Source organism: Pseudoalteromonas arctica (assembly GCF_012927645.1).
GTDB lineage: Bacteria > Pseudomonadota > Gammaproteobacteria > Enterobacterales > Alteromonadaceae > Pseudoalteromonas > Pseudoalteromonas arctica_A.
The window spans coordinates 57,672-98,810 of the sequence record NZ_JABBMT010000013.1 but is presented as its reverse complement, the minus strand read 5'-3'; the positions used below and the strand labels follow the sequence as shown (position 1 = coordinate 98,810).

The window sequence follows — 41,139 nt, the reverse complement described above, 5'->3', positions numbered from 1 at the left end:
TCCTCCCTACTCACCCGAGCTGAACCCCATTGAGCAAGTGTGGGCATGGATGAGAAATAGAGAGTTATCTAATCGTACATTTGCAAGTTATGACGATATTGTGGAGCAAGTAAGTAGGGCGTGGAATACATTTCGCTCAGACATTGATAACGTTAAGCGTATCTGTTCGAGAAAATGGATAAATTTGATCACTTAATAAAAAGCATTGGTATTAAAGTGAAAAAGTAGGAACTTAAAAGCTCTTACTTTGGTTTACTTATGCTGTAATAGTTTCGAAGTTTGTAGTGAAATATTTTTATTGATATCAGCTAATCCCCTATTTGCTCAACATTACCATGCGGTTATGGATCTGACGTGTTAAAATTTGATTTTAGATTTCGTATTATTGAGGTGTCGATTGCCAACGAGTGATTACCAACGAGTGTTAAATGAGATAACTCAAGAGGTTAAGCCTTTACTAACGCAGGGTAAAGTTGCCGATTATATACCGGCATTGGCAGAGGTTTCTCCTGAGCAGTTCTCTATTGCTATTTATACTACGGAAGGAGAAATTTTTTGCGCCGGTGATTGTGAACAACGTTTCACAATTCAATCTGTGTCCAAGGTTATGACTCTGACATTAGCGTTACAACGCTATGGCGATGAATTATGGAATAGAGTTGGCAAAGAGCCTTCTGGTACGGCGTTTAACTCTCTGACACAGCTTGAGTTTGAAAAAGGGATTCCACGTAACCCATTTATTAATGCGGGAGCGATTGTTACCTGTGATGCTTTGTATAGTCGTTTATCAGCTCCAATGCACTCTATGCTTGAAACATTTCGCGATTTGTCAGGCAATCGCAGTATTGTAATTGACAAGCAAGTGGCTAACTCAGAATATGAGTTTAGGCATAGAAATGCGGCAATGGCACATTTAATGAAATCATTCGGTAACTTTGAGAATGAAGTAGATGATGTGCTTTGGTCGTATTTTAATTTTTGTGCCATAGAACTTAATTGTATTGAACTTGCCAAGGCGTACAATTTTTTAGCCAATAAAGGGATAGATTACAGCTCGAATAAACGAGTACTTTCTAGTCGTCAAAACAAGCAACTAAATTCGTTGTTGTTTACCAGTGGGTTATATGACGCAGCAGGTGACTTTGGTTATCGTGTTGGCATGCCAGGTAAATCCGGTGTTTCTGGAACAATATTAGCGGTGTTACCGAATAGATTTACAGTGGCAGTCTATTCACCGGGATTAAACTCTTTTGGTAACTCAGTGGCGGGAATAGCAGCATTAGAGCTGCTATCTAAAAAGCTTGATATATCGATATTTTAGCTTTGTTTAGCGTAACGGGATCTTATTGATCCCAATACACTTGTTCTAAACAATCTTCGCGCTCAGGTAAACCGCGTGACAAGCGTGGTGAATGCTGTACTAACACTTCAAAACTGGCGCGATTAGCATACTTACTAATTTGTGCTAATGATGAGTAGGTCATTGCTGGTTGCTGGTGTTTAGCTGAATTGCCAACATTGAGTTTATGGTACTCATTTGCTGATAAGTCATGTAGTAGCGCTGCTAATGCACAATCCCCTGCACCATTGGTGTTCTTTATTGAGTCTGGTCCACCCATAAATGGTGCTGTATGGCTGTATGCACGAATTGGCTGCTGACAGTCAACTTTTCGCATGGCGCGCGAGAACTCATAACGATTGAAATCTGGTATTGCGCCAGGAAGCAGCGGGTATTCTGTTTCTCGCTTAAATTGCTCATCAACGTGGCCTGCCATAAAAAGGCCTTTCTCTCCTGCTGTACAGATCACTAAATCTACCCAATCTAGTGCTTTATCAGCAGCGAGTAGAGGATCTTCAAAGCCAGTGATTGCCAGCCCTTCTTCCTCATTCATTGCTAAAATATCAACATGTTTTTCGACAAAACTAGCCCACCAGGTAGGGTCTTGCTCGATTAAAAACTTAGTGCCAAGAGTGAGTACAACAGGAACGCCTGCATGATTGGCATATTTGACAGCTTGCATTGTTGCTTCTGTCATCGTTTCAGAACTTTGCGTACGCATTAAGTAAGCACTGATCACTAATGCCGATGAGTTCTCTATTAATTTCTGATCGATTGATTCAGGTCGTAGGTGGTTCATCAGCCCTGCGCTGATGGCAAAAGTACGTTCACCCGAATCGTCAATGAGTGTAAAGCAGCGGCCGATCGGACCATCTACTGGTTGTAAATAGTCGAGATCAACACGGCTTGAGGTGTTACATAAAAAGCGATAAGCGTAGCTACCAATTTTAATGTTTTCACTCATTACACCTAGTAATACAGAGCGGTCATCCGCTAATACTGAATAGTTGTGCATAGTGTTGCCAATAGTGCCTCCTGCAAACTCATAATCGATCATATTGTTGAGTTTTAAGCGGTCATATAATGCATTGGTTATATCACTATCAATAACTTGCGACATACCTCGACGCAGTTTAAATTCATCAAGGAAAGCTTGATCGACTTTAGCCTCTATATCAACTACGATTTGATCTATTCCGGTGATATAGCTGCGCTGCAACTTATCACTGGCGTTGAGTTGATTAGTAAGTGGATCTTTGGCTTCCACTGGAAAATAATGTTTATGCCTGCGGCGTCCAGGAAATTTCATTTGCTACCCATGTGTTGTGAGCTAAATAAAAAAAGCGAGGGATTATATCGTAAATCGCACGAAGTGAGCCATGTTAAAGCCATTTTAATTTGTTTTATTTTTATCACTAATCAGTATTTTTAGCATTTTAATAGCCTAAGTGAGTATAATTAAACAATAATTAGTTAAAGATTAAGTCAATGAGTGAACAATTGAACGATCAATATTGGATGGCGCAAGCTCTAGAGTATGCAAAACAAGCAGAGCGGTTGAATGAAATTCCAGTCGGTGCTGTACTGATCAAAGATAATCAGTTGATTGCAGCTGGCTACAATCGTTCGATTACAGATAACGATCCTTCTGCTCATGCAGAGATGATTGCGATACGCGAAGGTGGCAGGGTTGTTAATAATTACCGCTTGATTGATTGTACTTTATACGTCACGTTGGAGCCATGCTCTATGTGCGCGGGGTTACTAGTACACAGCCGTATCAAACGTTTGGTGTTTGGGGCTGCGGATGAAAAAACAGGATCAGCAGGCTCTATTATGAATCTATTACAAGATCCTAGGTTAAATCATCAGGTTGAAGTTGAGGCTGGGATACTAGGTGAGTTATGTGGGCAAACTATTTCTGATTTTTTTAAACGCCGCCGTCAAGAAATAAAAGCTGCAAAGAAAGCTTTGCGTGACCTGCAGGCTTAGCCTGCAGGTGCTGCAATGCTTAACTCTGCCATTTGTTGCATTGCAAACATTCTGCGACGCCAAATTACTTTTCTATGTAAATTACGCAGCATTATTCTACGACGGGTAGATGATGAATAAATAACATTTCGTTTGAACGAATGTGTACGCCGACGTTTCAGCATGGTTTCTCCTGAAAATGTGAGAGTGAGAAAAGATATAAGTTAATTATATACTGGATACTACACAGTAGTGATCATTTGATGACAAGTAAATAGATATTTTAGTTTGCGTGTACCTATCGCATTTTAAGTTATTTTTATTGTTCGCCGCTATCTTTTTTTTGCGGTGATTGCTCATCTATACTGTCATCCTTTGTTGGGGAGACCGTGGTTTGTATTGTGACAGGCTTTGGATTTTTAATCTTAGTAGCTTGGGTAGCAGCTTGCTCTATTTGTTCAGCCTCATTGGGTTCAGTGGTCGGTGGGCTGATCGCGTCATTTTCATCTAACCAAACTAGTGCATCGTAGTATCGACGAATATTATCTACATACTTGACTGCGACATCACCGCGCGAATAGCCATATTTGGTTTTACGGTAGTAACGTTTTTTGATTAATAGTGGTAAACGTTTTTTTACATCAGCCCATTTATCAGGGCTGGCGCCTTGCTGCTCAGTAATAATACGTGCATCGTTCACATGACCCCAACCAATATTATAGGATGCTAAAGCCAGCCAAGTACGATCTGGCTGAGGAACACGGTCGGGAATTCGTTTTTCTAGCTTCGTCAAATATTCTGCGCCGCCTTTGATATTTTGCTCTGGCGCTAAGCGATTTGTGACACCTACTTGCTTGGCCGTATCGCGTGTGAGCATCATAATACCACGTACTCCCGTGGGCGATTTTGCCCGAGGGTTCCACATTGATTCTTGATAGCTTACCGCTGCGAGTAGCCGCCAATCTAATGTGCCCGCATATTGTTTAAACCAAGGTTGGTATTTTGGTAGGGTGTCTTTAATTGCTTCAATATAGGCAAGGGTATTAACGTAGTTAAATTGGCGGACATGGCCAAAATATTTCTCTTCAAGTACATAAAGCTGATTACTTTGTTTTACTTCACCAAAAAACGGCACCATTAACGCATAGAGGGAATCGTCGCCGTCTTTGCGCAGCAGCCAAGCAATGGGGTCATTGCGTGTGACTGAAAAGCCGATGCTTAAATTGGGATGATAACGACGAAATAGTGATAGCGTGTGTGAGTCAGCTAATGTGTAATCAATTTCACCGTCGATCACAGCTTGTAGTAGCTCTTCTTCATCGAGATCTTCTGTTTCGTGCCAGGTTAAATCAGGATGAGTTTGTTTTAACTGTTGCAGCGCCAATGAATGGCTACTTTTGGCAAGTACAGTGAGGTTTTCGGTTAGATCATCAAAATCACGAGGTCTTACTCTACCTTGTTTATAAACCAGTTTTTGGCTAATTGTGCGATAAGTAGGGCCGAAACGGTAATCTTGTGCGCGTACTTTATTGTACGTTAAACCAGAGGCTATTAAGTCTAAATCACCACTATCTAAGCGTGAAAACATGTCGGATAAGTTAAAAAACGGCACCATTTCAAGTTTAACGCCTAAGTGTTCAGCAAACTCTTGCGCTAACTCATATTCAAATCCTTGCTCACCTTGCACTGCTTGATAATAATTACTTGCTCCAGCTAACGTACCCACTCTGATTTTGTTTTGAGTTTTTATTTGGTTAAGTTGAGATTGCTGCTGTTGCATATCGCAGGCACACAAAAGCATTACTAAAGTAATGATTGTTATTAGCTTTTGTTTAAACATACTGTGCCCCTTGAATGCTATTACACTTTTATATCAAAACTTTGCGATGACGTCACTTGGCGATTTGTTATAGACGACTTTACTGTGTTTTATATTTCCTCTGCCACTGGGTATGATTAGTAATAAACGATGCTAACTTATAGCGCTCTTGCCGCAATTTTAATTCCCTGCTTAACCTGTATTTCCGAGTTACTTGAGTATATAATACCCGCCTAAAATATCGTTCAATCCCTAACCCCGGATGAAAATACCTATGTTGATCCTTCGTGGTGCACCAGCACTTTCCGATTTTAGAGTTCAGAAAATTTTAGCCCGTTGCCAACAGGCGCAACTTCCAGTCACTAATGTATACGCTGAGTATGCACACTTTGCAGATCTAACCGCACAGCTGTCAAGTGATGAGCAAATTAAGCTTGAGAAGTTACTTACCTATGGTCCAACGATTGCCGAACATACACCTGCAGGCACTTTGGTGTTAGTCACGCCTCGTCCTGGCACCATCTCGCCATGGGCTTCAAAAGCGACGGATATTGCACATAATTGTAGCTTAACTCAAGTACACCGTGTTGAGCGCGGCATCGCTTATTATGTTGAAGGTGACTTGAATGCTGAGCAATTAAATCAAGTTGCAGCCTTATTACATGACCGCATGACCGAAGCAACGCACAGCGCAATGGACGACGCTGCGACGTTATTCCGTAATGATACACCGAATCAAATGTCGTCAGTTGACATTTTAGACGGCGGACGTGAAGCGTTAGCTACTGCAAACGTTGAGCAAGGCTTTGCTCTAGCGGATGACGAAATTGATTACTTGGTTGAAAACTTCCAAAAGTTAGGGCGTAACCCGAACGACATCGAATTATTTATGTTTGCACAAGCAAACTCAGAGCATTGTCGTCATAAAATATTTAATGCTGATTGGACAATTGACGGAATTGAGCAGCCGAAGTCGCTGTTTAAAATGATTAAAAATACCTACGAGCTAAACCCTGAAAATGTATTATCTGCTTATAAAGATAACGCCGCAGTAATGAAAGGCTCGAAAGCAGGTCGTTTCTTCCCAAATGCTGAAGGTGAATATACATATCATCAAGAGAATATTGAAATCTTGATGAAAGTTGAAACGCATAATCACCCAACTGCGATTGCACCATTTTCTGGTGCTGCCACCGGTTCAGGTGGTGAAATTCGTGATGAAGGAGCAACAGGCCGTGGCTCTAAGCCAAAGGCTGGTTTAGTTGGCTTTACTGTATCAAACTTACGTATTCCTGGTTACGAGCAACCGTGGGAAACTGATTTTGGTAAGCCTGAGCGTATCGTTACAGCATTAGATATTATGACAGAGGGGCCATTAGGCGGCGCTGCGTTTAATAATGAATTTGGTCGTCCAAACTTAGTTGGTTACTTCCGTACCTATGAAGAAGAAGTGACAAGTCATAATGGTCTAGAGGTACGTGGTTACCACAAGCCTATTATGCTGGCTGGTGGTTTAGGTAATATTCGTACTGATCATGTGCAAAAAGGTGAAATACCTGTCGGCGCTAAGCTGATTGCGTTAGGTGGCCCAGCAATGAACATCGGTTTAGGTGGCGGCGCGGCTTCATCAATGGCGTCAGGCCAATCGAATGAAGATTTAGACTTTGCATCAGTACAACGTGAAAACCCAGAAATGGAACGCCGTTGTCAAGAAGTCATCGATAAATGCTGGCAGTTAGGTGATGATAACCCAATCGCGTTTATCCATGATGTGGGCGCCGGTGGTTTATCAAATGCTTTCCCTGAGCTTGTTAATGACGGCGGTCGTGGTGGCAAATTTCAACTGCGTGATATTCCTAATGATGAGCCGGGCATGGCACCGCATGAGATCTGGTGTAATGAGTCTCAAGAGCGTTATGTGCTTGCTGTAGCAGTTGAAGACTTTGACCGTTTTGAAGCTATTTGTAAGCGTGAACGTGCGCAATATGCGGTAATTGGTGAGGCGACTGAAGAGCGTCACTTAACGGTTGCTGATAACCATTTTGATAATAACCCCGTTGATTTACCGCTAGATGTATTATTAGGTAAAGCACCGAAAATGCACCGTGAAGCGCAATCTAAACAAGTTGTTGGTAAAGCGCTGGATACTGCAAGTATTGACGTAAGTGAAGCGGCAACACGTTTATTGCGTTTACCTACGATTGCTGAAAAAACGTTCTTGATCACCATTGGTGACCGCTCAGTAACGGGGCTAGTTGCTCGTGACCAAATGGTTGGCCCTTGGCAGGTGCCAGTTGCTAACTGTGCCGTAACTGCAGCAACGTATGACACTTACCATGGTGAAGCAATGTCTCTTGGTGAGCGTACACCAGCGGCATTACTTAACTACGGTGCATCAGCACGTTTAGCGGTGGCTGAGTCATTAACTAATATTGCATGTGCTAATATCGGTAGCCTTGAAAACATTAAGCTTTCTGCAAACTGGATGGCTGCAGCAGGTCACCCAGGTGAAGATGCGGGTTTATATGAAGCAGTAAAAGCGGTGGGCGAAGAACTTTGTCCTGCGCTTGGCTTAACTATTCCAGTGGGTAAAGACTCTATGTCGATGAAAACCCAATGGGATGAAAGTGGTGAGCAAAAATCAGTAACCGCACCATTATCATTGATTATCACTGCATTTGGCCGTGTTGATGATGTGCGTAAAACGGTTACTCCGCAACTACGTACAGATAAAGGCGAAACGTCACTTATCTTAGTTGACTTAGGCGCGGGTAAAAATCGCATGGGCGCATCAAGCTTTGCGCAAGTTTATAAGCAATTGGGTGATGTAACCCCTGATGTTGATAGCCCTGAGTTATTAAAAGGCTTCTACAATGCAATGCAAGCGCTAGTCGCTGATAGCAAGCTACTTGCTTATCATGACCGTTCAGACGGTGGTTTATTTACCACAGTGGCTGAAATGGCATTTGCGGGTCACACCGGCGTTACTGTAAACCTTGACGCTTTAACAGGCTCAGATATCGAAGCGCTTTACAACGAAGAGCTTGGTGCTGTTATTCAAGTAGCTAATAGTGATTTAGCTGCTGTGAATGCGGTATTTGCAGAGCATGGTATTACTGCAATCAGCCACGAAATTGGCACCCTAAACAACGATGATACCGTGGTATTTAACCGTGCGGGCAATGCTGTATTAAGTCATACGCGTACAGAATTACGTACTATTTGGGCAGAAACCACCTACCAAATGCAAGCACGCCGTGATAACCCTGATTGCGCTAAGCAAGAATTTGATGCCAAATTTGACGCAACAGATCCGGGCCTTAACGTTAAACTTAACTTTGACTTAAACGAAGATGTTGCAGCACCCTATATTGCCACAGGCGCTAAGCCTAAAATGGCCATTTTGCGCGAGCAAGGTGTTAACTCGCATTTAGAGATGGCAGCAGCGTTTAACCGTGCTGGTTTTGCAGCCGTTGATGTACACATGAGCGACATTCTTGAAGGGCGTTTAAGCCTTGAAGAGTTTAAAGGTTTAGTGGCATGTGGTGGTTTCTCTTACGGTGATGTACTCGGCGCTGGTGAAGGTTGGGCTAAATCAATCTTGTTTAATGATATGGCACGCGATCAGTTCCAAAGCTTCTTTGAGCGTCAAGACTCATTTAGCTTAGGTGTATGTAATGGTTGTCAAATGTTATCAACATTAAAAGAGTTGATCCCTGGTACTGAGCATTGGCCACGTTTTGTAACTAATAAATCAGAGCGTTTTGAAGCACGTTTTAGCTTAGTCGAAGTGCAAGAGAATCCGTCTGTATTCTTTAACGGTATGGCTGGCTCTCGTATGCCAATCGCTGTTTCACACGGTGAAGGTCATGCTGAATTTGCAAACGATGCAGCTGTTAAAGCGGCGCTTGAGTCTGGTACAGTGGCTGTGAAGTTTGTTGATAACCACGGTAAGCCAACAACGCAATACCCTAATAACCCAAATGGCTCGCCAGAAGGTATTACAGGTATTACATCAGCGGATGGTCGTGCTACTGTAATGATGCCACACCCTGAGCGTGTTTTCCGCGCGGTTGCTAACTCTTGGCACCCAGATGAGTGGATCGAGGATAGCCCATGGATGCGTATGTTCCGCAATGCACGTAAAAATGTAGGTTAAATTATATTTATACACACTAGATTCATTATCTAGTACTAGAATAAAAGGCTGCACTGTGCAGCCTTTTTTGTTTATGCTGGTCAAAGGTCAAAGGTCAAAGGTCAAAGGTCAAAGGTCAAAGGTCAAAGGTCAAAGGTCAAAGGTCAAAGGTCAAAGGTCAAAGGTCAAAGGTCATATTTTAAGGATAATATGTTTAAGCGTGTAGGTTGGGGGTTATTAATTCTCGTGCTAAGTGTGCTTTCACTTGGCTATATTTTTCGCATGCCGATCACCTTGCATTTTGTTGCTCCTTCACTGCATCAAGCTGGAGTTGAACTGCATTGCTTGGATTGGTCGTTAACAACCAATATGGATCTCCATGTACAGCGAGCATGTATTGGCTATCAAGGGCAGTTGCTTGAATTAGCTGATATTACGGCTAATACTCAAAACATCACGATTAACCGTGCAAATTTAATACTGGTAACCCCCGATTCTTCGACTGAGCCGAGTGTGGCTAAAAAGCTTGCTTTGGCGTTACCGCAAAGTCGTCCGTTGTTACATATAAAACGTTTAGTGATCACTCAGTCTCAATTAAAAAAGCCACTTATTATCAGCATAAATGAGCCTGAGTTAAATGAGTTTGTTGTTACTGGTGATGTAAAAGCTGAGGTTGACGTTAAAAACACTAAATTGGCAGGAAATATTGAGCTTGATGATCGACTACTTTCTACAGTTAAGGCCGCGACTGTAAACTCGATTGCAGGACTTAATTTAACGAGTCAACATAGTTTCGCTTTTGATGGTATTGCACTAGATATAGACACTCAGCTAAGTACTGATTTCACTTACGCCATTAATACCTGCTCGATGACAATTAAAAGTAGTGGCAAAGTCAGTAGTCACTATAACTTAAATTCAAAAACATTAACCCTAGATGCTCAGCAATTAGCAACAACACTCAATGGTAAAAATGAGTGTTTACAAAGTTTGAGTGGTGTTATCGATGATGATGCGCAGCAGCAATTTGTTACTCGGCAAATACCGTTAAATTGGCGATTAGTTTTACCTAATAAGATCATTGTGCAAGACACTCAATTGACATTAGATCAGCTAACATTGCAGGCGGGATCACAACTGCTAATGAATGTTAAACAGTTAGCGGTTGATATAAAGAATCCTTTAGAAACCCTATTGGCACAATTCGCGTTGTCTTTTTCGAGTGATGATATTGCATTATTAGCTATAGCCGCGAGTGTTGTTAGCAGTGATATTGATGGTAACTATCAGTTAAAAGTGGCTACGCTGCCTGATTTTATCGATGTTGATGCGCAGCATATTAGTGCACAAGGGCATTTTTCAATAAATAGCATATTGGCTGCACAGCCTACTCTCGAATTGTCAGCACAATTAGCGCTGGGGCAATTAAAAGTGAATGATATTGGCATTGATAATTATCAAGCAACTTTTAAGGCAAGGCTACAAAGTAATCAATATTTAACCGCTAGCTTATCGAGCCAGATTGATACTGTTAATATGGGGAGTATTAAACTGTCTCAGTTGACGAATCAGCTAACTGCTGCAGGAAGTTTGTCAGCAGGGGAATTGTTTTTTGATTTAACCAGTGAAACAAAGTTAGCCAGACTACAAACGGAAGAATTACGACTTAACGATATTCGTATAAGCTCAACAGGTTTACAAAGTCGTGCCTTGCAAGCATCTCATCATATACATGCAGAAGGGATAGAGCTTGTGGCAACGCATAATATAACAAGCACAACTCATCCATTTGAGGTGATAATTTCAGAGCAGTTAGTTACTAAGCTTAATCCACTGCTTCATCAATTTGTGCCACTTGCAACTTTAACAGATGGTAAAGTCAGTGGCCGTATTGCAGGTGATATTAATCTGCAACAAGCCGATCTCTCTTTACAGGTAGTCGGTGTAAGTGGTTTATACACAGATTACCTTGCTAAGCATTTTAATACTCAATTTACAGGTCGTTATGATTCAGGGCAGCTTAATGTTGTGCCTTCTACATTTGAGCTAAATGAATTGCGAGCTGGTGCTGTGGTGAAGCAGTTAACAGGATTTTGGCAAGTACGGGCAAATGAACTTGCTGTTACGGAGCTTACAGGGAAAGTTATGGGAGGGCATTTTTTGCTGGATAAATATCGTCTTACAGAAGAGCCGCAACAAGCATTAGTTACATTTGACAATATAGATGCTAGCAAGGTCATTACCCTTGATGCTAAATCGGGTATTAGCTTAACAGGAAATGTAGCTGGACACTTGCCTGTTTATTTCACAAAAGCGGGTATTGAGGTTAAAGGTGGGCAGCTTGTTAATCAAGGTGCTGCTAAATTACTTATCACCGATAATGCAGCTTTTAATTCGGTAAAAGCGCAACAACAAGAGTTAGGCCCTATACTTGGCTTGCTTGAAAATTTAGATATTCAGAGTATTAAAAGTAGTGTTAACTTAAAACCTGACGGTTGGATGACCTTAGGCGTTAATTTACAAGGGTATAACCAACAGCAAGCACAGCAAGTTAACTTTAACTATAATCATGAAGAAAACGTGTTTACACTATTACGCGCACTACGATTAAGTGATGAAATTACGCAAAAAGTTGAACAAGAGTATTCAACAAAAGGAAGTAATAATGACTAAATGGTTAGTAATATTAACCGCATTGGGGTTACTCAGTGCATGTACGCATCGTGTTGAGGTGGCCGCCAAGGAGCCTATAACAATTAACTTAAATGTGAAAGTTGATCATGAAATTCGCGTGAAAGTTGATAGAGAACTCGACAGTTTATTTAGTGATGACAGCGAATTATTCTAAGGAGCAAGTATGAACATGGTAAAAAATAAAAAACTAAACATTGTCACTTTATTGAGTGCTGTGTGTTTGTCGTTTTCGGCTTGGGCCATTTCGTTAGATGATGCAAAGGATCAGGGGCTAGTAGGTGAAGATAGCTTTGGTTATTTAGGCCTTGTGGTGCAAAATGCAGAGGCAAAAGCGGTTGTCGATGAAATTAATGCTAAACGTAAAGCACAATATTTAAAGCTCGCTAAAAAGAACAACTTGTCGCTTGCTCAAGTAGAAGCGCTAGCAGCAGCCAAAACGATTGAAAAAACCCAATCTGGTCACTTTGTTGAAGTGAACGGTGAATGGGTTAAAAAGTAACATTCCTTTTGCTAAAAGCTGAGTGATTAAGCGCTCGGCTTTTTACATCCAGCAAGTAACTGTTGCCAAAAGTCGATGCCTTTGCGGCGTGCTAGATTTATGTTGTGATCTGGAATTGATTCAGGTTCGTTATAATCATCAAGTGCAGCACTCATGCTAGCCTCACGAATTAAATGTAAGGTAGGAAAAGGTGCGCGGTTAGTGTAGTTAGCAGCGTCGCTGTCATCGCTATCGGCAAACACATAGTCAGGGTGAAAGTTGGCTATTTGGTATTTTCCTTCAAAGCCTTGGGCAACTAATAGCGCATTGGCTAAATCAACTAAATCTAAAAATCCCTCAAAGTCAGTAAAGCCTTGTTCAAACATCAATAATGTAGTCTCTCGAGTCGGTTGTTGATCAAGTTCAATACATTGTTCGATCATCTCCATCACAGCATCATCAATGCTAGTAGCTTGGCTGGTTTGATAATGAATGCAATTATTTTCAACTTCTTTACGGGCAAAGGGGCAAAAGTTATATTTAACAATGACATTAGCTACCCATAAGCGGGTTTGTTGTTCTGGTAAGGTTGGTTTTGTTTGTTTAGTCATTGTGTGGCTCTAAAGATTTGTTAATAATGGCGATTGTTTTAGCGATGGCACCTTGGTTATTAGCAACACAGTGTGCTGCTTGCAGGCCTAACTGCTGACAAAGTGCTGGTTGTTGATGAAGTTCGTATAGTTGCTCCGCTAACATCTTTGTATCGCTTACTTGTATACACCCACCTGATGCAATCAGTTCAGGGTAAACATGGTTGAAGTTATAGGTATGCGGGCCTGTTAAAACACCGACAGAAAATGCCGCTGACTCGAGAGGGTTATGCCCGCCACGTGCAATTAAACTGCCGCCAATATAACTGATGTTGGCCATACCATATAAACATTGCAATTCACCTAAAGTATCAGCAAGGAGTACTTGTTCGCTTTGATAGTTATTTTTACTGCGGCGGCTAAAACTCAATGGTGAGCCTTCAAGTAATGTTGCGACCTTATCAAATTGTTCAGGGTGGCGCGGCGCAATAACGAGCAGTGCATCTGGAATCTTTTTTAACAACTGCTGATGAGCAGCTAATACCAGCTCATGCTCACTAGGGTGCGTGGAACCAGCAACCCAGATAAAACGCTGATTATTGTATTGGCTTTTTAGGGTATCGACTTTATCTAACTGCTCACTAGTTGGCTTTATATCAAATTTAATCGACCCCGTAATGTGCACTCTTTGCTCATTAAGGCCAAGTTCAATAAAGCGTTTAGCGTCTGCATGATTATGACTAGCTAAAGCGGTAATTGATTGCATTATAACCTTAGTTAATGGCGCAACTTTTTGATAACCCTGTTGTGATTTTGCTGAAAGCCGCGCATTGAGTACCAGTACCGGAATATTCTGTTGTTTACACTGCGCCATAAGGTTAGGCCAAAGTTCGGTTTCTAAAATACACATTAGCGTGGGTTTAACACGTTTTAAAAAACGTGCTGTAGCGCAAGGGTAATCAATAGGTAAATAGGCGCACTGTACCGAGTCTTTAAAATTATTATGTATTTGTTCGCGGCCTGTCGGGGTGTTACAGGTTATCATAAATGAATAGCTAGGCTGTTGTAGCTCTTTGAGTAAAGGCGTTGCAGCAAGTACTTCACCCACTGAAGCGCAGTGGAACACTATGAGATCATCTTTTAATTCGGTACTTTCTTGTGAGGTATTTTTTACTGTAGTGAAGCCAAATCGTTCAGCAAAGTGGGCGCGATAAGCTGCGTTCTTTTTACCTCTAAGTATATATAAATAAAAGGTTATGAGAGGACTAAGCAAATAAAGAATCAGTGAATAAAAAAAGCGTGCCATTTTCCAGCCTCGAATTATAAACACTAATGATAACGCGGATACTCTTTAAGCAAAATGCGAAATTGTTAAAAATCGTTAGAACAGAGAGTTTTGGGTGTTTAGTTGCCGCTAATTTGGTAATATTTAACTACCTTTATGAAAAATACAGTCGTTATGAAATTCAAATTGATAAAAGGCGTGGTATTAACCAGTTTTATGAGTTGCGCATTGCCTTCACTTGCAACACCAACTGCTTACTTACCAATAGGCATGGATGCACAGCTTGATCATCAGCTCGATACGTTATTTGCCTTGACGTCAGGCACACCGATGACAAAGCCTTATCGCTTAAAGGAAGTTGCAGCGGCGCTTACTAAATTGCAAAACTCACAACCAAGTTTAGTCGCGGCAATACGTGCTAAAATTAAGCCTTATCAAGGCAGCGATGACATTACTCGAGTGGGTGTTAAGTTGCGTGCGGATGGCGACAATGCAACCAAACTTGCCAATCAACGTGGTGTGAGCTCTGATGAATGGGGCCAAGTCTTCTTTGAAGGTATTTGGCGCCCTAATGACTATACCTTGATGCAAGTAGGTGTTGATTATCGCGCTAAGCAAAATAAATTCGTTAATTATAATAGTTTTGTTAGTTTTGCGGGCAATGATTTACAGCTGAATATCGGCTATAAAGAACACTGGTTTTCACCATTTAAACAATCAGCGCAGATTATTTCGACTAATGCGCGTACCTCACCATCGATTTCATTAGGGATGGTGGCACCAGCCCATAATTGGTGGAACTTTGATTTTGAGCTTTATTATTCTGAACTTGAGCATGTTGAAAAAGGCATATTATATCAAAATGAATTACATGATGGCACACCTCGCTTAGCCGGCACACATATTAGTTTAGAGCCTGTAGAGGGGTGGAAAATCGGCATTAATCGTATGATGCAATTTGGTGGCGGACCACGCGATGTTGGCTTTAGCGATGTAGTTAAAGCATTCTTTGACCCAGCAGGTAATGATAATGCTGGCATGGTTGAAGGTGGCAGAGATAATGAATTAGGTGATCAGTATGTCACGATCACCAGTAGTATTAATTTTGATTGGGGGATGCCCACCGAGTTTTATTTTGAATACGGTGGCGAAGATACTAAAAACCACAAAAATTATCAGTTTGGTAACACGGTTGCAAATGTTGGCTTATTCTTACCGCAATTAACAAAAGAATTGTCGTTAAGGTATGAATATACCAATATGCATAGCTTATGGTATGTAAATCAAGTTTACCCAACATATGGTAATACTAAAGACGGGTTCAGTACCGGTCACTTTGCTGCTGATCAGCGGTATTTAAACGAGCATGCCGAAGGGCCTTTAAATGTATATGCTGATGCGCCTCCAACTCAAGTTCATTCTGTTGAGCTTGTTTATAATGAAAATTTTAGTTCTATGTGGCGTGCAAAAGTAACCAGCATTGAAAATAAAAGTAACTATTTAAATGAGTGGGGTCAAACTACGGCAGATTACGAACAAGCTATTGAATTGCAAATCAGTAACAACCGCAAGTGGCAAGAATATAATATTGAAACCACGTTAACTTACGGCGAAGATGTATTTGGTGATAACTATACATGGTTATCTGTGGCACTTTTTTGGTAGTAGCTAGTCAGACTAATTTTGAGAGGATTACCCATGTCTAATATTGATTCTGTAGCGAGCAGCTACCTTGAAAGTTTAACCCGTCACCAAGTATTGTTTGAAACGATGGAAACATACCACCCTCACGTAATGCAATTGCTTGAAGTTTGCCACAGTACTTTGCAAGCGGGTGGAAAAGTAGTTTGGTTTGGTAATGGTGGCAGCGCAGCAGATGCCCAGCATTTAGCTGCAGAGTTCGTCGTACGCTACAAATTAGAGCGTGGTCCATTAGCATCTATGGCGCTGACAACCGACACTTCCATCTTAACTGCGCATAGTAATGACTATCACTTTGACACAGTTTTTGAGCGTCAGGTTCTTGCTTTATGTAAACCAGAGGATTTAGTCATTGGTTTAACGACCTCAGGTACTAGCGCCAACATTAACTTAGCCTTAGCGGCCGCAAATAAAATTGGCGCTTATACGGTTGCATTTACAGGCCGCGATGGCGGTAAAGTAAAAGATATCGCTAAATTATCCATTATTATTAAAGATGACGAAACTGCCCGTATTCAAGAAGCGCATATGTTTATTGGTCATTGGTTATGTGAAGCCATTGATATGGTTGTAGCGGGGCAGAGTTAATGGATTTAGCGTTATTAAAAAACCTGTCTAACGCTAAAATATTGGTGGTTGGGGATGTGATGCTTGACCGCTATTGGCATGGTGATTCAGGACGTATATCGCCAGAAGCACCTGTGCCTATAGTGAAAGTAAGTAAATTTGAAGATAAAGCTGGTGGCGCTGCCAACGTGGCAAAAAATATTGCTCGGTTAGATGGTAAAGTTGGCTTACTTGGCCTTATTGGTGAGGATGAAAGCGGGCAAATTTTAGAGAATATTCTGGCTGAAGAGCGCATTGATTCACAATTAGTGAGTGTTTGTGATTTGCCAACCATTTCAAAAATGCGGGTGATTAGCCGTCATCAACAAGTCGTTAGACTTGACTTAGAAGAGATGTTTACTGAGCAACACAGTCAACTGCTTTTAAACCGCCTGCAATTAGTATTAGATGAGTACGACTTTGTGTTGTTCTCTGATTATAATAAAGGCTCATTATGCTTGATCCAGAAAATGATAAAACTTGCTAAAAGTGCCGGAAAAACCGTTTTAATTGATCCTAAATCCTCAGACTTAAACTTATATCGCGGTGCTGATTTTATTACCCCTAACTTAAATGAATTTAAGCTTGCTGGTGGTAAAACAGGTTCGGAACAACATTTAGCAAACAGTGCCCGAGTACTGATCAGCGATGCAGGGATCGCGGCCATGCTGTTGACTCGTTCAGAGCAAGGTATGTCACTTATTAGTGCCGATGAAAAACACGATTTTGCAGCACAGCAGCTTGAAGTGAGTGATGTAACGGGAGCTGGAGATACTGTAATTGCGACACTTGCAGTCATGCTAGGTGCAGGTATGCAGCCAAAAGATGCGGTTGAAATTGCTAATCTTGCGGCGGGGATTGCGGTGAGTAAACTCGGTGCTGCAACCGTTTCACCAGAAGAACTAAGCCGTAAGTTAGGGCAATATTTACAAAAAACCGGTGAACATTATCAAACCCCATTTGATGATGTGCTTCAGCATATTGAGTTTGCAAAGCAAAATGGTGAAACTATCGTGTTCACCAATGGTTGTTTTGACATTCTACATGCGGGGCATGTACGTTACTTAGCACAAGCTAAGGCGCGTGGAGATCGTCTAGTCGTCGGTTTAAATAATGATGAATCAATTACACGTTTAAAAGGTCCCGAACGTCCTATTAACCCACTTGATGAGCGAGCCATGGTGCTGAGCGCTTTGGCATCAGTTGATTGGGTAATTCCATTCGGTGCAGTTGAAGAAAACGATACACCTGCTAAATTAATTGAGCTGCTCAGCCCTGATATCTTAGTAAAGGGTGGAGATTACGCCGTTGAGCAAATTGCCGGTGCTGATCATGTACTTCGCCATGGCGGAAAAGTTGAAGTACTTGAGTTTTTAAATGGCTGCTCTACGTCAAAAGTGATCAGTAAAATAAAGGCTTAGCGGCTATACTTTAAGAGTGGACTGGTATGCTGTGTGTAACTGCTGCCAGTCACTTTCTTGCCAATGCATGACGTGGTTACGCCCTTGCTCTTTATGAAACGAACGAGCAAGGCGGGTCATATTAGCTTGTTGCCAATTACTGGCTGGGAGTTTTAGTTCACCACGGTCAAAGTCAATAATATATACCTCGCCCGTTTCATCAAATAGAATGTTGTTAATATTCAAATCAGCGTGATACACCCCATGATTATGAAAATCCGCAATCGTGTGTGCTACTTTAACTAACTCTTGTGCGCTAAAAGGGCGTTGTTTTAATATATCAAGCACACTTTGTGCGCCTGCAACCACTTGAGTAATTATATCGCCACGATAAATTAAGCCAGCTTGCGATATTTTAGCTGCGATCGGCTTTGGTACATTGAGGCCTAATTCGCACAGCTTCATCATTAATGAAAACTCTTGGTAAACACGGGTTTTTTCCAGTCCAAAAAACAGATATTGATCACTTAGCACTTTACCCACTAAACCGCCACGCCAATAATGTCTGAGCACTGCTGTTAGCCCGTTATGGCAGAAAAACCATGCAGTTGCGCGACCTTTTTTAGCGCCGACAATTTTTCCTTGCTGCTGCCAATATTCATTATCAAACCAATTTAAGCTAATTTCGGCACTATGTTCAGGATGGCTTAAAATAATATGTTCATTGATGGTTTGTTGGTTAAACATGGCGTACTTATTTTATTGCGGGTGATAGTGCTATCTTAACCTGTTTTAAAGCCGAGCATAAGTGCTTGCAATAGTGAGTGGTTAATTTAAGATCATGATAATTATCCAGCATAAAGCAAAGGACACCTGTGACTGACACAACCACCTATTCAGATATTTGTATTTTAAGGCTCTCAGCAATTGGTGATGTGTGCCATGGCGTATCTGCAGTGCAGGCTATTCAAAAAGCGCACCCCAATGCAAAAGTTACCTGGGTGGTCGGCAAAATTGAAGCCATGTTACTCGCTGATTTACCCGGTGTTGAGCTGGTGGTGTTTGATAAAAAACAAGGCAAAGCAGCCTATCAGCAATTAAAACAACAATTTAAAGGACGTAAGTTTGATGTGTTACTGCATATGCAAGTGGCACTTCGAGCTAACTTAGTGGCGCGTTGTATTCCTGCAAAAGTTAAAATTGGTTTTGATTGGGCGCGCTCAAAAGAATTACATAGCTTATTTATTAATAAACGCATTGCACCACAGCAGCAGGCTCATGTGTTAGAAGGATTTAAAGGCTTTGCGCAGGCGATAGGTGTACCTGATTATAAACCAAGCTGGCAAATGCCAGTCAGCAAACATGATCAAAGGAATGCCGATGAATTACTTGGTACGGAGCGATTAGCTGGACGTATTTTTGTGATTTCGCCTGCGGCGAGTAAAAAAGAGCGTAACTGGCTGGCTGAGCGTTACGCAAAACTTGCGGAACATGCACATAGCCAAGGTTTTCATGTGGTGATCACGGGGGGCCCGACAGAGCTTGAAATGACGCTTAGCAATGATATTATCGCAGCTACCAGTATTCCCATTCTTAATTTAGTCGGCAAAACAAAGCTGAAAGAGCTGTTATGTGTTTTAAAGCGAGCTGCATTAGTTTTAGCGCCTGATACAGGCCCTGCTCATATGGGCGTCACTGTCGGCACTCCGGTTATTGGTTTATATGCCCATTCAAACCCTAAGCGCACAGGGCCTTATTTATATCAAAATTACGTCGTTGAGGTGTATCACCAAAACTTACTCAAGCAAACAGGTAAAACGGCTGAACAACTACCGTGGGGTACGCGGGTTAAGGGCTGTGACCTAATGAAACAAATAAGTGTTGATGATGTAACTTTGATGTTTGACCTAGTGGTTGAGAAAGAGCAGTTATGAACAATATTAGTAAAGCCTTATTTTTAGACCGTGATGGCGTGGTTAATATTGACCACGGGTATGTTTATGAGCCGGCTAAATTTGAATTTGTGCCAGGCGTGTTTACTGCATGTAAGGCGTTTGCGGATGCAGGCTATAAACTGATCATAGTGACTAATCAATCTGGTATTGGCCGTGGTTACTATTCAGAGATGGATTTTCACACTTTAACACAGTGGATGATTGCCCAATTTGCTGCGCATCAAGTAACGGTGACAGATGTTTACTTTTGCCCTCACCACCGGAAAAAAGCATTACCCGAATACCTCAAAGAGTGTGATTGTCGTAAACCGGCTCCGGGTATGTTACTGCAAGGCATTGCTGATCATCATATCAATCCAGCTAGCAGTATTATGGTTGGAGACAAACTAAGCGATATGCAAGCGGCAAGTAAAGCGGTTATTGGCACTCGGGTGCTTGTACGATCCGGGCAGGAGTTTGATGCGCGAGCTATCGACTCGGCAGATCATGTTTGTGATTCGTTAGCCGACTTACCCTCAATACTGCTATAGCTCAATGTAAACTGGCAGCATAAGTTGTCAGTTCCTTATTTATGCGATGAACTACAAACAGTGCATTTGTTTGACGAAACTTTTACAATAGCCACAAAGATGAGGCGTGTTAATTTAAGTACGCTCACCCCGTTCAATAATTTGGAGATTTCAGATGAGAGCATCTGCGTTTTTTAGTCAGCTTCAGCAGCAAATTGATGAAGTAAAAGCCGAAGGTTTGTACAAAAATGAGCGAGTGATCACTTCACAACAGCAAGCTCAAATTCAAGTTGCTTCTGGCGATAAAGTTATTAACTTTTGTGCTAATAACTATTTAGGCTTAGCAAATAGCTCTGAGCTTATTCAAGCTGCACAAAATGGTTTAAATGATCATGGTTTTGGTGTTGCGTCAGTTCGCTTTATTTGTGGTACACAAGACATTCATAAAACCTTAGAGCAAAAAATTAGTGCTTTTTTAGAAACTGAAGACACGATTTTATATTCATCGTGCTTTGATGCGAATACAGGTTTATTTGAAACTATTTTAGGCGCTGATGATGCGATTATCTCTGACTCGTTAAATCATGCATCTATCATTGATGGTGTCCGTTTATGTAAAGCAAAGCGTTTCCGTTATGCTAATAACGATATGGCTGATCTTGAAAAGCAATTGATTGCTGCGGATGAAGCCGGTGTTAAAAACAAACTTATCGCAACCGATGGCGTGTTCTCAATGGATGGTGTTATCTGTAATTTGGAAGCTGTGTGTGACTTGGCTGATAAATACAATGCACTAGTAATGGTTGATGACTCGCATGCTGTTGGTTTTGTTGGCGAAAATGGCAAAGGTACACCTGAGTATTGTAACGTGCTAGACCGTGTAGATATTATCACCGGCACCTTAGGTAAAGCCCTTGGCGGTGCATCGGGTGGTTATACATCGGGTAAAAAAGAAATTGTTGAATGGTTGCGCCAGCGCTCTCGCCCATATTTATTCTCAAATTCCTTAGCGCCTTCAATCGTAACAGCATCAATCAAAGTATTAGAAATGCTCGAAAATGGCAGTGAGTTACGTGCCAAGTTATGGTCAAACGCAAAATACTTCCGTGAGCAAATGGAAGCAGCTGGATTTACCTGTGCGGGTAAAGATCACGCGATTATTCCAGTAATGTTAGGTGATGCTAAAGTCGCCTCTGCAATGGCTGATAAGTTATTAGTAGAAGGCATTTATGTCACTGGTTTTTCATTCCCAGTGGTGCCAAAAGGCCAAGCGCGTATTCGTACACAAATTTCAGCGGCGCACAGCACTGAGCAATTAGATATTGCAATTGACGCCTTTACCCGTATTGGTAAAGAAATGGGTGTTATTTAATTAATTTATTTTAAATCGTGGCTTTGGCTGCGGTTTTTTTATTGAGTGTGATTCATGAAAGCATTATCTAAATTAAAAGCAGAACCAGGTATTTGGATGACGGATGCGCCAAAACCTGAAGTTGGCCATAACGATTTATTAATCAAAATTCGTAAAACCGCTATTTGTGGTACTGACGTACATATTTATAAGTGGGATGAGTGGGCGCAAAACACCATTCCAACACCTATGGTAGTAGGTCATGAATATGTCGGTGAAGTGGTTGATATGGGCCAAGAAGTGCGTGGCTTTAGTGTTGGTGACAGAGTCTCTGGTGAGGGCCATATTACCTGTGGCCATTGCCGTAACTGTCGCGCTGGGCGTGTTCATTTATGCCGTAACACCACCGGTGTGGGTGTAAACCGCGAAGGCGCATTTGCTGAGTATTTAGTGATCCCAGCATTTAATGCATTTAAAATTCCAGACAATATTAGCGATGAGTTAGCCTCTATTTTTGACCCATTCGGTAATGCAGTACACACTGCGCTGTCATTCGATTTAGTGGGTGAAGATGTTTTAATCACAGGCGCAGGGCCTATTGGTATTATGGCTGCCGCAGTTGCAAAACATGTCGGCGCTCGTCACGTAGTCATTACTGACGTTAATGAATACCGCCTAGATTTAGCTCGTAAAATGGGTGCGACTCGCGCAGTTAATGTGGCTAATGAAAAACTTGAAGATGTGATTAAAGAGCTAGGCATGACCGAAGGTTTTGATATCGGCCTTGAAATGTCAGGCGTACCGATTGCATTTAATAGCATGTTAAATAACATGAATCACGGTGGTAAAATTGCCATGCTAGGTATTCCACCATCTGATATGGCGGTTGATTGGAATCAAGTGATTTTTAAAGGCTTAGTGATCAAAGGGATTTACGGCCGTGAAATGTTTGAGACGTGGTACAAAATGGCCAGTCTTATTCAGTCAGGGCTTGATCTAAACCCAATCATCACTCATCAATATTCAATAGATGACTTCCAAGCTGGCTTTGATATGATGATTTCAGGGCAATCGGGGAAAGTAATTCTTAACTGGGATTAATTATCCACTTGTTAAGAGAATTAAAGGCGGCATTTGTCGCCTTTTTTGTAATTATAAGAGAGTACTATGGCATTTAAGCATATTTCAATTACCGAAACTCAAGCACTACTTAATAAAGATGATGTCGTGATTGCTGATATTCGCGATCCTAATTCGTATCAAGCAGGGCATATTCCGGGTTCAGAGCATTTATCAAATGCCAATATTGGCGAATTTATGATGAACAAGGAGTTTGATCAGCCAATTATTATTGTTTGTTATCATGGTATGAGCTCACAAGGTGCAGCCAACTACTTAGCTGAGCAAGGTTTTGAAGATGTATACAGTATGGATGGTGGTTTTACCCAGTGGGAAACACAATTGCCGGAGCAAGTGGAACGATGATCGAACTGGGTAGTATAAATAATCCACGTGCAGCACAAGGCTTTATTGATTATATAAAAAGCCAAGGCATACAGGGCGAGCTTCGATCGCAAGATGGAAAAATGGTGATTATTTGTATTGCCCCTGAGCATTTTCATCAAGCTCAGCCATTATGGCAAGCGTTTGTAGAAAACCCCAGTCATGCCCGTTATCAAGAGGCATCTTGGCAAGTAGGAAGCACGCAGTCACCGTTGAGTTATCAAGGCCAAGAATTAAATTTAAAAGCACGTTTTAAAGCATTGAGTTGGTTAAACCAAACGGTCACTTTATTATGTGTAGGTATTTACATTGCCTTCTTACTTGGTGGCTTTGAGTCAATTTATAGCATCTTACAATTTAAACCAAATCAACCATTAACTTGGTTTACACCTGCAATTGTGCATTTTAGTGCTGTGCACTTAGTGTTTAATATTATGTGGTGGATCATGTTAGGCGATGGTATTGAAAAGATCAGTGGTAAAAGTACTTTAATTGGTCTTTTTTTAGTGACCACGCTATTTAGTAATTGGGCTGAGTTTATTATGGTTGGACCTAACTTTGGCGGCTTAAGTGGCGTTGTTTATGGTTTGCTTGGGTTTTGTTGGATCCATCGGGTATTGAACCCACAACAACCGGCTTTAGTAACTAATGGTATTATTGGTTTTATGCTGATTTGGCTGGTATTAGGCTTTGCTGACATGTTGTTTGTAAGTATGGCTAATTGGGCACACTTGGGTGGGCTATTAAGTGGTATGGCTTATGCATTTACTGCTCAATTGTTTACTAAAAAAACAGCTTGAAAACTCAGCAATAATAAGTGCTCAGTGATATAAATATTTAGTAAATAATACTTCGCGAATGATCTCTTGCCCTGTTTCTTGTTTTAACAGGGTTTTGAGTTTTTCGGCACAGCGCTTTCTGATCTCTTCACGACCGGTGAGGGATTTAATTTTTTCTTCAGGCTCTTTTGATAAAATTTCTACCAATGCATCTCTAAGTAACGGGGTGTGATGTTCAACAATTGCAATGTTTGACATATCACTGAGCATTAAATCTACAGTAATACGTACATAACCTAACTTTTTATTACTCTGACCAATATAGTTGGTAATGATGTCGGGTTCAAAACCAAAGTAGCCCACAGTTGATTCAGCTTTGCTTGCAAAGCTGCTAAACAAGCTAATAAATAAAGTGCTAATTAATATGCTAGCGTAAAGCGTTTTTTTCATATTCAGTAGATAGCTCTGTAGTTAATTGTTATTAGTCTATACGTAATAATGGCTAAGATACAGGCTAATGCGGCTATTATATTCATTAATCATCACTTTTTCCCCGACGCGGGCAGTGGTATCATTTAAAGGGTTATTATTAAATAGAGTTACCGTGATCACATTTCCTGTTTCTATAACTGCGGATTGGCAGTTAGGTACATCAATCAATTCTTTGTCGTGTAATGAGCAGGACTGGCTTCTTGAGCCCAACTCACTGACGGCTAAATTAAAAACACAGTGTGGTGAATTCTCTGTAAAAGTGCTTAGTGAGAAAGAGTTCGTACTGAGTACTTCACAACAACAATTACTAGCTTGTTCACAGCGCATTGGTATTAATCGTGAGGTTTTGTTGCTTTGTGATGGCATTCCTATGGTATATGCACAAAGCTGGCTGCCTGCCAGCGATGATATGCAACAACAACAGTTGTTGGCACTGGGTAATCGGCCTTTAGGTGATGTTATTTTTCAACATCCTGACTTAAAACGTACCGAAATTGAAATAGCACGCTTTAATTGTCAGCACCCTGTACAGCAGCTTGTTAGCCAATACTCTGCAGTTGTAAAACCCTTGTGGGGGCGACGGAGTATTTTTTCGTTAGCGCAAAGCCGTTTTTTAGTAGCTGAAGTATTTTTACCAGAGGCTTACCTGTATTTATGAAATTTGCTGTCTTACACATTGCTCATATACCGTATTATAAGCAGTTAATGCGCACTGATAAGCCCATTGGGACTTTATTGCTATTATGGCCTACATATTGGGCATTGTGGCTTGCAAGTGATGGTATGCCAAGTCTACTTAATTTTGTGGTATTTAGCTTAGGTGTATTTATTATGCGCAGCGCAGGTTGTGTAATTAATGATTACGCAGATCGTAAAATTGATGGTGCGGTAAAGCGCACAGCGCAAAGACCTTTAGCTTCTGGCTTGGTGAGTAGTGGCGAAGCATTAAGCTTGTTTTTATTGCTTATTGTAATTGCTTTTATACTGGTGTTGTTACTCAGTTGGCAAACCATATTATTGTCAGTAGGAGCATTGCTATTGGCATTTAGCTATCCATTTATGAAACGTTACACTAACTTGCCACAAATAGTGTTAGGTGCTGCTTTTGGTTGGGCTATTCCGATGGCTTTTATGGCTGCAACAGGTGCTATCCCACTGCTTGGCTGGTTGTTATTTATCGCGAATATTGCGTGGACTACGGCCTACGATACTATGTATGCCATGGTAGACAGGGATGATGATTTAAAAATTGGCGTAAAGTCTACAGCGATATTGTTTGGCAGTGCCGATCGAATCATTATTTTTGCGCTAAATGGTGTATTTATAGGTTTATTGGCTTTAATTGGTTATATGAGTCAATTAGCAATGCCGTATTGGCTTGGCCTAAGTGTGGCAGGTGGTTTTTTGGTTTACCAGCAATTTCTAATTCATAGTCGTAATAGAGAGCATTGTTTTAACGCTTTTTTAAACAATCATTATGTCGGCATGGTTGTTTTTATTGGCTTATTGGCGTCCTTGTCATTTAATCTATAGTGTTAGCGAGGTGGTTTGGGTATATAGCAAGGAAGGTGCGTAGTTTAGTCTAAAATGATGTAAAAGGGACTACTGAAGATTTAGAAACCAAGCCAGAGGGCTATTTTAGGCTTGGTTTTCATGCTGTTAATTAAGAGTTAATTGATAACGCTGTCTTTTCTATTAATGACAGGAGCTGGTTTATTGGGTCGTCAGCAGTAACTTGCTGGCTGGTTTGTACAATCAACTGCTCATGGGCTAAGTTCTTATTGGTTTTTAACTGGAGTAGATTATTATTCTCTGCGACTGAACTTGCATGTTCAATACTGCTAATTGCAACATGGTTTGATTTACACAACCCTTCCATTACTTGATCAATACTGCCAACTTTTATACTGCTGCTCTTGTTTAAGCTATCAACAGCCTCATTCAACATAGTTTGAATTTGTTTTGATTGTGAAAAACAACTATACATAGGGTAATCATTTAAATCTTGTTTGCAAAGATTGTTCTTATTCGCAAGGGGATGGCTTTTTGCAACGAATAAAATAAGTTGATCAGGTAAGTGTATGTCATTGCCAATACTATTAACTGCTTGCGAACAAACGCTAATATCAATTTCACCTAATTGCAGTTTACGAACCAACTCACTTTGTTCTTGTAGTTGCATCTCGATTTTTACATGAGGGTATTGTGCTAAAAATTGGCCACATGAAATAGGCACTATGGCACTTGCATTATTGGTATAGCCAATCACCAGCTTTTCATTTGCACAGCCATTAACGGATTTAAATAAACGCTTTTTAGTTTCTTCAAGCTTACTTAGAGTGTCCTGAGCATACTCTAAAAAAAGCTCACCTTCAGTTGTTAGTTTCACTGAGCGAGTCGAACGTTTGACTAATTCATAGCCAACTTCGCCCTCTAAGGTTTGAATACTGCGTGTCAATGCTGAGGTGCTAATTTTGGTTGTTTCGGCCGCTTGGCGAAAGTGTCGTAGCTGGCCTAAAGCTACAAATTGCTCTAATTGTTCAAATCTCACTTTTATAGTCCTTTGTATAAGTAAGCCGCACTACTGGCGAACATAATTGATATTATTTTAATCGATAGTAATCCATTGTACCCAATTTTAAAAGTATATTTCACATAATTTTTACAACTATCAGTTAGGGTAATGCTCTTTTATCTCCAAAAAAAGTGCTAAATTGTTAATAAATATGTCCACTAGTTTCGGTTCAAACTGTTTGCCACTCTGCTCCTTGAGTAAATCGAGCACTTCTTCAAGTGGCCAAGCTTTTTTGTAGCAACGGTCACTGCCAAGGGCATCAAAAACATCCGCTAGAGCTGTAATACGGCCAACAATATGAATATCTTTACCTGCAAGTTGATTTGGGTAGCCAGAGCCGTCCCATTTTTCATGATGTGTATACGCTATGATTGATCCACACTTTAAGATTTCATTATTCGAATTCTTCAGAATATCATAACCAACTTCGGCGTGAGTTTGCATAATAGCCCACTCTTGATCATCCAGCTTGCCGGGTTTATTGAGAATATGATCTGGAATACTTATTTTTCCAATATCGTGTAAGGGGGAGGCGAGTTTTATCACTTCACACTCAAAGTTATTTAAGCCATATAACTTACCTAACAGTTCACTATAGTGCGCAACTCTTTTAACATGAGAACCAGTTTCTTTTGAACGTTTTTCAACAGCTTCACCGAGAATATACGATAGCTCTTTTTGCGAATCCTTCATCATTTCGCGTAATTTCAGGTTATCGTAAGCCAGAGCAATATTGTTGGCAAAAAACTCTAAAAGCTGATGATCGGTAGTTCCTAATAACGAGCCTTTACGTACATACAGCATTGTTTCGAGGCCAGCCTGAGTTGGGAAATAGCCAATGTAGTCATGCATGGTTTTTTGGGATGATTTGCGATTGTGAGCCTCAATAAATAATTGTTTTACATCTTCAGGGATTACATTGGCATTAGGCTCAGGCTCAACACCTGAAGCAGCTAGTAGCTTAAAATCAGTGGCTGGAGATGTTTGTTTGTTAACAGCTGCGGCACAATAAATTTCAGTATCTTCTAAGCCCATAACATTGGTTACATGGGATAAAATTGTTGATGCAAACTCATGGACGCTATCACATTTTAAAAATGAGCTAGAAGCGTTGATTATTTTTTCAAGGCCTTTCCTATGACGCTCAATAATTTGAATATCACGATGTGAACGCAGAGCTGAATACAATAAAGTTTTCATCTTTATTGCCGTCAGTTCGGTTTTATTTTTGTAATCGTTAATGTCGTACTCGCGGATCACCGCTTCTTCAGGGGCTTCGCCTGGTTGACCTGTTCGTAGTATAAGGCGGATGTCGTAGTTATTAATATCATCGCGGATAAATTTTATTAAGTCTAACCCAGCATGGCTCGTTTCCATTACCACGTCGATTAAGCCAACCGAAAAATCGAGATTTTGTTGTAATAATTTTTTTGCAGCTTGGGCTGAATACGCATGATGCAAACATAAAGCTTTATCTTCAAAGGTAAAACCTGATAGTACAAGTTTAGTGACTTGGTGAATATCATCTTCATCATCAACCACGAGGATATTCCAGAACGCTTGTGGTGACTGAGCTTCTGACTCTTCAATGGCATTTTCTGAAAATAAAAAGTCGTTCACATTTACACCTTTAGTTTAATCATCCTGCTAAAGAGTATAGCGCTTGTTTTTTAGTCTGCCTTGTTGCTCAGTGGTTTTTTTTCAATGTTTTTAAGCTCAATTTCAATCGCATCACATGAAATATGTATTTCATATAAAGAGGTTAGCAACGATAGCGCAAGGCTGGCTAAGCTAATACCAAATAAAATTACGCCAGTGGTTTTAAACTCAATAAATAATGCAAACATTGAGAATGTACACATTAAAAAAGAAGCAACGCCATAGACTTGCATAGTTCGAATTAGTCTAATGCGTTTTCTTAGGTTAGTAATTTGTGCAACGACTAATGGTCGAATAGTGTCACCTTCACGGGCATTAAGTTCACGAATTAATTGTGCTAGCACTAAAAAACGGTTGGTATATGCTAATAACAATAAAGAAATTGCAGGGAATAGCAGTCCAGGTGTTGTGAGGGTCATGATTATTTCCTATATAACAATTGCTTAGCTTAGAGTAGCTTAGGGTAATTTAATCGCAAAGTAAAAGAGGTTGTCATTGCAAAATAAAATAAATAACAACAATACAGAGCAAGCTCCATTCCAATGGTTAACAATCTATTACGCAGCAAATGCGGTAGAGGCAAACATTGTAAAAGGGTTATTACTTAACAGCAATATTGAGTGTCAGTTACTCGGTGAGTCCTTACAAGGAGCTGTTGGCGAAATACCTTTAGAGCAAACCCAAGTTAGAGTGCAGGTTTTTGTGATTAAAGAGCGCCAGGCGCGGCAAATATTGGTAAACTACACTCAAGTACAACAATCCGCTCCTGCTTGGGTATGCCCCAACTGTAACGAGCATAATGAGCCAACATTTGAAATTTGTTGGTCTTGTAGGACACCAAATAATGACTAAAGCGAATAATTTTCAGCGCATCCGAGAGCTTAACTATTTGCAACAAGCGGTACTTGCAGCGGCATTGATTGAGCGCATGTTGCCTAATTACGGTTTATTCAGTGAGGCAACAGGGTTTGGTGATGAAGCTATTTTACGTAGCGCACTTAATCTGTGCTGGGAAAAAATATTACTGCCGAAAAGTAAAATAAGCCTTGAAAAGCAAATTGAGAAAATTGAGCCTAATGTTCCTGAACTCGCTGATTTTGATATGTTTGGTACTTATCCAGCGATAGATGCCGCCACCGCTTTATTAGGTTTAATGCATGGTTTAATCGCCAAAGATGAGCAAGAGTTTATCAGCATTAGTAAAATTTCTCAGGCGACTGTTGCGCGTTTTATTGAATATCAATTAACGGTTGCAGGTGAGTTGGCCGATAATACTGCGGTACGTGAACATCCATTGATGCAATACGAAATTGAAGTGTTAGGTGAGCTAATTGATTTTGTTGAGCAGATGGGAAGAATAACAGCTGAAAACGTGAAAGCGTTAAAGCAACACGCTATCGCTGATGGACAAACAAACATTGGTATAACACTTTAAGTAACCAGAAACTCTGGTGAAGAGATTTATTCTAAAAATTTAAAAATGTCAAAGGGCATGGGAGAAAGCTGCAGTGCGAATTTTAGGCATTGAATCGTCGTGTGATGAAACGGGAATTGCAATCTATGATGATGAACGAGGTTTACTTGCTCATCAACTCTATAGCCAAGTAAAAGTGCATGCAGATTATGGTGGTGTAGTGCCTGAGCTTGCATCTCGAGATCATGTTCGTAAAACGTTGCCATTAATCGATGCTGCTTTTGCACAGGCAGGTTGCGGATCTGAAGATATCGATGGTATTGCTTACACCGCAGGCCCAGGACTCGTGGGAGCATTATTAGTGGGCACTTCAATAGGACGCTCACTTGCCTATGGTTGGAATATTCCAGCAGTGGCTGTGCATCATATGGAGGGCCATTTACTGGCACCCATGCTTGAAGAAAGCGTGCCTGAATTTCCGTTTATTGCTTTACTCGTGTCAGGTGGACACACCATGATGGTTAAAGTAGCAGGGATTGGTCAATATGAAGTATTGGGTGAATCGGTAGATGATGCAGCAGGTGAAGCATTTGATAAAACGGCCAAGTTACTTGGTTTAGATTACCCAGGTGGGCCACGGTTAGCTAAACTTGCTGAGCAAGGTGTTCCTAGGCGCTTTATCTTCCCACGCCCGATGACAGATAAACCGGGCCTTGATTTTAGTTTTAGCGGCTTGAAAACCGCTGCGGCAATTACTATCCGTAATAATGACGATGATCAGCAAACCAAAGCCGATATCGCTCATGCGTTTCAAACCGCAGTTATTGATACATTAGTTATTAAATGTAAGCGTGCTTTAAAGCAAACGGGTATAAATCGCTTAGTAATTGCCGGTGGTGTAAGCGCTAATGTACAGCTACGTGCGCAACTAGAACAGGTAATGCAAGGCATGAAAGGCCAAGTATATTATCCGCGCACAGAATTTTGCACCGATAATGGTGCCATGATTGCCTATGCCGGTATGCAGCGCCTAAAGGCAGGGCAGTTTGCCAGTCTTGATATGAAAACGAAACCACGCTGGCCGATCGATAGTTTAGAGGCTATTTAAATTTAAGAATTGTTATCATCTTTAGTTGGTGGCGTTTTTTTGTCACCAATTTTAGGCTCTTTGCCACTAAATAAACGTTTAATATTGGCGTGGTGGCGAATAATAATCAAAATAGTTAAAAATGTTACAGGTAGAGTATAAAGTGGCTTGATCCACCAAGTGTATAATGGCGCTAAAGAAACGGCGACTAATGCGCTAAGTGACGAATAGCGCGTAATAGCAACGACCGCCACCCAAGTTGAAATTAACAACCCGCCTAGCAACAAGCCAATGGGTAGCAATGTTCCAAATGCAGTTGCTACCGCTTTACCGCCTTTAAAGTGAAAGAATACCGGAAACATATGTCCTAAACAGGCAGCAACCCCAATTAACCCTAGCATTAGTGGTTCAAGTTGTAAAAAATAAGCGCCCCAGACCGGAATTGTCCCTTTGAGAATATCAAACACTAATACTAAGCTGGCAGGAACAGCCCCACCAAGACGATAAACATTAGTTGCGCCTGGGTTATTTGAGCCGTGGCTGCGAGGATCGGGTAGTTTAAACAGCCGCGACACTAGAATAGCCGATGAAATCGACCCGAGTAAATAGGCTAAAACTAACATTAAAACGGCTATCACGCGCTTCCTTATTTTTTAATCACAGTTTTTCGGCTATCATTGGCCGCAAAAATTGCATTCATACTTTTCATGGGTTTAATAATGGGTACATTATGTACCTAATACACTAATATTATATAGGTAATTTTACATGATGTACCTATAGGCTATTGTATGGGCAATTTTTACATAATAAAACATAGTTAAAGTGTATAAAGGCTATAAATGCAAATTATAGCCGATGTAGACTCAAATCAATGAGTTTTAAGTTTTTGCCAGTTGGAGCAGTTATGGATAAGGTTTTTATATCGCAACTACATGTTGACACTATCATAGGTGTGTACGATTTTGAAAAAGAAACTAAACAGAGTTTGTATTTTGATATCGAAATGCTGTGTGATATTAAACCCGCAGCAAAAACCGATGACATCGCCTTAGCACTTGATTATGCAAAGGTTAGTGAGAGAGTGATCGCGCACACGACAGCACAGCCTGTTGAGTTATTGGAGACCTTGGTTGAGCAACTTGCAGCTATCATTTTAACCGAGTTTGCTACAACACAAGTGAGCATTCGAGTTAGTAAGCCCGCAGCCGTCGCACAAGCACGTACTGTAGGTGTTGAAATTACCCGACTCAAGGCCAGTTAAGATGGCGCAAATTTATATTAGCCTTGGCTCTAATGTTGATAAAGAACACTATATCCGCCAAGCGTTAATCGCCCTAAAAGCTCACCTTATAGAGTTCGAACATTCCAGTGTCTATGAAAGCGAAGCCGTTGGCTTTGCAGGTAATAACTTTTACAACTCAGCCATAGGTGCACAAACACAGATACCGCTTCCCCAGTTATGTCAGTTACTCAAACAAATTGAACGAGATAATGGGCGTACAAATAATGATAAAAAATTTAGCCCGCGTACACTCGATCTAGATCTACTGTTTTATGATGATGTAGTGTGTGATTCTCCTGCACAGTTACCCCGTGATGAAATCACCAAAAATGCCTTTGTTCTTCAGCCTTTGGCAGAAATAGCTCCCGATTTTTATCATCCTACAGCAAAGCAAACAATTGCCCAGTTGTGGAATACTTACAACAACCCTAAGCAAAAACTATGGAAGGTGGAGTTTACTAACCCATGAGTATTATCGAAATTATTGTTTTAGCCCTGATCCAGGGATTAACTGAGTTTTTACCTATTTCAAGCTCAGCTCATCTCATTCTCCCTTCACAAATTCTTGGCTGGCAAGACCAAGGTCTTGCCTTTGATGTTGCCGTACATGTAGGCACGCTGATTGCCGTAATAATTTACTTCCGTAAGGAAGTTGTCGAAATACTTGCGGCATGGTTTAAATCATTAGGTGCACAAGGTGCAACAGATGACAGTAAACTAGGCTGGTGGATTATTTTGGGCACTATTCCTGCGGCAGTTTTAGGCTTAGCATTTAAAGATTTAATTGAATTATATTTGCGCAGTGCATGGGTTATTGCTGTAACGACCATTTTGTTTGGTTTACTCCTGTGGTATGCAGATGTGAAAGGCAAGCAAACTAAAACAATTTATCAATTAACTTGGAAATCAGCCTTAATGATTGGTATGGCGCAAGCCATGGCAATGATCCCGGGTACGTCACGTTCAGGAATTACGATGACTGCTGGTTTATTACTTGGTATGAATAAGCAAAGTGCGGCAAGGTTTTCATTTTTACTGGCCATTCCTGTCATTTCGATGATGGGATTGTATTATACAGTTGAGTTAGCTTTAGGTGATGAAGTTGTTGATTGGACTACGCTAATTTTAGGTGCGGGTTTGTCATTTTTTTCTGCATACGCTTGCATCTTTCTGTTTTTAAAAATAATTGAACGTATGGGAATGATGCCATTTGTTATCTATCGATTATTATTGGGCGTGGGTTTGATTGTATTTTTGATGATGTAACGCTAGGTTTATAAACGATAAATAAAAACGCCTTAACTCAATGAGCTAAGGCGTTTTTTATAAGCCAATATACACCTTAAATTAGAAAGTGTATTTTGCACCCATCGATAAGCGACGACCTTTAACATCAAAGAACTCACCATCATCATATGTGAACGGGTTACGTGGCGGCTCACGGTCGAATATGTTGTTAACACCAACACGTAACTGTAGCTCATCCATTAGATAAGTTTTGTACATGAAATCAAATGTTGTGTAAGACGGGATATGATTGTAGTTGTTGTCTTCAATGTTCCATTCATTACTTTCTACACTACTATGGCGATAATTAGCCGTTAAAATGTAACTAGAATCATCATGTGAGTAGATTGCGTTAAAGCGACCTTTCCAGCGAGGATCTGCAATTTCACCTACATTTGAGCGGAAATCTGCGGTACGACCGGTTGGGTTTTCACTATCTTCTGCTAGGTAGTTGCAGTAAGTTTAATTGCTAAATCACCATTCCCTAATTTTGTGCGGTAAGCTGTTTCAATATCTAGGCCTTTTTTAACGATAATAGAAGCATTAATTGGACGTTGGTAATAGTTAATGATGTCGCCCGTTTTTTTGTTTCGTACGAAATTCGAGCAAAACGGGTTGTCTAGCGATGATGACTCATAACATAGTTTTACGCTATCACGTCCAAAGTATTGAATCGCTCCTTCAATTTCAAATGACCAGTAATCAAGCGTTAAATCTAAGCCCTCAATAAATTCAGGAGTGTAGATCAGGCCAATAGTATAATCGTTTGACGTCTCGTTTTTTAGTGCTTGGTTTCCTTGTACAAAACCTGGCAGGCTACCAGCGGCTTGCCAATCGGCAGTTGGCATCCAACCTTCTGCTAAACCATCAGCTTGACAGTTAGCGATTACATTTGCTTTATATTCGCTACCTGAGCTGGTAATTTCATCAGCACGGCATGGATCCTTACGACCTGAATTAAACGTTTGTGAACTGGGTGTAAATAAGTCGCTTAGGCTCGGTGCACGGACTGATTTTGAACGATTTAAACGCACACGTACTTCGTCTGTTACCCCCCAATTTAATGATAACTTCCACGCATCATCACCGCCCGTAACCGAGTAATCCATATAACGATATGCAGTTTCAAAGGTTAAGTCAGTTGCTAAAAAATGATCTACAAGTAGTGGCACTGAAATTTCTGTTGAGAATTCATTTACATCAATCTCACCTTTCATTGGTAAACTTGAGTTGCCAAAAATAAGGCCATTTTGCATTGCGTGATCTGGATGAGTCTCGGCGCTTTCTCGGCGATGTTCAACGGTAAATGCGGCAGCGACTGCACCTGCTGGTAATTCAAATAGTAAACCATCAAATGTTGCAGCAACAACTAGCTGGTCTTGTTTGGCAGTACGCGTGGCATTTGTTGCTATATAATTAAGCTGTGCTTGAGAAGCTCTTTGTGCGCCCATAGGGTTAAAAGCAACACACCCTTCACGTTCACCAGTGACGTTACCATCGACATTACGAACTGCACACACGATTTGACCATTAAGTTCTACAGCATCTATCGCATTGACTAAATTTTGCTCTAATACTTCACCGCGCCATAAGGTATCTTGTTCGATACGGCCATATTGTACATAGGTGCTGTAGCCCCAGTCATCGTTTAAAATGCCTTCTAAACCAAGAGATGCACGGATCACCGAACGATCCTGTTGATAGGCGCGATCACCCCATAGATTTTCGTTAGCTTGGCGCAAAGTAACTTTATCTAACCTGTTAGCATCCATAATTTTAGCCATATCATCGCGGATAAAGGCATTATCACGACGAATCGTGTGAGCAAAGAAAGCTGGCGTGCTTTCAGACGTTGCTTTTGAGTCAGACCAAGTAAAATCAAATGTTGCAGCATGGTCGTCATTAATTTCGTATGTACCATACGTTGATAAAATAGCGCGCTCTAATGGCGTTTGAAAGTAGCTTTTGTAACCATGACTAAAAACACCATCACCTGGGTTATTAGCATCTGCGTAATAACGGTTATTAGCTGATGCGTTAGGCACGCCTGAGTTTTCTACGCGACCTAGACCATAATCAAATGCTTGTACGTTACCGCTATTATCAAATGCCCAGTGATGGTTGTTATAATGATCGTCAGTTAGCGAACCTGTTTTACTGAAAAAGTCACCGCCTTCAGAGTAATAGCCAAGGGTGCTTTGCTTACCTAATATAACGCGCTCAGGAATACCATCGCTACCAGATTTATTGGCTGGGTTTGCGTATGAAGTTACAGGATCACGGTAAAAATCACGACTTAACTTGTTATAGCTATCTGTTTTTGAGTAGTTAAGAGACGTTACAAACGATAGCTTGTCACCTTCCATACCACCTGTGATAGAGAAAAAGTTTTGCTCGCCGCCACTTTGCTCTGGGCGAATCGTAGATGCATCAATTTCAATGCCATCAAATGATTTTTTAGTAATGATATTTACCACACCTGCTACAGCATCGGCACCATATACAGCTGCTGCACCGCCTGTGGCGATCTCTACTCGTTCGATCAGAGTCGTTGGAATATTATTTAAATCTACCGCAGTGCTACCTACAGAGCCTGCCACAAAGCGGCGACCATTTACTAATACCAGTGTACGTTCAGATCCTAATCCACGTAAATCAGTGGTGTTTAATCCTGATGCATAGATGAAACTAGTTGTTGCTTCAGGTGATAAACCAACCGTTGCTTGCGGTAGCTCAGCTAATAAATCATTGATGTTTGTAATACCTTGGTTTTCCATCTCAACACCGCTGATCACAGTAACAGGTGTTGGTGACGTTAGGTTAAAGCGTTTAATTTTTGAACCGGTAACTTGAATACGTTCAACAGGTTTAGTCTCAGTCGTTGACTGTGCAAATGTACTTAATGCACTAAAAGCACTTGTTACTAAAACTGCGTTAACAGCTGTTGCGATAAGATTTAATTTTTTCAACATAACACCTTTAATTTTGACAAGCTTCAACCTAGGGATAAAACATGGTTGAACTAACTAGCTATCAAAGCAGGCACTTTTTACTTAATAAGTTAAATAAATGACTGACAATGTAACCAAATGTAATTTAGCGCTATGTTTTAACACAGTACCTAAAAAGTGTCTTAAAAAATGAAAATGTGTATATTGTTTCAAGTTTGTGTTTTTTGTTTTTATTTTGGGTGTATTTTGGTATTGCCTTGATTTTGAAGTGTAAAATTTGTAATTATATATTTACAAAGTGCTAGTTAGATTGATTTTTAGTATTTTACATCCCGACCATTAACGTTATTTTAATTAAATGTAAATATTTTGGTGTTTTAAATCGGCATTAATGTTAATTATGCATAAAAAGTGACGCTCACTTATTGGTCAATCAAGCGAATTGCATGGAACTTTTTTCAATTGGCTACTCAATTAGGTGATTTTAGGCAAAACTGTAATGCGATATGGCAATGGTAACGAGCTGCTAATTTTGGCATTATGGCAGGTAATAAAAACAGTGCTGCTTATAACTAGTGCAGCAAAGGAAATAATATGCATATTCATATTTTGGGTATTTGCGGCACTTTTATGGGTGGTATTGCCGCGATAGCTAAATCATTAGGTCACACTGTAACTGGGTCTGATAAAAACGTATACCCACCAATGAGTTCCCAGCTTGAAAAGCTTGGTATCACTCTTACTCAAGGCTATGAGGTTTCTCAACTAGAGCCTGCGCCTGATATGGTGGTGATTGGTAATGCGATGAGTCGTGGTAATCCGTGTGTAGAGTATGTGCTAGATAAAGGTCTACCTTATACATCGGGTCCTGAATGGTTAAAATATAATTTATTGCAAAACTCTTGGGTGCTGGCAGTTGCAGGTACTCATGGTAAAACCACCACTGCAAGCATGCTGGCATGGATTTTAGAATACGGGGGTTTAAAGCCAGGGTTTTTGATTGGCGGTATTGTGCAAAATTTTGGAGTGTCAGCCCGAGTCGGCGAAACGCCGTTTTTTGTTATTGAAGCTGATGAATACGATACTGCTTTTTTTGATAAACGCAGTAAATTTGTTCATTACCTGCCGCGTACACTGATTTTGAATAATTTAGAATTTGACCACGCTGATATTTTTGACGATTTAAACGCTATTAAAAAACAATTTCATCATTTGATGCGTACACTACCAAGTACAGGTAAAGTAATTTGGCCCAATGATGAACACGCTTTAACAGAGGTCATAAACCAAGGCTGTTGGAGCGACAGTGAAACGCTTGGTGGTGATTGGGGATATGAGCTGATTAATGCCGATGGCAGTGAATTTACTGTATTACTCAATGATGTACCTGTTGGTATTGTGAAGTGGCAAGCCATTGGTGAGCATAACGTTAAAAATGCCATTATGGCGATTGCAGCTGCGCGCCATGTGGGTATTGCAATTGAACATAGCATTGCAGGGCTAGGGGAATTTATTAGTCCTAAACGCAGAATGGAGCTAAAAGCCGATATTGCCAATATTAAAGTGTATGATGACTTTGCTCATCACCCAACAGCAATTAAAACAACACTTGCAGGGTTGCGTGCAAAAGTAGGCGGTGAAAAAATTATCGCTATTTTAGAGCCGCGCTCGAACACCATGAAAATGGGCGTACATCAACATAGCTTATTAGCGTCTTTAGTGGATGCTAATGAGGTTTATCTCTTTGAACCAGATAATTTAAGTTGGTCATTGCACGAGCAGGCCGAACAAGCTGGTATGCAGTGCTTAACTAATACCGATAAGATAATCGAACGAGTCGTTGCAAATACAAAGCCGCAGCAGCATATACTCATTATGAGTAACGGCGGTTTTAACGGCCTGCATGATAAATTAATCACTGCTTTGCAGCATAAATTTACCCAGTAATAAACCGGAGCTTCAGTGCATTATAAAGAAACTATCACACTTGCCTTTAGTGGTGCATCAGGTGCGCCTTATGGCTTACGATTACTCGAAGTATTGCTTGCGCAGCATTTTCGTGTGTATGTATTGATCTCAAGTGCCGCTCGGGTGGTGCTTGATACCGAATCAAATATAAAATTGTCAGGTAATGAAGATAAAGCGACTGAGCAGCTTAGTGCGCTTTTTAATGCGGCAGAAGGTCAACTTCAGGTATTTGGCAAAGACAATTGGTTCAGTCCCGTGGCGTCAGGCTCTGCCGCGCCGAAAAAAATGATTGTGTGCCCGTGCAGCGCAGGCTCCGTTTCAGCCATTGCGATGGGCGCATCGGATAATTTATTAGAGCGTGCCGCAGATGTAGTAATTAAAGAGCGTGGGCAACTTATTTTAGTGCCACGAGAAACCCCGTTCAGTGAAATTCACCTTGAAAATATGCTTAAACTGGCCAAGCTTGGGGTCACTATTATGCCGGCAGCGCCAGGGTTTTATCATCAACCACAAACCATTAATGATTTAGTGGATTTTATGGTTGCACGCATTTTAGATCATTTAAATATTGAACATACCCTCACAAAACGTTGGGGTTATGGAGAAGGTAAAGCATGAGTAAAGCAGTTGCTTTGAATATCGAAGGCCTTACCAAGGTATATAAAAATGGTGTTGAAGCCGTTAAAGGCGTTGATCTAAAAGTATATGAAGGTGATTTTTTTGCCTTGTTAGGCCCAAATGGCGCGGGTAAGTCAACTACCATTGGAGTGATCTCCTCATTGGTTAATAAAACCAAAGGCTTAGTAGAGGTGTTTGGTCACAACATAGATTCAGATTTAGAAGCCGCTAAATCACAACTAGGCTTAGTGCCACAAGAGTTTAACTTTAGCCAGTTTGAAACCCTGACTCAAATACTGGTTAACCAAGCGGGCTATTACGGAGTTCCCCGTAAGGTGGCGCATCAACGAGCGGATAAATATTTAGCGCAATTAGGCTTACTTGAAAAGAAAGACAAACAAGCACGAACCCTATCAGGCGGTATGAAACGTCGCTTAATGATCGCTCGCGCACTAATGCACGAACCTAAGTTACTTATTTTAGATGAACCAACTGCTGGGGTTGATATTGAACTGCGTCGTTCAATGTGGGATTTTTTAAGACAAATTAATGAGCAAGGTGTAACTATTATTCTCACCACTCATTACTTAGAAGAAGCAGAGTTGTTGTGTAAAAATATCGCCATCATTGATTCTGGTATTATCGTTGAAAACACCACTATTAAGGCTTTACTGGCTAAATTAGATAAAGAAACCTTTATTCTTGATTTAAAACAGCCAGTTCAACCTGTCGTGCTTGATGGTTATAAGTTTACTATGGCTGATGATCATACTATTGAAGTTGAAGTGGCAAAGTCGCAAGGTTTAAATGCCGTATTTACAGCACTCACTGAGCAAGGAAATAACGTGCTCAGTATGCGTAACAAAGCCAACCGATTAGAAGAATTGTTTGTTGGGCTATTAGAGCAAGGGCGGGGCAAGTAGATGTTTAAATATGGCGTAGCCTTAAAAAGTTTATGGATCAAAGAGTGCATTCGTTTTTTACGCATATGGGTACAGACACTTGTACCACCTGCAATCACCATGAGTTTGTATTTTGTAATTTTTGGTAACCTAATTGGCTCTCGTATCGGTGATATGGGCGGTTTTAGTTACATGGAGTTTATTGTACCAGGCCTGATTATGATGTCGGTTATAACTAACTCTTATTCCAACGTTGCATCCAGTTTTTATTCAACCAAGTTTCAAAAAAGCATTGAAGAGCTACTAGTGGCACCAGTGCCTAATTACATCATTGTACTTGGCTATATGGGCGGCGGTATGACTCGCGGTATGCTGGTGGGATTGATTGTCACTTGTGTATCGTTACTGTTTGTTGATATTCAGATTCATAATATTTTTGTGATCATCGCAACGGTTATTTTAACCTCGGCAGTATTTGCATTAGGTGGTTTGATCAATGCAATTTACGCCAATAGTTTCGATGATATTAGTATTATCCCGACCTTTGTTTTAACACCGCTGACGTATTTAGGCGGTGTGTTTTATTCAATCACCTTATTACCTGAATTTTGGCAAGGTGTGTCGCAAGTTAATCCTATTATTTATATGGTTAATGCTTTTAGATATGGTTTCTTAGGTGTGTCGGATGTTGATCTAACAGTCGCATTTGGTGTGCTGTTATTATTTATTACAGCTTTATTTACGTTAGCTTTAACGCTAATTAAAAAAGGTGTGGGGTTAAGA

At 40.7% G+C, this 41,139-nt stretch carries 41 protein-coding genes (1 of these 41 cut by a window edge); 28 read left to right on the top strand and 13 right to left on the bottom strand.

The annotated features are described in order from the left end of the window. Both HHO47_RS10295 and glsB read left to right on the top strand, forming a co-directional pair. A partial coding sequence (locus tag HHO47_RS10295; protein WP_248290974.1) for a transposase occupies positions 1-196 on the top strand: 196 nt, incomplete at its 5' end. Between the two features lie 201 nt (positions 197-397). Further along, a complete protein-coding gene (gene glsB, locus HHO47_RS10290; RefSeq protein ID WP_109875654.1) occupies positions 398-1,321 on the top strand; it encodes a glutaminase B in 924 nt (307 codons plus the stop codon). A 22-nt stretch (positions 1,322-1,343) separates the two neighbouring features. Here glsB and HHO47_RS10285 read toward each other — a convergent pair whose 3' ends face one another. Beyond that, complete coding sequence (locus HHO47_RS10285; protein WP_169020232.1) at positions 1,344-2,648, bottom strand: inosine/guanosine kinase; 1,305 nt, start codon at positions 2,646-2,648, stop codon at positions 1,344-1,346. A 179-nt stretch (positions 2,649-2,827) separates the two neighbouring features. On the opposite strand from HHO47_RS10285, the gene tadA reads away from it, so the two are divergent. Further along, on the top strand, positions 2,828-3,331 hold the full coding sequence (gene tadA / locus HHO47_RS10280; protein ID WP_169020231.1) for a tRNA adenosine(34) deaminase TadA: 504 nt from the start codon (positions 2,828-2,830) through the stop codon (positions 3,329-3,331). Here the strand turns inward: tadA and HHO47_RS10275 are convergent. Next, positions 3,328-3,495, bottom strand: a complete 168-nt coding sequence (locus HHO47_RS10275) for a hypothetical protein (protein WP_169020230.1) — start codon at positions 3,493-3,495, stop codon at positions 3,328-3,330. The genes tadA and HHO47_RS10275 overlap by 4 nt on opposite strands. 134 nt (positions 3,496-3,629) lie before the next feature. Then, positions 3,630-5,150, bottom strand: coding sequence for a membrane-bound lytic murein transglycosylase MltF (gene mltF, locus HHO47_RS10270; protein ID WP_169020229.1), 1,521 nt, complete (start codon positions 5,148-5,150; stop codon positions 3,630-3,632). 253 nt (positions 5,151-5,403) lie between these two features. On the opposite strand from mltF, the gene purL reads away from it, so the two are divergent. The 4 genes from purL to HHO47_RS10250 all read left to right on the top strand — a co-directional run bounded on the left by purL (position 5,404) and on the right by HHO47_RS10250 (position 12,460). After that, entirely contained in the window at positions 5,404-9,288 is a 3,885-nt protein-coding gene (purL, locus tag HHO47_RS10265; RefSeq protein ID WP_169020228.1) for a phosphoribosylformylglycinamidine synthase, read from the top strand. Positions 9,289-9,477: 189 nt separating this feature from the next. Next, positions 9,478-11,940: an intermembrane phospholipid transport protein YdbH family protein gene (locus HHO47_RS10260; protein WP_169020227.1), complete on the top strand. Its 2,463-nt coding sequence runs from the start codon at positions 9,478-9,480 to the stop codon at positions 11,938-11,940. Further along, positions 11,933-12,115: a YnbE family lipoprotein gene (locus HHO47_RS10255; RefSeq protein WP_149981408.1), complete on the top strand. Its 183-nt coding sequence runs from the start codon at positions 11,933-11,935 to the stop codon at positions 12,113-12,115. The genes HHO47_RS10260 and HHO47_RS10255 overlap by 8 nt, the downstream gene beginning before the upstream one ends. Positions 12,116-12,130: 15 nt before the next feature. After that, complete coding sequence (locus HHO47_RS10250) at positions 12,131-12,460, top strand: YdbL family protein (RefSeq protein WP_211183685.1); 330 nt, start codon at positions 12,131-12,133, stop codon at positions 12,458-12,460. Positions 12,461-12,486: 26 nt separating this feature from the next. Here HHO47_RS10250 and HHO47_RS10245 read toward each other — a convergent pair whose 3' ends face one another. Further along, complete coding sequence (locus tag HHO47_RS10245; RefSeq protein ID WP_169020225.1) at positions 12,487-13,050, bottom strand: DUF1415 domain-containing protein; 564 nt, start codon at positions 13,048-13,050, stop codon at positions 12,487-12,489. Further along, on the bottom strand, positions 13,043-14,335 hold the full coding sequence (gene waaA, locus HHO47_RS10240; protein ID WP_169020224.1) for a lipid IV(A) 3-deoxy-D-manno-octulosonic acid transferase: 1,293 nt from the start codon (positions 14,333-14,335) through the stop codon (positions 13,043-13,045). Before waaA ends, HHO47_RS10245 begins: the two co-directional genes overlap by 8 nt. A 153-nt stretch (positions 14,336-14,488) precedes the next feature. On the opposite strand from waaA, the gene HHO47_RS10235 reads away from it, so the two are divergent. From HHO47_RS10235 to hldE, 3 genes are read left to right on the top strand one after another with little or no spacing between them, the layout of a single operon-like run. Continuing rightward, complete coding sequence (locus HHO47_RS10235) at positions 14,489-15,979, top strand: capsule assembly Wzi family protein (protein ID WP_169020223.1); 1,491 nt, start codon at positions 14,489-14,491, stop codon at positions 15,977-15,979. Between the two features lie 33 nt (positions 15,980-16,012). Then, positions 16,013-16,603, top strand: coding sequence for an SIS domain-containing protein (locus HHO47_RS10230; RefSeq protein WP_169020222.1), 591 nt, complete (start codon positions 16,013-16,015; stop codon positions 16,601-16,603). Then, positions 16,603-18,042 carry a bifunctional D-glycero-beta-D-manno-heptose-7-phosphate kinase/D-glycero-beta-D-manno-heptose 1-phosphate adenylyltransferase HldE gene (gene hldE / locus HHO47_RS10225; RefSeq protein WP_169020221.1) on the top strand — a complete coding sequence of 480 codons (1,440 nt, stop codon included), beginning with the start codon at positions 16,603-16,605 and terminating at the stop codon, positions 18,040-18,042. The genes HHO47_RS10230 and hldE overlap by 1 nt, the downstream gene beginning before the upstream one ends. Positions 18,043-18,045: 3 nt before the next feature. Here hldE and HHO47_RS10220 read toward each other — a convergent pair whose 3' ends face one another. After that, positions 18,046-18,768 (bottom strand): 3-deoxy-D-manno-octulosonic acid kinase, encoded by a 723-nt coding sequence (locus HHO47_RS10220; protein WP_169020220.1) that lies wholly within the window; start codon positions 18,766-18,768, stop codon positions 18,046-18,048. A 128-nt stretch (positions 18,769-18,896) separates the two neighbouring features. On the opposite strand from HHO47_RS10220, the gene HHO47_RS10215 reads away from it, so the two are divergent. The 6 genes from HHO47_RS10215 to glpG all read left to right on the top strand — a co-directional run bounded on the left by HHO47_RS10215 (position 18,897) and on the right by glpG (position 24,139). Then, positions 18,897-19,955, top strand: coding sequence for a glycosyltransferase family 9 protein (locus tag HHO47_RS10215; RefSeq protein ID WP_169020219.1), 1,059 nt, complete (start codon positions 18,897-18,899; stop codon positions 19,953-19,955). After that, complete coding sequence (gene gmhB, locus HHO47_RS10210; RefSeq protein ID WP_169020218.1) at positions 19,952-20,506, top strand: D-glycero-beta-D-manno-heptose 1,7-bisphosphate 7-phosphatase; 555 nt, start codon at positions 19,952-19,954, stop codon at positions 20,504-20,506. The genes HHO47_RS10215 and gmhB overlap by 4 nt, the downstream gene beginning before the upstream one ends. Before the next feature lie 154 nt (positions 20,507-20,660). Beyond that, positions 20,661-21,857 (top strand): glycine C-acetyltransferase, encoded by a 1,197-nt coding sequence (locus tag HHO47_RS10205; protein ID WP_169020217.1) that lies wholly within the window; start codon positions 20,661-20,663, stop codon positions 21,855-21,857. Positions 21,858-21,911: 54 nt separating this feature from the next. Next, the gene (tdh, locus tag HHO47_RS10200) at positions 21,912-22,937 is read left to right on the top strand and encodes an L-threonine 3-dehydrogenase (protein WP_169020216.1); all 1,026 of its coding nucleotides are present in this window, start codon (positions 21,912-21,914) and stop codon (positions 22,935-22,937) included. A gap of 66 nt (positions 22,938-23,003) precedes the next feature. Next, on the top strand, positions 23,004-23,321 hold the full coding sequence (glpE, locus tag HHO47_RS10195) for a thiosulfate sulfurtransferase GlpE (RefSeq protein ID WP_169020215.1): 318 nt from the start codon (positions 23,004-23,006) through the stop codon (positions 23,319-23,321). Further along, entirely contained in the window at positions 23,318-24,139 is an 822-nt protein-coding gene (gene glpG, locus HHO47_RS10190) for a rhomboid family intramembrane serine protease GlpG (RefSeq protein WP_169020233.1), read from the top strand. Before glpE ends, glpG begins: the two co-directional genes overlap by 4 nt. A 21-nt stretch (positions 24,140-24,160) precedes the next feature. Here glpG and HHO47_RS10185 read toward each other — a convergent pair whose 3' ends face one another. Then, complete coding sequence (locus HHO47_RS10185) at positions 24,161-24,568, bottom strand: flagellar basal body-associated protein FliL (RefSeq protein WP_169020214.1); 408 nt, start codon at positions 24,566-24,568, stop codon at positions 24,161-24,163. A 154-nt stretch (positions 24,569-24,722) separates the two neighbouring features. Between HHO47_RS10185 and HHO47_RS10180 the strand changes: the two genes are divergently transcribed. Together HHO47_RS10180 and ubiA are read left to right on the top strand one after the other, a co-directional pair. Then, a complete protein-coding gene (locus tag HHO47_RS10180) occupies positions 24,723-25,268 on the top strand; it encodes a chorismate lyase (protein WP_169020213.1) in 546 nt (181 codons plus the stop codon). Then, positions 25,265-26,143 carry a 4-hydroxybenzoate octaprenyltransferase gene (gene ubiA, locus HHO47_RS10175; protein ID WP_169020212.1) on the top strand — a complete coding sequence of 293 codons (879 nt, stop codon included), beginning with the start codon at positions 25,265-25,267 and terminating at the stop codon, positions 26,141-26,143. Before HHO47_RS10180 ends, ubiA begins: the two co-directional genes overlap by 4 nt. 130 nt (positions 26,144-26,273) lie before the next feature. Here ubiA and HHO47_RS10170 read toward each other — a convergent pair whose 3' ends face one another. From HHO47_RS10170 to HHO47_RS10160, 3 genes are all read right to left on the bottom strand, one after another. Continuing rightward, positions 26,274-27,161 carry a LysR family transcriptional regulator gene (locus HHO47_RS10170; RefSeq protein WP_169020211.1) on the bottom strand — a complete coding sequence of 296 codons (888 nt, stop codon included), beginning with the start codon at positions 27,159-27,161 and terminating at the stop codon, positions 26,274-26,276. Between the two features lie 120 nt (positions 27,162-27,281). Continuing rightward, positions 27,282-28,805 (bottom strand): DUF3369 domain-containing protein, encoded by a 1,524-nt coding sequence (locus HHO47_RS10165; RefSeq protein ID WP_169020210.1) that lies wholly within the window; start codon positions 28,803-28,805, stop codon positions 27,282-27,284. A 50-nt stretch (positions 28,806-28,855) separates the two neighbouring features. After that, on the bottom strand, positions 28,856-29,263 hold the full coding sequence (locus HHO47_RS10160) for a DUF2721 domain-containing protein (RefSeq protein ID WP_149981394.1): 408 nt from the start codon (positions 29,261-29,263) through the stop codon (positions 28,856-28,858). A gap of 76 nt (positions 29,264-29,339) precedes the next feature. Here HHO47_RS10160 and HHO47_RS10155 point away from each other — a divergent pair, with 76 nt between their 5' ends. From HHO47_RS10155 to tsaD, 3 genes are all read left to right on the top strand, one after another. Next, positions 29,340-29,696, top strand: coding sequence for a DUF2007 domain-containing protein (locus tag HHO47_RS10155; protein ID WP_169020209.1), 357 nt, complete (start codon positions 29,340-29,342; stop codon positions 29,694-29,696). Then, entirely contained in the window at positions 29,689-30,279 is a 591-nt protein-coding gene (locus HHO47_RS10150) for a YjaG family protein (protein ID WP_169020208.1), read from the top strand. Before HHO47_RS10155 ends, HHO47_RS10150 begins: the two co-directional genes overlap by 8 nt. Positions 30,280-30,352: 73 nt before the next feature. Then, positions 30,353-31,366: a tRNA (adenosine(37)-N6)-threonylcarbamoyltransferase complex transferase subunit TsaD gene (gene tsaD / locus HHO47_RS10145; RefSeq protein ID WP_169020207.1), complete on the top strand. Its 1,014-nt coding sequence runs from the start codon at positions 30,353-30,355 to the stop codon at positions 31,364-31,366. 2 nt (positions 31,367-31,368) lie between these two features. Here the strand turns inward: tsaD and plsY are convergent, their stop codons facing one another. After that, positions 31,369-31,983: a glycerol-3-phosphate 1-O-acyltransferase PlsY gene (gene plsY, locus HHO47_RS10140; protein ID WP_169020206.1), complete on the bottom strand. Its 615-nt coding sequence runs from the start codon at positions 31,981-31,983 to the stop codon at positions 31,369-31,371. Positions 31,984-32,252: 269 nt separating this feature from the next. Here plsY and folB point away from each other — a divergent pair, with 269 nt between their 5' ends. From folB to HHO47_RS10125, 3 genes are read left to right on the top strand one after another with little or no spacing between them, the layout of a single operon-like run. Further along, positions 32,253-32,609 carry a dihydroneopterin aldolase gene (folB, locus tag HHO47_RS10135; protein WP_169020205.1) on the top strand — a complete coding sequence of 119 codons (357 nt, stop codon included), beginning with the start codon at positions 32,253-32,255 and terminating at the stop codon, positions 32,607-32,609. Between the two features lies 1 nt (position 32,610). Beyond that, positions 32,611-33,099, top strand: a complete 489-nt coding sequence (gene folK / locus HHO47_RS10130) for a 2-amino-4-hydroxy-6-hydroxymethyldihydropteridine diphosphokinase (protein WP_169020204.1) — start codon at positions 32,611-32,613, stop codon at positions 33,097-33,099. Beyond that, on the top strand, positions 33,096-33,896 hold the full coding sequence (locus HHO47_RS10125) for an undecaprenyl-diphosphate phosphatase (RefSeq protein WP_169020203.1): 801 nt from the start codon (positions 33,096-33,098) through the stop codon (positions 33,894-33,896). The genes folK and HHO47_RS10125 overlap by 4 nt, the downstream gene beginning before the upstream one ends. Before the next feature lie 81 nt (positions 33,897-33,977). Here HHO47_RS10125 and HHO47_RS19650 read toward each other — a convergent pair whose 3' ends face one another. Then, positions 33,978-34,136, bottom strand: coding sequence for a hypothetical protein (locus HHO47_RS19650; protein WP_348981648.1), 159 nt, complete (start codon positions 34,134-34,136; stop codon positions 33,978-33,980). A gap of 224 nt (positions 34,137-34,360) precedes the next feature. After that, the gene (locus HHO47_RS10120) at positions 34,361-36,889 is read right to left on the bottom strand and encodes a TonB-dependent receptor domain-containing protein (protein ID WP_282435268.1); all 2,529 of its coding nucleotides are present in this window, start codon (positions 36,887-36,889) and stop codon (positions 34,361-34,363) included. 573 nt (positions 36,890-37,462) lie between these two features. Between HHO47_RS10120 and mpl the strand changes: the two genes are divergently transcribed. The 4 genes in view from mpl to HHO47_RS10100 are tightly spaced (at most 15 nt apart) and all read left to right on the top strand, a layout consistent with a single transcriptional unit that may run on beyond the window. Then, positions 37,463-38,815 (top strand): UDP-N-acetylmuramate:L-alanyl-gamma-D-glutamyl-meso-diaminopimelate ligase, encoded by a 1,353-nt coding sequence (gene mpl, locus HHO47_RS10115; protein WP_169020202.1) that lies wholly within the window; start codon positions 37,463-37,465, stop codon positions 38,813-38,815. 15 nt (positions 38,816-38,830) lie between these two features. Continuing rightward, entirely contained in the window at positions 38,831-39,454 is a 624-nt protein-coding gene (locus HHO47_RS10110; RefSeq protein WP_169020201.1) for a UbiX family flavin prenyltransferase, read from the top strand. Further along, complete coding sequence (locus tag HHO47_RS10105) at positions 39,451-40,377, top strand: ABC transporter ATP-binding protein (protein ID WP_169020200.1); 927 nt, start codon at positions 39,451-39,453, stop codon at positions 40,375-40,377. The genes HHO47_RS10110 and HHO47_RS10105 overlap by 4 nt, the downstream gene beginning before the upstream one ends. Further along, positions 40,378-41,139, top strand: partial view of an ABC transporter permease gene (locus HHO47_RS10100; RefSeq protein WP_169020199.1) — the 5' portion only. It continues 6 nt past the right edge of the window; the window shows 762 of its 768 coding nt (coding positions 1-762); its start codon is at positions 40,378-40,380; its stop codon lies off the right edge, out of view.

Excerpts from the sequence above, each read along its gene's own strand:
- HHO47_RS10285 (WP_169020232.1), bottom strand. The coding sequence starts at position 2,648 with ATGAAATTTCCTGGACGCCGCAGGCATAAACATTATTTTCCAGTGGAA.
- tadA (WP_169020231.1), top strand. The coding sequence starts at position 2,828 with ATGAGTGAACAATTGAACGATCAATATTGGATGGCGCAAGCTCTAGAG.
- HHO47_RS10275 (WP_169020230.1), bottom strand. The coding sequence starts at position 3,495 with ATGCTGAAACGTCGGCGTACACATTCGTTCAAACGAAATGTTATTTAT.
- mltF (WP_169020229.1), bottom strand. The coding sequence starts at position 5,150 with ATGTTTAAACAAAAGCTAATAACAATCATTACTTTAGTAATGCTTTTG.
- purL (WP_169020228.1), top strand. The coding sequence starts at position 5,404 with ATGTTGATCCTTCGTGGTGCACCAGCACTTTCCGATTTTAGAGTTCAG.
- HHO47_RS10260 (WP_169020227.1), top strand. The coding sequence starts at position 9,478 with ATGTTTAAGCGTGTAGGTTGGGGGTTATTAATTCTCGTGCTAAGTGTG.
- HHO47_RS10255 (WP_149981408.1), top strand. The coding sequence starts at position 11,933 with ATGACTAAATGGTTAGTAATATTAACCGCATTGGGGTTACTCAGTGCA.
- HHO47_RS10250 (WP_211183685.1), top strand. The coding sequence starts at position 12,131 with ATGGTAAAAAATAAAAAACTAAACATTGTCACTTTATTGAGTGCTGTG.
- HHO47_RS10245 (WP_169020225.1), bottom strand. The coding sequence starts at position 13,050 with ATGACTAAACAAACAAAACCAACCTTACCAGAACAACAAACCCGCTTA.
- waaA (WP_169020224.1), bottom strand. The coding sequence starts at position 14,335 with ATGGCACGCTTTTTTTATTCACTGATTCTTTATTTGCTTAGTCCTCTC.
- HHO47_RS10235 (WP_169020223.1), top strand. The coding sequence starts at position 14,489 with ATGAAATTCAAATTGATAAAAGGCGTGGTATTAACCAGTTTTATGAGT.
- HHO47_RS10230 (WP_169020222.1), top strand. The coding sequence starts at position 16,013 with ATGTCTAATATTGATTCTGTAGCGAGCAGCTACCTTGAAAGTTTAACC.
- hldE (WP_169020221.1), top strand. The coding sequence starts at position 16,603 with ATGGATTTAGCGTTATTAAAAAACCTGTCTAACGCTAAAATATTGGTG.
- HHO47_RS10220 (WP_169020220.1), bottom strand. The coding sequence starts at position 18,768 with ATGTTTAACCAACAAACCATCAATGAACATATTATTTTAAGCCATCCT.
- gmhB (WP_169020218.1), top strand. The coding sequence starts at position 19,952 with ATGAACAATATTAGTAAAGCCTTATTTTTAGACCGTGATGGCGTGGTT.
- HHO47_RS10205 (WP_169020217.1), top strand. The coding sequence starts at position 20,661 with ATGAGAGCATCTGCGTTTTTTAGTCAGCTTCAGCAGCAAATTGATGAA.
- tdh (WP_169020216.1), top strand. The coding sequence starts at position 21,912 with ATGAAAGCATTATCTAAATTAAAAGCAGAACCAGGTATTTGGATGACG.
- glpE (WP_169020215.1), top strand. The coding sequence starts at position 23,004 with ATGGCATTTAAGCATATTTCAATTACCGAAACTCAAGCACTACTTAAT.
- glpG (WP_169020233.1), top strand. The coding sequence starts at position 23,318 with ATGATCGAACTGGGTAGTATAAATAATCCACGTGCAGCACAAGGCTTT.
- HHO47_RS10185 (WP_169020214.1), bottom strand. The coding sequence starts at position 24,568 with ATGAAAAAAACGCTTTACGCTAGCATATTAATTAGCACTTTATTTATT.
- ubiA (WP_169020212.1), top strand. The coding sequence starts at position 25,265 with ATGAAATTTGCTGTCTTACACATTGCTCATATACCGTATTATAAGCAG.
- HHO47_RS10160 (WP_149981394.1), bottom strand. The coding sequence starts at position 29,263 with ATGACCCTCACAACACCTGGACTGCTATTCCCTGCAATTTCTTTATTG.
- HHO47_RS10150 (WP_169020208.1), top strand. The coding sequence starts at position 29,689 with ATGACTAAAGCGAATAATTTTCAGCGCATCCGAGAGCTTAACTATTTG.
- folB (WP_169020205.1), top strand. The coding sequence starts at position 32,253 with ATGGATAAGGTTTTTATATCGCAACTACATGTTGACACTATCATAGGT.
- folK (WP_169020204.1), top strand. The coding sequence starts at position 32,611 with ATGGCGCAAATTTATATTAGCCTTGGCTCTAATGTTGATAAAGAACAC.
- HHO47_RS10125 (WP_169020203.1), top strand. The coding sequence starts at position 33,096 with ATGAGTATTATCGAAATTATTGTTTTAGCCCTGATCCAGGGATTAACT.
- HHO47_RS19650 (WP_348981648.1), bottom strand. The coding sequence starts at position 34,136 with ATGTACAAAACTTATCTAATGGATGAGCTACAGTTACGTGTTGGTGTT.
- HHO47_RS10120 (WP_282435268.1), bottom strand. The coding sequence starts at position 36,889 with ATGTTGAAAAAATTAAATCTTATCGCAACAGCTGTTAACGCAGTTTTA.
- mpl (WP_169020202.1), top strand. The coding sequence starts at position 37,463 with ATGCATATTCATATTTTGGGTATTTGCGGCACTTTTATGGGTGGTATT.
- HHO47_RS10105 (WP_169020200.1), top strand. The coding sequence starts at position 39,451 with ATGAGTAAAGCAGTTGCTTTGAATATCGAAGGCCTTACCAAGGTATAT.